Source organism: Streptomyces sp. NPDC059695 (genome assembly GCF_042733785.1).
GTDB lineage: Bacteria > Actinomycetota > Actinomycetes > Streptomycetales > Streptomycetaceae > Streptomyces.
On record NZ_JBHWFF010000009.1, the window covers coordinates 202275 to 248225 of the forward strand.

The 45951-nt window shown below is 73.4% G+C and carries 39 protein-coding genes and 1 riboswitch; of the genes, 14 read left to right on the plus strand and 25 right to left on the minus strand.

The window, feature by feature from the left end; all coding sequences use genetic code 11:
- Positions 1 to 172: 172 nt before the first annotated feature.
- The 5 genes from ACFV2S_RS14255 to ACFV2S_RS14275 form a co-directional block, all read right to left on the minus strand.
- A complete protein-coding gene (locus ACFV2S_RS14255; protein WP_385557671.1) occupies positions 173 to 1936 on the minus strand; it encodes an ABC transporter substrate-binding protein in 1764 nt (587 codons plus the stop codon).
- Between the two features lie 111 nt (positions 1937 to 2047).
- Positions 2048 to 3076, minus strand: coding sequence for an ABC transporter permease (locus ACFV2S_RS14260; protein ID WP_385557674.1), 1029 nt, complete (start codon positions 3074 to 3076; stop codon positions 2048 to 2050).
- A gap of 362 nt (positions 3077 to 3438) precedes the next feature.
- Positions 3439 to 4230, minus strand: a complete 792-nt coding sequence (locus ACFV2S_RS14265) for an enhanced serine sensitivity protein SseB C-terminal domain-containing protein (protein ID WP_385557677.1) — start codon at positions 4228 to 4230, stop codon at positions 3439 to 3441.
- Between the two features lie 79 nt (positions 4231 to 4309).
- Positions 4310 to 5050 carry an enhanced serine sensitivity protein SseB gene (locus ACFV2S_RS14270; RefSeq protein ID WP_383801194.1) on the minus strand — a complete coding sequence of 247 codons (741 nt, stop codon included), beginning with the start codon at positions 5048 to 5050 and terminating at the stop codon, positions 4310 to 4312.
- A 154-nt stretch (positions 5051 to 5204) separates the two neighbouring features.
- Positions 5205 to 5864, minus strand: a complete 660-nt coding sequence (locus tag ACFV2S_RS14275; protein WP_383798338.1) for an AAA family ATPase — start codon at positions 5862 to 5864, stop codon at positions 5205 to 5207.
- Positions 5865 to 6026: 162 nt separating this feature from the next.
- Positions 6027 to 6126, plus strand: a riboswitch (glycine riboswitch).
- 161 nt (positions 6127 to 6287) lie between these two features.
- Between ACFV2S_RS14275 and gcvT the strand changes: the two genes are divergently transcribed.
- The 4 genes from gcvT (at position 6288) to ACFV2S_RS14295 (ending at position 10701) form a co-directional block, all read left to right on the plus strand.
- The gene (gcvT, locus tag ACFV2S_RS14280) at positions 6288 to 7412 is read left to right on the plus strand and encodes a glycine cleavage system aminomethyltransferase GcvT (RefSeq protein WP_385557681.1); all 1125 of its coding nucleotides are present in this window, start codon (positions 6288 to 6290) and stop codon (positions 7410 to 7412) included.
- 77 nt (positions 7413 to 7489) lie between these two features.
- Positions 7490 to 7867: a glycine cleavage system protein GcvH gene (gene gcvH, locus ACFV2S_RS14285; RefSeq protein WP_329850412.1), complete on the plus strand. Its 378-nt coding sequence runs from the start codon at positions 7490 to 7492 to the stop codon at positions 7865 to 7867.
- Positions 7868 to 7899: 32 nt separating this feature from the next.
- Positions 7900 to 9168: a serine hydroxymethyltransferase gene (glyA, locus tag ACFV2S_RS14290; RefSeq protein ID WP_093873992.1), complete on the plus strand. Its 1269-nt coding sequence runs from the start codon at positions 7900 to 7902 to the stop codon at positions 9166 to 9168.
- Positions 9169 to 9330: 162 nt separating this feature from the next.
- Positions 9331 to 10701, plus strand: a complete 1371-nt coding sequence (locus ACFV2S_RS14295; protein ID WP_385557685.1) for an L-serine ammonia-lyase — start codon at positions 9331 to 9333, stop codon at positions 10699 to 10701.
- 73 nt (positions 10702 to 10774) lie between these two features.
- On the opposite strand, the gene ACFV2S_RS14300 is transcribed toward ACFV2S_RS14295, so the two are convergent.
- Positions 10775 to 11995 carry an FAD-dependent monooxygenase gene (locus ACFV2S_RS14300; protein ID WP_385557688.1) on the minus strand — a complete coding sequence of 407 codons (1221 nt, stop codon included), beginning with the start codon at positions 11993 to 11995 and terminating at the stop codon, positions 10775 to 10777.
- A gap of 312 nt (positions 11996 to 12307) precedes the next feature.
- Here ACFV2S_RS14300 and ACFV2S_RS14305 point away from each other — a divergent pair, with 312 nt between their 5' ends.
- Together ACFV2S_RS14305 and ACFV2S_RS14310 are read left to right on the plus strand one after the other, a co-directional pair.
- Positions 12308 to 13297 carry an ABC transporter ATP-binding protein gene (locus tag ACFV2S_RS14305; protein ID WP_383798355.1) on the plus strand — a complete coding sequence of 330 codons (990 nt, stop codon included), beginning with the start codon at positions 12308 to 12310 and terminating at the stop codon, positions 13295 to 13297.
- On the plus strand, positions 13294 to 14124 hold the full coding sequence (locus ACFV2S_RS14310) for an ABC transporter permease (RefSeq protein ID WP_383798358.1): 831 nt from the start codon (positions 13294 to 13296) through the stop codon (positions 14122 to 14124). The genes ACFV2S_RS14305 and ACFV2S_RS14310 overlap by 4 nt, the downstream gene beginning before the upstream one ends.
- Positions 14125 to 14188: 64 nt before the next feature.
- Here ACFV2S_RS14310 and ACFV2S_RS14315 read toward each other — a convergent pair whose 3' ends face one another.
- From ACFV2S_RS14315 to ACFV2S_RS14340, 6 genes are read right to left on the minus strand one after another with little or no spacing between them, the layout of a single operon-like run.
- Positions 14189 to 15097, minus strand: a complete 909-nt coding sequence (locus ACFV2S_RS14315; RefSeq protein ID WP_385557692.1) for a thiopeptide-type bacteriocin biosynthesis protein — start codon at positions 15095 to 15097, stop codon at positions 14189 to 14191.
- A gap of 11 nt (positions 15098 to 15108) precedes the next feature.
- The gene (locus ACFV2S_RS14320; protein WP_385557695.1) at positions 15109 to 16671 is read right to left on the minus strand and encodes a hypothetical protein; all 1563 of its coding nucleotides are present in this window, start codon (positions 16669 to 16671) and stop codon (positions 15109 to 15111) included.
- Complete coding sequence (locus ACFV2S_RS14325; protein WP_385557698.1) at positions 16668 to 18599, minus strand: TOMM precursor leader peptide-binding protein; 1932 nt, start codon at positions 18597 to 18599, stop codon at positions 16668 to 16670. Before ACFV2S_RS14325 ends, ACFV2S_RS14320 begins: the two co-directional genes overlap by 4 nt.
- Positions 18589 to 20343, minus strand: coding sequence for a hypothetical protein (locus ACFV2S_RS14330; RefSeq protein ID WP_385557701.1), 1755 nt, complete (start codon positions 20341 to 20343; stop codon positions 18589 to 18591). The genes ACFV2S_RS14325 and ACFV2S_RS14330 overlap by 11 nt, the downstream gene beginning before the upstream one ends.
- 2 nt (positions 20344 to 20345) lie before the next feature.
- The gene (locus ACFV2S_RS14335; protein WP_385557704.1) at positions 20346 to 22925 is read right to left on the minus strand and encodes a lantibiotic dehydratase; all 2580 of its coding nucleotides are present in this window, start codon (positions 22923 to 22925) and stop codon (positions 20346 to 20348) included.
- Entirely contained in the window at positions 22922 to 24115 is a 1194-nt protein-coding gene (locus ACFV2S_RS14340) for a hypothetical protein (RefSeq protein WP_385557707.1), read from the minus strand. Before ACFV2S_RS14340 ends, ACFV2S_RS14335 begins: the two co-directional genes overlap by 4 nt.
- Positions 24116 to 24328: 213 nt before the next feature.
- Here ACFV2S_RS14340 and ACFV2S_RS14345 point away from each other — a divergent pair, with 213 nt between their 5' ends.
- Positions 24329 to 24892: a DUF7010 family protein gene (locus tag ACFV2S_RS14345; protein ID WP_383791450.1), complete on the plus strand. Its 564-nt coding sequence runs from the start codon at positions 24329 to 24331 to the stop codon at positions 24890 to 24892.
- Positions 24893 to 25023: 131 nt separating this feature from the next.
- Here the strand turns inward: ACFV2S_RS14345 and ACFV2S_RS14350 are convergent, their stop codons facing one another.
- The 3 genes from ACFV2S_RS14350 to ACFV2S_RS14360 form a co-directional block, all read right to left on the minus strand.
- The gene (locus ACFV2S_RS14350) at positions 25024 to 25194 is read right to left on the minus strand and encodes a thiazolylpeptide-type bacteriocin (RefSeq protein ID WP_189799760.1); all 171 of its coding nucleotides are present in this window, start codon (positions 25192 to 25194) and stop codon (positions 25024 to 25026) included.
- A 36-nt stretch (positions 25195 to 25230) separates the two neighbouring features.
- Complete coding sequence (locus tag ACFV2S_RS14355; RefSeq protein WP_189799760.1) at positions 25231 to 25401, minus strand: thiazolylpeptide-type bacteriocin; 171 nt, start codon at positions 25399 to 25401, stop codon at positions 25231 to 25233.
- A 140-nt stretch (positions 25402 to 25541) separates the two neighbouring features.
- The gene (locus ACFV2S_RS14360; protein WP_385557712.1) at positions 25542 to 27164 is read right to left on the minus strand and encodes a SagB family peptide dehydrogenase; all 1623 of its coding nucleotides are present in this window, start codon (positions 27162 to 27164) and stop codon (positions 25542 to 25544) included.
- Between the two features lie 358 nt (positions 27165 to 27522).
- Here ACFV2S_RS14360 and ACFV2S_RS14365 point away from each other — a divergent pair, with 358 nt between their 5' ends.
- From ACFV2S_RS14365 to ACFV2S_RS14380, 4 genes are read left to right on the plus strand one after another with little or no spacing between them, the layout of a single operon-like run.
- Positions 27523 to 28983, plus strand: coding sequence for a multicopper oxidase family protein (locus ACFV2S_RS14365; RefSeq protein WP_385557715.1), 1461 nt, complete (start codon positions 27523 to 27525; stop codon positions 28981 to 28983).
- 42 nt (positions 28984 to 29025) lie between these two features.
- On the plus strand, positions 29026 to 30684 hold the full coding sequence (locus ACFV2S_RS14370; protein WP_385557718.1) for a class I adenylate-forming enzyme family protein: 1659 nt from the start codon (positions 29026 to 29028) through the stop codon (positions 30682 to 30684).
- Positions 30681 to 31610 (plus strand): 2-amino-3,7-dideoxy-D-threo-hept-6-ulosonate synthase, encoded by a 930-nt coding sequence (locus ACFV2S_RS14375; RefSeq protein WP_383791460.1) that lies wholly within the window; start codon positions 30681 to 30683, stop codon positions 31608 to 31610. The genes ACFV2S_RS14370 and ACFV2S_RS14375 overlap by 4 nt, the downstream gene beginning before the upstream one ends.
- On the plus strand, positions 31582 to 32697 hold the full coding sequence (locus ACFV2S_RS14380; protein WP_383791463.1) for a 3-dehydroquinate synthase II family protein: 1116 nt from the start codon (positions 31582 to 31584) through the stop codon (positions 32695 to 32697). The genes ACFV2S_RS14375 and ACFV2S_RS14380 overlap by 29 nt, the downstream gene beginning before the upstream one ends.
- 86 nt (positions 32698 to 32783) lie before the next feature.
- Here ACFV2S_RS14380 and ACFV2S_RS14385 read toward each other — a convergent pair whose 3' ends face one another.
- Both ACFV2S_RS14385 and ACFV2S_RS14390 read right to left on the minus strand, forming a co-directional pair.
- A complete protein-coding gene (locus ACFV2S_RS14385) occupies positions 32784 to 33389 on the minus strand; it encodes a LuxR C-terminal-related transcriptional regulator (protein WP_382870026.1) in 606 nt (201 codons plus the stop codon).
- Positions 33390 to 33432: 43 nt separating this feature from the next.
- Positions 33433 to 33960 carry a hypothetical protein gene (locus ACFV2S_RS14390; RefSeq protein WP_383791468.1) on the minus strand — a complete coding sequence of 176 codons (528 nt, stop codon included), beginning with the start codon at positions 33958 to 33960 and terminating at the stop codon, positions 33433 to 33435.
- A gap of 98 nt (positions 33961 to 34058) precedes the next feature.
- Between ACFV2S_RS14390 and ACFV2S_RS14395 the strand changes: the two genes are divergently transcribed.
- Complete coding sequence (locus ACFV2S_RS14395; RefSeq protein ID WP_383791471.1) at positions 34059 to 35042, plus strand: LuxR C-terminal-related transcriptional regulator; 984 nt, start codon at positions 34059 to 34061, stop codon at positions 35040 to 35042.
- A gap of 43 nt (positions 35043 to 35085) precedes the next feature.
- Here ACFV2S_RS14395 and ACFV2S_RS14400 read toward each other — a convergent pair whose 3' ends face one another.
- Positions 35086 to 35346, minus strand: a complete 261-nt coding sequence (locus ACFV2S_RS14400; RefSeq protein ID WP_383694598.1) for a hypothetical protein — start codon at positions 35344 to 35346, stop codon at positions 35086 to 35088.
- A gap of 592 nt (positions 35347 to 35938) precedes the next feature.
- Positions 35939 to 36154: an EF-hand domain-containing protein gene (locus ACFV2S_RS14405; RefSeq protein ID WP_361402221.1), complete on the minus strand. Its 216-nt coding sequence runs from the start codon at positions 36152 to 36154 to the stop codon at positions 35939 to 35941.
- A gap of 74 nt (positions 36155 to 36228) precedes the next feature.
- Here ACFV2S_RS14405 and ACFV2S_RS14410 point away from each other — a divergent pair, with 74 nt between their 5' ends.
- The gene (locus ACFV2S_RS14410) at positions 36229 to 36867 is read left to right on the plus strand and encodes a GNAT family N-acetyltransferase (protein ID WP_385557725.1); all 639 of its coding nucleotides are present in this window, start codon (positions 36229 to 36231) and stop codon (positions 36865 to 36867) included.
- Positions 36868 to 36918: 51 nt separating this feature from the next.
- On the opposite strand, the gene ACFV2S_RS14415 is transcribed toward ACFV2S_RS14410, so the two are convergent.
- The 6 genes from ACFV2S_RS14415 to ACFV2S_RS14440 form a co-directional block, all read right to left on the minus strand.
- Positions 36919 to 38088 (minus strand): YncE family protein, encoded by a 1170-nt coding sequence (locus tag ACFV2S_RS14415; protein ID WP_385557728.1) that lies wholly within the window; start codon positions 38086 to 38088, stop codon positions 36919 to 36921.
- The gene (locus ACFV2S_RS14420; protein ID WP_385557731.1) at positions 38088 to 38858 is read right to left on the minus strand and encodes a polysaccharide deacetylase family protein; all 771 of its coding nucleotides are present in this window, start codon (positions 38856 to 38858) and stop codon (positions 38088 to 38090) included. Before ACFV2S_RS14420 ends, ACFV2S_RS14415 begins: the two co-directional genes overlap by 1 nt.
- A gap of 386 nt (positions 38859 to 39244) precedes the next feature.
- Positions 39245 to 39763 (minus strand): ATP-binding protein, encoded by a 519-nt coding sequence (locus tag ACFV2S_RS14425; protein ID WP_383791486.1) that lies wholly within the window; start codon positions 39761 to 39763, stop codon positions 39245 to 39247.
- Between the two features lie 170 nt (positions 39764 to 39933).
- Positions 39934 to 40701, minus strand: coding sequence for an enoyl-CoA hydratase/isomerase family protein (locus ACFV2S_RS14430; protein ID WP_385557736.1), 768 nt, complete (start codon positions 40699 to 40701; stop codon positions 39934 to 39936).
- A gap of 81 nt (positions 40702 to 40782) precedes the next feature.
- Entirely contained in the window at positions 40783 to 42036 is a 1254-nt protein-coding gene (locus tag ACFV2S_RS14435; protein WP_385557739.1) for an Ig-like domain-containing protein, read from the minus strand.
- A 173-nt stretch (positions 42037 to 42209) separates the two neighbouring features.
- Positions 42210 to 43403: an Ig-like domain-containing protein gene (locus ACFV2S_RS14440; RefSeq protein ID WP_385557741.1), complete on the minus strand. Its 1194-nt coding sequence runs from the start codon at positions 43401 to 43403 to the stop codon at positions 42210 to 42212.
- A 200-nt stretch (positions 43404 to 43603) separates the two neighbouring features.
- Here ACFV2S_RS14440 and glgX point away from each other — a divergent pair, with 200 nt between their 5' ends.
- Complete coding sequence (glgX, locus tag ACFV2S_RS14445; RefSeq protein WP_385557743.1) at positions 43604 to 45808, plus strand: glycogen debranching protein GlgX; 2205 nt, start codon at positions 43604 to 43606, stop codon at positions 45806 to 45808.
- Positions 45809 to 45951 lie beyond the last annotated feature (143 nt).

Sequence of the window (45951 nt, forward strand, 5' to 3'; positions counted from 1 at the left end):
CGTGCCGACGAGCAGCAACGCGCCGACTGCCACGAGCCGTCGGAATAGTTAGCCACGAAGGCGGTCGGCCGGTCGGCGGCCGGGACCCCGATCGGGTTCCCCGGCCGCCGGGGCGGCCATCACCTGCCCTTCGGACCTGGCGGCGGGTGGTGCGCCGGTGAAGCGGGTCGGATTACTTGACGACGCCGAGCGACGCGTAGTCGTAGCGGCCGTTGTAGGCGTCCGCCGTGTAGACGTTGGTCAGCCGGGAGCTGCGCCAGATGATGTTCTTCTCGTGGGTGAAGGGCAGGTAGACCGCGGCCTCCGACACCTTCGTGTTGATCTGCTTGTAGAGCTCGCCGGCCTTGGTCGGGTCGGTCTCCTTCAGCGCCTGGTCGAACAGGCCGTTGACGGCCTTGTCGTTCAGCTCCGAGAAGTTGTTGTTACCGCTCTGGAGGATGAAGCGGCCGTCGACCAGCGGCTGGAGGAAGCCCTGACCGGTCGGGAAGTCGGCGCCCCAGCCCATGATGATGATGCCGTAGCCCTTGTCCTTGACGACCTTCGGCGAACCGATGATGCCGGACGTCTGGGCGCCGTCGAACTGGTCGATCTGGGCGTCGATGCCGACGGCCTTCAGCGACTGCTGGAGGGACTCGGCGGTCGCGATCTCGATCTTCTTGTTGTTGCGGACCGCGATCGTGGTCTTGAAGCCGTTCGGCTTGCCGCACTTCTTCAGCGCGTCCTTGGCCTTGGCCAGGTCCGGGGCGCCACCGAGCTTGCCGTACGGGTCGGCCTTCGGGTCGGCACCCTTGATGGCCGGCGGAAGCATGTTGGAGGCGATGTCGCCACCGGCCTGCGGGCCGCCACGGGCGGTCTGGAGGGACTTCGAGTCGGCGGCGTAGATGATCGCCTTGCGGCACTCGATGTTGGGGATCACCGTCTGCGGGAAGACCGCGTAGCGGATGAAGCCCGTCTGCGGGTTGTCGACGTTGCCCTTGTGCTGCTGGAGCACCTTCTGGCGCGCGGCGGCGCCGACACCCGTGGCGTTGATGTCGAGGTCGTACTCGCCCTCGACCAGACGGTTGTCCATGTCGTCGGCGTTCGTGGTGAACGTGACGCTGATCTTGTCCGGCAGGGCCTTGCGGACGGTGTCCGTCTTGGCGTCCCACTTGTCGTTGCGGACGAGCTTGATGGACTTGTTCGGGGTGTAGGAGTCCCACTTGTACGGGCCGGAGGAGAAGGGCTTCAGGCCGTACTTGGCCTTGGTGTCCTTGTCCTGGCGGACCGGGGAGGCGGCCGGCATGGCCAGCATCTGCAGGAAGTCGCCGTTGGCGACCGGCAGCTTGAAGACGATGGTCTTGTCGTCCGGGGTCTCGATCGCCTTCAGGCCGAGCTTGTCCGCGGAGGTGTCCTTGTACGGGCCCTTGTACTCGCCCTTGGGGTCGAGGACCTGCTGGAGGTAGATCGGGCCGCCGGAGATGACGTCCTGGGCCCAGATGCGCTCGATGCCGTACTTGATGTCCTTGGAGGTGATCGGCTTGCCGTCCTCCCAGGTCACCCCGTCCTTCAGCGTGAAGGTGTAGGTGAGGCCGTCGGCCGAGACCTTGCCGGCGTCGGTGGCGAGGTCCGGGACCAGCTCGGTGGAAGCGGCGCCCGGCTCGGCCTTGAAGGTGACGAGCTGGCGGGTGTAGTAGCGGGCGAAGTCCCACACGAAGCCGTAGTAGCCGCGCTGCGGGTCCCAGTTGTCGGCCTCCTGCGAGCCGATGAACTTCAGCTCGCCGCCCTTCTTGTCGGACGCGTTGGCGACCTTGTTCACGGCGGCGTTGAAGCCGGCCGCGCCCGCCTTGCCCTTGTCGCCACCGTCGCCGTTGCCGCCGCCACAGGCGGTGGTGACGACCATCGTGGCCGCGGCAAGCAGCGCGCCCGCGGCGATTCTGCGCTGAGAGCTCTTCAGCATGGGTCCAGCAACCTCCGGGATAGTGGCGGGGCCGTCACGGCGGTCCGCCGATTGGGGTGGGCCTCCTGTCGCCTGCGGCAGGGGCGGGTCTTGCGTGTCGTCGGCGAACGATCAGCGGGAGCCCTTCGGGTCGAGCGCGTCACGCACGCCGTCGCCGAAGAGGTTGAACGCCAGAACGGTGATGAAGATCGCGAGGCCGGGGATCACCATGAACAGGGGATCCGACTCGTAGGTGGTGATGGCCGTCGACAGCATCTGGCCCCAGGAAGCGGTGGGGGGCTTCACACCCGCGCCGAGGAAGCTGAGCGCCGCTTCGGTGAGGATGTTGGTGGGGATCATGAGGGTCGCGTAGACCATGATCGGGGCGAGCAGGTTGGGCAGCAGCTCGCGGCGCAGGATGTAGAGGCGTCCCGCGCCCAGGCTCTGGGCGGCCTCGACGTACTCGCGGTTGCGCAGCGAGAGGGTCTGGCCGCGGACGATGCGGCCGACGTACGGCCAGCCGAAGAAGCCGATCACGACGACCAGCGCCGCGATGCGCACGCCCGATCCGTCCAGGCCGAGGAGCTCGTTGGGCAGCACCGAGACCAGGGCGATCGTGAACAGCAGCTGCGGGAAGGCGAGCATGACGTCCATGATCCGGCTGAGGGCCGCGTCGACCCAGCCGCCGAAGTAGCCGGCGATGACGCCGAGGACGGTGCCGAGGAAGACCGCGAAGACCGCCGCGAGGAAGGCGACGAGCAGCGAGATCCGGGCGCCGTAGACGATCCGGCTGAAGACGTCACGGCCGTTGACGGGCTCGACGCCGAAGAGGAAGTCGGAACTGACGCCGCCCCAGGATCCGATCGGCGTACCGAACAGCGGGTCGATCTGGTCCTCGTGGAACTCGTCCGGCGGGTGGCCCAGGAGGCCGACGATGACCGGCGCGAAGATCGCGACGAGGATCAGGAAGATCACGACGAAGGCGCCCGCGAGGGCCAGTTTGTCGCGCTTGAGGCGGGTCCAGGCGATCTGCCAGGGCGAACGCCCTTCGATCGCCTTGCCGGAGGCGCCGGAGCGGTCCGGAGTGCCGGGAGCGTCGGGCGCGCCGTCGACGGTGGCGGTCGCCTCGCCCGCACTCGTCTCGTGCAGTGGTGCCGTCATCGTGGTGAGGACCCCTCTCGGCCGCCGGTAGCCGGCCCTTGCCCGCCGCGGGTAGCGGCTCGGTGGAACAACCTGCTGGGCACCTGCTCGAAAGGAGCCGAACGCCCGGTGTTCCGGGGAGTCTTCAATGCGCTTGTGATCACCCGCCAGCCCTGACGGGGAATGTTTGCTCAAACGTGATGCGGTGCTGCGACTTCCGTTATCCGGACGTCGTGATCACCTGAGCGGACCAACCGGGGCCCTCTTCCCCGCAATCGGACATGTCGCTCAACTCATGCCGCGTCCTGTCGTATTGGGGTGAACGAAGGCCTCCGGAGCGGACTCCGGAGGCCTTTGCCGACAAGTGGGACACGAGGGACGTCTCAGTATCCGGACGGGGCCGGTGGCGGATATCCGTACCCCGGCACGGCGGCGGAACCCTGTCCGGCGTGCGCCTCCCGGTCGTAGAAGGGGCGCGCGTTCGCCCGCAGCCAGAGCGCCACCGGGTCGTACGCGTCGGAGAGGGCGACCGTCGAGACGGGCAGCCCGTCGGGGACGGAGCCGATCGACTGGCGCATCATCGAGCGGACCGTGTCGACGGCGGCGGCGGAGGTGTCGTACAGGTCGAGACCGATGGCGAGGTACGGGGAGCCGAGCGCCGGCTGTACCCAGCCGCGGCGCAGCGCCCGGACGGCCGGGGTGCGGTGCGCGTTCTGCGTGAGCAGGGCGTAGAACTGGGGGATCTCCAGGGCGGGCTCGGTGACGCGCAGCGGTCCGGCGGGCATCCGGTCGAGACCGGTGGCGATGCGGCGCAGGTCGGCCCAGGGGACGCCGACGCCGCCGCCGGGGGCGTGCGGATTGAGCCAGACACCCCAGCGGTCGGGGTAGAGCGCGCGGGCGATGTCACGGCCGGTGACGAGCTCGTGGGCGCGGTTCCAGCCGGAGGCGGCGAGCTCCTGGGCGGAGGTGACGCAGGGCGCGTAGCCGAAGCCGTCGACCTCCATGTTCCCGTACTGGGCGTCGGGCGCGCCGGGGGCGCCCTGCCAGAGCAGCATCCAGAGCTCGCCGTCGGCGAGGGCGTGCAGCAACTGCTCGTACGCGTCGTAGCGTCCGGGTGCCACCTGGCGCAGCATGTGCTCGACCGTCCCGGTCGAAGCGGTGCCTGACGCGCTCACCCTGTTTCCCGCCCCTCTTCCGTCCACCACGTACGTCTGTCCAGCGATCCAGTTCAGTTCAGCTTAAACAGGGGGCCGCTCACACGGCGGCGCGCTGGTAGAAGGGGCGCACCCGCTCCAGCATCCAGTCGCCGACCGGGTCCTGCGCCATGTCGAGCAGGATGAGGTTCACCGGCCAGGCGACCTCGATCCGGCCGAGGGCGCGGCCGAGGGCGTCCAGGGGGGCGTTCCGGTCGACGCCGTCCCAGCCGGTGAGCTGGACGCCGACGAAGAGGGCCGGTTCGGTGCCCTCGACGCTGGCGAGGACGCGGCGGGCGGTGGCGACGACGCCGGTGGCCTCGAACTCGGCGGAGGCGGCGGCGAGGAAGTCGACCGGGTCGTCCTGCCAGTCGGGCTCGAAGAGCCGGACGCGGCCGCCGCTGGCGGGGCCGTCGAGCGGGGTGCGGCCGGCGCGGCAGAGCTCGGCGACGGCGGGCGGGGGCAGCGGGACGCCGACGGTGCCGCCGGGGTTCACGGCGATGCCGAGCTGCGGGGGCAGACCGCGGGCGAAGTCACGGGCGGGGGCGACGGTGAAGGACATGTGGTCGCCGACACAGGCCAGGAGCTGCTGCTCGGAGCTGAAGACGGGGACGTAGGCCGCGCCGTCGATCTCCAGGGTGGCGAGGTCGAGTCCGGGGCTGTCGGGGCCGCCGCCGTTGGGCAGGGGCACCCAGACCGGGCTGCGGCCCAGTACCTCGACCAGCCGGCCGCCGGCCCCGGGGTTGCCGAGTGAGGCGGCAAGAACCTCTTCGAGCTCGTTGCCCGGCCACGTCACGTCCACGGTCGCGTTTCCCCTTCTCGCACGGCCTGCCGCACAGGCCGCCGGGCAGCACCCTAACGCCGCCCCGGCGCCGCCGTGGCCAAAAGGGAAGGGTACGGGCGTCCCGGGAAGGGGGCGGGACGCCGCGGACCCCCGTCCCGGGCCGGTCCCCGTGTCAGGCGGCCTCCCGGAAGCCGATCCGGTGGAGGGAGTCGGCGGCGTCCCGGTCGAGGAGGGTCACCGAGGCGCAGCCGTGCGGCAGGCTGCCGGACTCGGCGGCCCGCAGCAGCCGGCCGACGGCCCGCCGGTGGCGGGCGAAGGCGTACGCGGAGACGCCCCGGCCCCGGGCGTCCTGGCCGGCCCGCGCGGTGTCCGGGGTGACGTCGAGGAGGACCAGGTGCAGGGCCCTGCCGCGCCGTCTGGCCTCGCGGGCGAGCCAGCCGCGCACCCAGGACTGGGTGCCGCAGTCGTGGACGATCACGCTCGCGCCGGAGCGCAGGACGCGGCGCAGCCCGGCGTAGTGCGCGATCCGGACGAGGGGCCGGTAGACGGCGTACGGGAGGAGGCGCGGCATGCGGGCCTCCCAGCGCTCGCGGGCGTCCTGGGAGTCGATGCCGCCGTCCGCCGCGGCGCGCTTCATCAGGGTGGACTTGCCGCTGCCGGGCAGCCCGGAGACGACGACGAGGTCGCCGGCGCCGAAGGTGAGGGCGCGGGGGCCGCGGCCGCCGCGCTCGCGCAGGTCGCGCAGGAGCCGGCCGCGGCGGCTCCTGGCGCGGGCCCGCTGGGACGGTATGCCGGTACTGGTCGCGTATGCGCCGGTGTGCTGGATCCTCATCGCGCTCTCCCCCTGTCGGGTCTCAGGAGACCTGAGGAGACCCTTGCCCACGAAGTGTAAAGAATCGGTAATGCGACACAAGCGATTTGCCCCGCCGACACCGCATGCAATGATGTGCGCGCCAGGCGCGCACAGTCGCCGCACAATCGCATACCGGCCGCTCGAATCCGCGCGGGAGAGTTCCGGACCGCCGACGGCGTCCGGACGCCGAAGGAGCAAGACCCTCCCTTGAATCTCTCAGGCCCCGTACCGCGTGGATGAGGCAGATCTGAAAAGCGGGACACCCTGCCGTGTCCCCACCCAAGGTGCAAGCCGAGGATGCCCTCGGTGAACCTCTCAGGTTCCATGACAGATGGGGAGGACGTCCTCGCCCGTCATGTGTTTTCGTCACCGATCACGCCCTTGGGACCCGGGAGCCACCCCATGAGCACTGCTTCTCGTCTGACCGCCCTCGATGCCCTGCATCGTTCGCTGGGCGCGACCATGACCGACTTCGCCGGCTGGGACATGCCTCTCCGGTACGGCAGCGAGCGCGACGAGCACAACGCCGTCCGCACGAAGGCCGGCCTCTTCGACCTCTCGCACATGGGTGAGATCACGGTCACCGGCCCGCAGGCCGTGGAGCTCCTCGACCACGCGCTGGTCGGCAACATCTCGACCGTGGGCAACGGCCGCGCCCGCTACACGATGATCTGCCAGGAGGACGGCGGCATCCTCGACGACCTGATCGTCTACCGCCTCGGCGAGACGGAGTACATGGTCGTCGCCAACGCCTCCAACGCCCAGGTCGTCCTCGACGCCCTGACGCAGCGCGCGGCCGGTTTCGACGCCGAGGTCCGCGACGACCGTGACGCGTACGCCCTGATCGCGGTCCAGGGCCCGGAGTCCCCCGGCATCCTGAAGTCGGTCACCGACGCCGACCTGGACGGCCTGAAGTACTACGCGGGCCTGCCCGGCACCGTCGCGGGCGTTCCGGCGCTGATCGCCCGCACGGGCTACACCGGCGAGGACGGCTTCGAGCTGTTCCTGAAGCCCGAGCACGCCGAGGCCGTGTGGCGGGCGCTGACCGAGGCGGGCGAGGGCGTCGGCCTGATCCCGTGCGGCCTGTCCTGCCGCGACACGCTCCGCCTGGAGGCGGGCATGCCGCTGTACGGCCACGAGCTGACCACCGCCCTCACCCCCTTCGACGCCGGTCTGGGCCGGGTCGTGAAGTTCGAGAAGACGACCAACGAGGGCCGCTTCGTCGGCCGCGAGGCGCTGGAGAAGGCCGCCGAGCGCGCCGAGAGCGCCCCGCCGCGCAAGCTCGTCGGCCTGATCGCCGAGGGCCGCCGGGTCCCGCGCGCCGGCTTCCAGGTCGTCAAGGACGGCGAGTTGATCGGCGAGGTCACCTCCGGCGCCCCGTCGCCGACCCTCGGAAAGCCGATCGCGATGGCGTACGTGGACGCGGCGCACGCCGCGCCCGGCACCCCGGGTGTAGGGGTGGACATCCGCGGCACCCACGAGCCCTACGAGGTCGTGGCGCTGCCGTTCTACAAGCGCCAGAAGTGACGCAGTCGTCTCATCCCCGGTCTCATCCCGCGAGACCGACGTTCATCAGTACTCCCCCGATCCAGGAGAATCAGGTCATGAGCAACCCCCAGCAGCTGCGCTACACCAAGGAGCACGAGTGGCTGTCGGACGCCGAGGACGGCGTCTCGACCGTCGGCATCACGGAGTTCGCGGCCAACGCGCTCGGTGACGTCGTCTACGCCCAGCTCCCCGAGGTCGGCGACACCGTCACCGCGGGCGAGACCTGCGGCGAGCTGGAGTCGACGAAGTCCGTGAGCGACCTGTACTCCCCCGTCACGGGCGAGGTCGTCGCCGCCAACCAGGACGTGGTGGACGACCCGTCGCTGGTGAACACGGCTCCGTTCGAGGGTGGCTGGCTGTTCAAGGTGCGCGTCGCGGGTGAGCCGGAGGAGCTGCTCACCGCCGACGAGTACACCGCGTTCTCCGCCGGCTGAGACCGGGCCCGAGACCCCCAAGGGATCGATTCATGTCGCTTCTGAACACTCCCCTCCACGAGCTGGACCCCGACGTCGCCGCCGCCGTCGACGCCGAGCTCCGCCGTCAGCAGTCCACCCTCGAGATGATCGCCTCGGAGAACTTCGCTCCGGTCGCGGTCATGGAGGCCCAGGGCTCCGTCCTCACCAACAAGTACGCCGAGGGCTACCCGGGCCGCCGCTACTACGGCGGCTGCGAGCACGTCGACGTGGCCGAGCAGATCGCCATCGACCGGATCAAGGACCTGTTCGGCGCCGAGTACGCCAACGTCCAGCCGCACTCCGGCGCCTCCGCCAACCAGGCCGCCCTCTTCGCGATCGCCCAGCCCGGCGACACGATCCTGGGTCTGGACCTGGCGCACGGCGGCCACCTCACCCACGGCATGCGCCTGAACTTCTCCGGCAAGCAGTTCAACGTGGTCGCGTACCACGTGGACGAGGCCGGTCTGGTCGACATGGCCGAGGTCGAGCGCCTCGCCAAGGAGCACCGCCCCAAGGTGATCATCGCGGGCTGGTCCGCCTACCCGCGCCAGCTGGACTTCGCCGAGTTCCGCCGGATCGCGGACGAGGTCGAGGCCTACCTGTGGGTCGACATGGCCCACTTCGCGGGCCTGGTCGCGGCCGGTCTGCACCCGAACCCGGTCGAGTACGCGGACGTGGTGACCTCCACCACGCACAAGACGCTCGGCGGCCCGCGCGGCGGCATCATCCTGGCGAAGAAGGAGTTCGCGAAGAAGCTGAACTCCTCCGTCTTCCCCGGTTTCCAGGGCGGCCCGCTGGAGCACGTGATCGCGGCCAAGGCCGTCTCCTTCAAGGTCGCGGCCTCGGAGGAGTTCAAGGAGCGCCAGCAGCGCACCCTGGACGGCGCCCGCGCGCTCGCCGAGCGCCTGGTCCAGGACGACGTCACCGCCCACGGCGTCTCCGTCCTGTCCGGCGGCACGGACGTGCACCTGGTCCTGGTGGACCTGCGTGACTCCGAGCTCGACGGCCAGCAGGCCGAGGACCGTCTCCACGAGGTCGGCATCACGGTCAACCGGAACGCCGTTCCGAACGACCCGCGCCCGCCGATGGTCACCTCGGGTCTGCGCATCGGCACGCCGGCGCTCGCGACCCGCGGCTTCCAGGCAGAGGACTTCGCCGAGGTCGCCGACGTCATCGCCGAGACCCTGAAGCCGGGCTTCGACGCGGACAAGGCCGCCGCCCTCAAGGCCCGGGTGACCGCGCTCGCGGACAAGCACCCGCTGTACCCCGGCCTGAAGTAAATTTCGTACCCTTTTGTTCTGCGGCCCGTCTGCGGTCGTTCGTACGAAAGCTCCGGGGCACCGCGCACACTGGACAGTGAGCGCGGTGCCCCGCCCCTTGCTCAGCCCCCTCTGCACCACCCCGGCAGACAACGGCGTCCAGCCCCCACAAGGAGTCCTCCCGTGGCCATCTCGGTCTTCGACCTGTTCTCGATCGGCATCGGTCCTTCGAGCTCCCACACGGTGGGCCCCATGCGGGCTGCCCGGATGTTCGCCCGCCGGCTGAAGAACGAGGGCCTGCTCGCCCACACGGCGGCGATACGGGCGGAGCTGTACGGCTCGCTCGGCGCCACCGGCCACGGCCACGGCACCCCGAAGGCGGTCCTGCTGGGCCTGGAGGGCAACTCCCCGCGCACGGTGAACGTGGAGACCGCCGACGACGAGTTCGAGCGGATCAAGGCGAGCGGCCGGATCAACCTGCTCGGCGCGCACGAGATCCCCTTCGACTTCGACGCCGACCTGGTCCTGCACCGGCGCAAGGCGCTCCCGTACCACGCCAACGGCATGACCGTCTTCGCGTACGACGCGGAGGGCGGCCTGGTCCTGGAGAAGACGTACTACTCGGTCGGCGGCGGCTTCGTCGTCGACGAGGACGCGGTGGCCGGCGAGAACCCGATCGTCCCCGACGACACCGTCCTGAAGTACCCCTTCCGCACCGGTGACGAGCTGCTCCGCCTCGCGAAGGAGACCGGCCTGTCGATCTCCGCGATGATGCTGGAGAACGAGAAGGCCTGGCGCACCGAGGACGAGATCCGCGAGGGCCTGCTGGAGATCTGGCGGGTCATGCAGTCCTGCGTCTCGCGCGGCATGTCCCGCGAGGGCATCCTGCCCGGCGGCCTGAAGGTCCGCCGCCGCGCCGCGAACCTGGCCAGGAAGCTGCGCTCCGAGGGCGACCCGAAGATGCACGCGATGGAGTGGATCACCCTCTACGCGATGGCCGTGAACGAGGAGAACGCGGCCGGCGGGCGGGTGGTCACCGCCCCGACGAACGGCGCCGCGGGCATCATCCCCGCCGTCCTGCACTACTACACGAACTTCGTGCCCGGCGCCGACGACGACGGCATCGTCCGCTTCATGCTGGCGGCGGGCGCGGTCGGCATGCTCTTCAAGGAGAACGCCTCGATCTCCGGCGCCGAGGTCGGCTGCCAGGGCGAGGTCGGCTCGGCCTGCTCGATGGCGGCGGGCGCGCTCGCCGAGGTCCTCGGCGGCACCCCGGAGCAGGTGGAGAACGCGGCCGAGATCGGCATGGAGCACAACCTGGGCCTGACCTGCGACCCGGTCGGCGGCCTGGTGCAGATCCCGTGCATCGAGCGGAACGGCATGGCGGCGGTCAAGGCCGTCACGGCGGCGAAGATGTCGATGCGCGGCGACGGCAGCCACCTGGTCTCCCTCGACAAGGTCATCAAGACCATGAAGGAGACGGGCGCCGACATGAGCGTCAAGTACAAGGAGACGGCGCGCGGCGGTCTCGCGGTGAACATCATCGAGTGCTGAACCGTTCACCCGCGGCAACGGCCGGTCCCGGGGCTCCCGGGGCCGGCCGTTCCCGTCGCCGTCGCCCCGCGCCTCACGCCGGGGCCGGCACCACGCTCCGGCCCGTCTCGTGGGCGTACAGCATCGCCCGGTCGCGCAGGGCCGCGTGGACCGCCATGCGGGCGTCCCTGCGGCGCTGCGCCGGGCCGTCCGGCAGGTGCAGGATGCCGGCGTTGCCGCGCGAGCCGCGCTGGATCTCGGCCGTCCGCGGGATCCGCAGCGCCTGGTAGCGGTCGAGCCGGGCCGCGGTCGTCGCCGCCGCCGGGTCCGCCAGACAGGCCGCCAGGTCCATCGCGTCCTCGACCGCCTGGTTGGCGCCCTGCGCCATGAACGGCAGCATCGGGTGCGCGGCGTCGCCGAGCAGGGTGAGCCGGCGCGAGGACCACACGTCCAGCGGCGGCCGGTCGTGCAGCGCCCACTGGTGCGTCGACTCCACGGCCGCCACGACGTCCGCGACCAGACCGGTCCAGCCGCCGAAGACCGCGCGCAGCGCCTCCGGGTCGCCCGGGGCCGACCAGGACTCGCCGGGCGAGTCCGTCATCGGCACGGTGGCCGCGAAGCTCAGGTACTCCCCCGCCGCGACCGGGTAGCAGACGAAGTGTCCGCCGGGGCCGAGCCAGAGGCGCACCAGGGGCTCGCGGGCGGTGTCCGGGAGGGCGTCGACCGGCACCAGGCCCCGGTAGATGCCGAGCCCGGCGAACTCCGGCTCGTCGCGCCGGAAGGCCTCGCGGACCGTGGAGTGGATGCCGTCGGCGCCGACCACCAGCTCCGCCCCGCGGACCGTCCCGTCCTCGAAGGTCAGCCGGACGCCCTCGGGCGCGGTCTCGCGGGCCTCGCTCAGCCGCTCCCCGAGCTTGAGGGCGGCGGGGTCGACCAGCGACAGCAGCGCGTCGTGGAGGTGGGCCCGGTGCACCGCGTAGTACGGGGCGCCGAACATGCGCTCGCACTCCGCGCCCAGCGGCGTCCGCGCGATCGGCCGCCCGCTCCACCCCCGTACCTCCATGGCCTCGATGGCGACCGCCCGCTCGCGCAGGGCCGGGCCGAGGCCGAGCCGCAGCAGCGGCCGGACCGCGTTCGGCGAGAGCTGGACGCCCGCCCCGACCTCGGCGAGCCACCGCGTCTGCTCGTACACCGTGTACGGAATGCCCATGGAGGAGAGCGCACCGGCCAGCGCCAGGCCGCCGATGCCGGCGCCGACCACCGAGACGTGCGGCCGCTCCTCCGCCCCCCACTCGTCCAGATCCCCGAACCGCACCTTGAGACCGCCTTCCGCGTCGCTGCTGTGTCGGCACCGCCGGCGTCGCCGGCCGCGGTCTCCCCCGGGTCCGGCCGTCCGCCGCATCCCGAGCATGGGCGGGCCGCCCGCCCCGGGCAACGCGGGTCACGGTCCGCGCTGACAACTGTCGCGGCTTCCATGACGTCCGTCACCGGCGCCCCGGCGGGCCCGCCCCGGGACCCCGCCCCGCACCTAACGTCGAGGCCGCGCCCCGGAGTCCGTCTGCGGGCGACGACCCCACGACGTCCCACGACACCGGGAGGCACACATGACACGAGCCGAGGGACCGCGGTGACCGCCGCGGTGGCCGTCGAAGGCCTGCAGAAGAGGTACGGCGACCACGAGGCCGTACGCGGAGTCGACTTCACCGTCTCCGAGGGCGAGATCTTCGCCCTGCTCGGGCCGAACGGCGCGGGCAAGACCACCACGCTGGAGATCCTGGAGGGCTTCCGCGACCGCGACGGCGGCCGCGTCGAGGTCCTCGGCCGCGACCCCGGCGTCAAGGCCGACGGGCACTGGCTGCGCGGCCAGGTCGGCCTGGTGCTCCAGGACATCGCCGTCGAGCCGTACCTGTCGGTGCGGGAGACCGTCGCGCGGAACGCGGGCTACTACCCGGACCCGCGGAACGTCGACGAACTCCTCGACCTCGTCGGCCTGAACGAGAAGAAGGGCGCCAAGGTCAAGGACCTGTCCGGCGGCCAGAAGCGCCGCCTGGACCTCGCCCTCGGCGTCGTCGGCCGGCCCCGGCTGCTCTTCCTCGACGAGCCCACCACCGGTTTCGACCCGAACGCCCGCCGCGGCGCCTGGGACGTCGTGCGCAACCTCCGCGACGACGGCACCACCATCGTCCTCACCACCCACTACATGGACGAGGCGCAGGCGCTCGCCGACTCGGTCGTGGTGATCGCAGAGGGACGGATCGTCGCCTCCGGCACGCCGGACACGCTCGGCGGGCGCGACAGCGCCCAGACCCGGATCCGCTTCGCCCTGCCGGCCGGCGCCTCGCTCGCCGACGTGCCGCTGCCGGTGAACGACGTGGAGGACGGCCTCGTGACGGCCGAGACGACGGAGCCGACGGCCGCGCTGCACCGGCTGACCGGCTGGGCCCTGGACCGGGGCACGCCGCTGGACCGGCTGACCGTCGAGCAGCCGACCCTCGAGGACGTCTACCTGAGCCTGACCAGCGAGTACGTACAGCAGGAAGCCTCCTCGCCGTCGTCCGCGCGGGGGCCCAAGGCGCCCGCGGGACGAGGGCGCCGACCCGGACGGAGCCGCTCATGACCACCCTGATCCCCCCGACCACCGAGACCGCCGGGGCGGCCCCGTCCGTTCGCGCGGACGCGCCCCGCGAGCGGAACCCGCTCGCGCTCCTCGGCCACCAGATCCGCTACGAACAGCTGTCGTTCTGGCGCAACCCGCAGTCGATGGTCTTCACGTTCGTGCTGCCGATCGTCATCATCGGCATCTTCGGCGCCGTCTTCAGCGGCAGCGAGGGCCAGGACTTCTTCTTCGGCCTCACCGGCATGCAGTACTACACGCCGGTCATCGCCGCCGTGTCCGTGCTCGGCGCCTGCTACGGGCAGTTGGCGATCGTGCTCGCGATGCGCCGGCAGACCGGCGTCCTCAAGCGGCTGCACGCCACCCCGCTGCCCGCCTGGGTGTACTTCGCGGGCCTGCTCGTGCACTGCGTGGTCGTCAGCATCGTGGACGTCGCGCTGGTCTTCGGCATCGGCGCCCTCTACGGCGTCGACCTGCCCACGCACTGGGGCGCGGTGCTCCTCACCCTGGTGCTCGGCGCGGCGAGCTTCTGCGCGCTCGGCGTCGGCGTGGCCTCGCTGATCAAGAACTCGGAGGCGGCCCCGGCCGTCGTGCAGTTCATCCAGTTCCCGCTGGTCTTCATCTCGGGCAGCTACTTCCCGATCCACGCCGAGCTCCTGAACACCATCGCGGGCCTGCTGCCCGTGAAGCCGTTCAACGACGCGATGCTGGCGCTGTTCACGCAGGACGCCGGCTTCCAGTGGCGCGACCTCGCCGTCCTCGCCGCCTGGGGTGTCGTCGGCGCCCTGATCGCCGTCCGCAGCTTCCGCTGGGACCCGCGCCCCGAGTAGTGGGGGACCTCACCAGGAAGGCCCGGCCGGGTTTCCCGGCCGGGCCTCCTGCTGTGCGCGGGGCTCACGCGGCGGTGTGCTCCGGGAGCGGGAAGGCGTGGGCGAGCACGGCGTACGTGCGGAGCTCCTCCAGGAGGCTCAGGCCCAGCCGGTTGTGGAGCATGTGCGCGTGCGAGAAGAGGACCATGCCGGGGTGGGACGGGGAGTGCTCCCGGATCTCCTCGGCGTGCGCGGCGAGACGGGCGTGCCAGCCGGCGAAGGGGCCGTGCGCCCCGGGGTCGAGGGTCACCGTCCCCTCGACCCGGGTGATCGTGTCGAGGAGCGCGGCCGGGTGGCCGGCCTCGGCGGCCCAGGCGCGCCAGGCGCCGAGCCCGTGGGCGTAGTAGTACGCGCGCTCCGCCGGGTCCCCGAGGGCGGCGGCGACGGCCAGGGTGCCGCGCAGGGCGAGCGTCGCGCGCCGCCGTTCGTCGGTCACCTTCGGCAGGGCGGCCAGGACGAGGCCGCTGGAGAGGGTGAAGAGGGACTCGGCCGCGGGCATCAGGGCCCGGCCGCCGTACCGGTCGTACTCCGGCTCGTAGACGGCCGGGTGGACGCCCGGGGGCAGCAGGGCCTTCACGGTGGTGTTCTCGCCGGTCTCGCCCGCGGCGGCGAGCCGCTCGGCCCCGCTGCGGTAGGCGTCGGGGTCGAGCGGCTTCTCGCCCGGGGCGGGCGTGCCGGCGACGGCGAGGCGGGCGGTGAGCGCGGCCTCGACGCGGGCCCGCGCGGGGGCGTCCAGGTCGCCGACGCGCAGCCGCAGATGGGGGCCGGACTGCCAGTAGCGGATGAAGAACCACGGTGTGCCGGGGGCGAGTTCGCGGACGGTCGGGCCGATGACGTCGGTGACGGCCCGGTCGTGGGCCGACCGGGCCGTGGTGCCGAGGTGGAGGTGCCAGGCCGTCCACTCGGTGGGCCGGGGGGCAGGTGGCGGGGTCACGGGACGCTCCTTCAGAGTCTGAGGTCGAGCAGCGCGCCGCCGGTGGGCTGCGGGACTCCCACGACCACGGACAGGACGACCATCTCGTCCGGGTCCAGGCCGAGGACGCGCTGGGTGGGGATCTCCTTGAACGCCCGCACGGGGCGGGCGAAGAGGCCGGAGGCGGCGGCGGACAGGCAGAGCCCGTGCGCGGCCCAGCCGGCGGCGTGCTGGACGGCGCCCCAGCCGGCGGTTCCGAGGCGCTCGAAGAGCTCCCGGGTCCGCACGGTGAGGAAGACGGTGAGGGGGGCGTTCCGGATGCCGCAGCCGTTGACGGGCGAGACGCCGTAGCCGTACCGCTCCTCCAGGCGTTCGGGGGCGGTCGGGTCGGCGTGCAGCAGGTGCGCGGCGCCGTCCCGGAGCCGGTGGACGCCGTCGGTGCGGCCGTCGACGCCCTGGACGACCGCGGTGACCTTCATCGTGGCGAAGGCGGCGGCCAGTTCGGGTCCCGGCGGGGGGACGGCGAGCCAGCGGGCGGCGCTGTCGAGTGCCTCGGCGGGCACGCGCGCGCGGCGGCCGCTCATGCCGTGCAGGGCGCGCGGCATCCGTCCGGAGTGGCGCCGCCACAGCAGCTCGGCCCAGTCGGGCACGGCCGCCGAGGGCCCCAGGCCCTCGGGGACGGCGGTGGTGAGCGGGGCGGGGGCGCTGCCGTAGGTCTGGGCGCGGTTGACGCGGATCAGGGCGGCGAGGGCGGGATCGGTGCGGTCCAGGTGCGCGGGGGGTTCCGGCACGGGCTCCGCTCCCGGGGGCGCCTGTGCTCCGTCCAGCTCCACGGTGAACGGCAGGGACCAGGCCCAGGCGTCGTCGAGGCCCAGGGCGGGCAGCAGGCGGTGGGAGTCCGGGCCGGGCGGGCGCAACCGGGCGGGGACGCCGAAGAGTTCGAGCCCGAGGCTCAGCGACCGCAGGACGAAGCCGAGTTCGATGGCGATCAGGGAGCCGCGGAACCACTGGTAGGCCGCCGGCACGGAGGTGTAGCGGCCGGTGAGGAGGATGTTCCGGGCGGGTGCGGCCGGGGTGCCGGTGAGGGCGTGGCGGTCCGGTTCGAGGAGGCGCCAGGGCATGCCCGCGCCCCCGTCCGCGAAGGCGTGGACGGGGAAGAGGCAGCGGGGCGAGGCGTAGGGCCGGTGGTCGTTGTAGGGGTTCTCGGGCTCTCTGCGCTGGGGGCCGAAGGCGGTCACGAGGGCGCGGCCGAGCCGGTCCCCGGCCGGTTCGGCCGCGTAGGGGCTCACCGGTGGCACGGCCGGGAACGGCAGGGCCGCGAGCCGCGCGTGGGTGCCGGGCGGCAGGGCCCCGCGCGGGCCGCCCCCGCGCGGGGGCGGGGGCGGGACGTGCGTGTCGGGCGGCGGCTGCGGCACCCAGGTCCAGGGGGGCGCCTCGGGTGCGTCGTCCCCGGCCCCGTAGGCGTACCAGAGGGGTTCGCGGGCGATGCTGTTGTCGCCGTCGGGTCCGGGCAGGTCCACGGGGCCGCGCCGGGGCGGCGCCCCCGGGTCGCTCCAGGAGGGTGCGGCCGGGCGGCCGACCGGTGGCGCCGTCACGGGAACGGGTGGGGGTCGAGGGGCGGCGTCCGGTGCTCCTGGCCGGTGCCGCGCAGCGCGGCGGTGAGCCGGGGCAGTCCGGCCAGGCGCTGCTGGGCGTGGCCGAAGCACATCGGGAGGATGCCGGGGACGACCGCGCGGGCCACGTGGATGCCCGCGTCGGCGTGTTCGCGGCTCGTCTGGTCGACGAGCACGATCCGGTCCAGTCCGGCCTCGGCGAACAGTCCGCGGACGAAGTCCAGGGCGCCGCGCACGTCCCCGCCGGAGCCGCGGTCGAGCCGGCCGGGCCAGTCGGGGAAGGCCTCCTCCAGGGTGACGCGCGGGCCGCCGAGGGCCGCGGTGGCGCGGGCGGCGGTCTCGGGGAGGGACGAGAAGCGGACGTGGTCCTCCAGCTCCTGGACCAGCCACGGGTCCTCGACCATCGGCTCGACGTCCTCGCGGGTCCAGTCGACGGGGTTGGTGACGAGCTGGGCGACCTCGCGCAGGGCCCCGCGGATCGCGGCCTGCGGGTCGGCGCCGGAGCCGGCCGAGGAGAACGTCGCGGGGAACGGGTTGAGCCGGTTCACCGCGAGGACCCAGACGACCGGGAGGCCGATGTCGCGGGTGGCGACGAGGAGATGGACGTCGAAGCCCCGGGACTCCATGAGCTCGATCATGGCGCGGCTGGTGGGGTCGGTCAGCGTGTGGTTCGGGATGGTGGGCAGCGGGGCGGCCCGGTGCCAGGAGAGCAGGAACGCGTCCCGCTCGGCGAGCTCGAACAGCGAGTGCAGGGCGGCCTCTTCGAGGTTCGCGCCGACGGCGCAGCCGCTGGACGACTCGTAGAAGTAGTGCTTGCGGCCCGGTGTCCCGGCCTCGCGGGCGGCCCTGCGGTCCCTGCGGTGGTTGTACTCGTACTGGTAGAAGGCGTGGTCGGCGGGGACGAGCAGCGGCCGCCCGTCGTCGAGGTCGTGGCCCCACACCCAGTCCATCGGGGTGTCGGCGTCGAACGGCGTGGCACGGCTGGTGGGGTGGGCGAGCTGCTCGGCGGTGTACTGCCCGAGCCCGGCCGGGTCGACGGCCTGGCCGGCGACCTCCCGGTAGGAGCGGTGGGTGAGGACGGGCAGGTCGTACGGGAAGCCGGCGAGCCGCTCGTACGCCTCCAGGATCGCGACCGGTCCGGTCTCGGCGAAGGTGCGGGCGCGGCCGTGGCCCATCGCCGGGGCGTCGGGCACCACGGCCATGCTCATCGCGAACGGCGCGCGGGACTCGCGGAGCAGCGCCCGGACGGGGCCGAAGCGCTCGTCGACCAGGCGGTCCTGGAGGACGCCGCGCTCGACGAGCCGGCTCGCGGCGGTGCGGGTGGAGTCGTCGGGGAAGGCGGGCCGGTCGGTCCGTGCGAGGGGCGGCGGGGTGGCGGTGCCGTCGAGCGTCTCGTACGCCGGGCCGCAGAGCGGGCAGTGGAAGCTGCGGGCGATGCGGTGGCGGCGCAGGCCGCGCGGGGAGACCGCGAAGAGTTCGCCGGGCCCGAGCGGCCGCTCCGCCAGGTGCTCCAGGGCCGCCCGGAGCAGTTCGGGGAGGAGCGGCGCGCCCGGCCCGGGGGCGGCGGTCGCGTGCCGGAGGTCGCCGGCCAGGGGGTGGTCGGGGACGGTGCGGTCGCGGACCTCGGCGCAGCCCGCGCAGCCCGCGCCGCCCGCGTCGCCGGCGGGGTTCCAGAGCGGCCCGACGAGGGCCTCGTCGGCGCGCAGGCGGACGGAGAGGTGGGGGCGGCCGGCGGCGCGGGCCTCGGCGAGGCGGTCGCGCTCCCAGCCGAGGTGCCAGCCCCGGTCGACGGCGGCGGTCCCCTCGGGGAGGAGGCCGCCGAGGGCGTCGAACGCGTCCCGCCAGGCCTCGTCGGCGGGGAGGGCGTCGAGTCCGGGGCCGAGGGCGAGCGTGAGGGTGTCAGTGGGCATCGTGGGCCTCCACGGGGCCGTACCAGAGGGGGAGCTCGCCGAGCACCGGGTCGTGGCGGACAGCTCGGCCGCGGTGGGCGGTGCCGGTGGCGGCGAGCTGGGCGCGCAGCGCGTCCAGGGTGGCGCGGCCGGCGGACAGCAGGGCGTCGGTGGAGAGCGGCTCGACGGTGCCGGGCACGTCGTCGGTCTGGGTGCGGGCGAGCGCGGCGCACAGCGCGTTCCGGACGGCCTCGGCCGGGTCGGCGCCCCAGGCGCGTCCGAGGACGGTGCCGTCGGCGGTCACCTCGGCGAGCCGCCAGTCGAGTCCGGGCACGAGGCCGAGGCGTACGGCCGGCTCCTCGGGGAGCAGGGCCCGCAGCCGGGCGAGGATCCGCAGGCCCTCGGGGTCGGTTCCCCCGGGGGCTCCGCCGCCCGCGGCCACGGCGGGGGCGCCCGCCGGGAGGGCCGCGGGCGGCTCGTGCGGGGTGGCGGTCTCCGCCGGCGGGAACTCGGCCTCCTCGGCGAGCAGGCGCAGGGCGCCGTCGAGGAGCCAGTGTTCCCGCGTGAGCCCTGCCGCCGGGGTGGGAGCCCCGGGGATGCGGGCGTGCGGGCCGGCCGCCGGGGTGGGAGCCCCGGGGATGAGGGCCCGCAGGGCCTGGAGGGTCGCCGCGACGGCGGCGGTCTCCTGATGGGCGGCCCAGGCGAGGACCGTGGTCGTGGGGCGGCCGGCCGTGCGGAGCTCGGCGGCGCGCAGGGCGAGCGGCATCTGGGGCAGGTCGGCGCCCGCGGCGAGGGCGAGCGGCCCGGTCCAGCGGGCGGCGAGCGGGGCGGCGGCCTCTCGGGCGTCGTCCGGCTCGGGGCGGTCGTCGGCGGGCGCGTCGGCGAGGGTGTACGTCCGGTCCTCGGGCGCGGTGGGGGAGCCGGGCCGGCCGGGCGCGGCCGCCATGGTGGCTCCCCCGACGGTGACCCGGTCGGAGACCAGGTCCGTCCCGTGCACGACGTGGGCCTCGCCCGCGTCCGCCGTTCCGGTCAGGGTGTCGACGAGCAGTTGGGCCGCGAGGGCGCCTGCGAGCGCGTCCGCCACGGGGCGGGGCGCGGGGGCGGTGGCCCCGGCCGTGGCCCAGGCGCGGGCCCGTTCGTGGAAGGCGTCGTGGACGGCCGGGTGTCCGGGCCCGGTGAGCGCCGGTCCGACGAGGGTGACGCCGGCGGTGCCGATCCGGACCGGCACGGTCAGGGGCGCGCCGGACGGGGGCCGGGGGTCGTCGTCCTCGCGGATGTCGAGGACCGCGTCGGGCTCCTGGGGCCCCGCCTCCGTGAGGACCGTCCCCACGCCGGCGCGGCGCAGGCCCCGGACGGCGGGTCCGGTGGCGGCCGGCGGCCCGGTGACGAGCACGGTCGCGGCCCGGAGCCGGGCGAACGCGCCGTACGGGTCGTCGAGGAGGCCTTCGAGCCGGGCGAGCGACTCGGCGTGCCGTTCCCGCACGTCGGCGGGGGGTTCGGGGGCGGTGTACGCGGCCGGGTCGAGGAGCAGTCCGTTCGCGCGGAGCCGGTCGACGAGGTGGCGGACGGCGGGGCGGGCGCGTTCGGTGCCGATCCCGGCGACCAGCGCGTCCTCGTCGGTGCCGTCCTCCAGGAGGGGGACGCAGCCCTGCGCGACGGCGTGCAGGACCTCGGAGCCGCGCAGCACGAACTGGGCGCGGACGCCGCTGAAGTAGACCCCGCCGGGGACGGGCGCGTAGTGCAGGTCGGGGCGTGCCTTGAGCATCGTCACCGCTCCTCTGCCTGGGTCGTCGGGTGGTAGGTGAAGCGGCCTCCGGCGGTCCGGGCGACCTCGACGACCCACTCGGTGGCGTGGGTGCCGTCGACGACGCCGGGCAGCGCCTCCTCCAGGTAGCTGCCGCCGGTGTCGGCGCCGCGCCGTTCCAGCATCCGGGGCAGGACTCGGGCGCCGAGCGCGCTGCTCAGGTCCGCGTACTGGGGCTTCTGCTGGAGCCGCTTGGACTGGATGTCGGGGGCGCCGACGGAGAGCGGGCCCTCGTCCTCGGGGACCGTCTTGACCACGACCTCCTCGGGGACGCCGTACTTGGCGCGCCAGGCGTTGAGGGCGAGGAGCCGGTCGTGCTCCTCGGGTCCGGCGGCGAGCGCGGCGCCGAGTTCCTCGCCGCCGTACCAGCGGCGGCGGCCGATGAGGACGTCGCCGACCGCCATGCGCGGGGCGGTGCGGGTGGTGGCCCTGTCCCACGGGGTGGCGGCGTGCCAGCTGTTGGGGAGGGCGTTGAAGAGCCGGCCGCTGATGGCGAGCCCGGAGGCGACGGAGAGCGGCGGCGGGAAGAGGCCGGGGTGTCCGGTGCCGAGGGGCAGGACGCGCAGCGGGGCGCCGTCGGCGTCCTCGACGCGCAGCGAGTCGGTGGCGGGGTCGTGGGCGAGCCGCAGTCCGAACCAGTCGTCGGGGGTGAGGCCGCCGGGCAGGACGGGCGTGTGGGCGTTGACGTTGAGGCGGTGCAGGCCGAGGTCCTCGGTGACGCGGGCGCCGTCGTGTCCGTAGACGCGGCGGACGTGGTCGGCGAGGCGGGGCAGCGCGCGTCCGCCGAGGCGCCGGTCGGCCTCCAGGAAGCGGGCGTACAGCATGCCGTGGCCGGGCAGGCCGTCGTTGAGGACGAGGTGGCCGTCGCCGCGCTGGAGCAGGACGCCGTAGATCAGCGGGTCGCGGCGGAACCGTTCCGGGAGTTCACCGGTGAGCCCGGCGACCTGCTCGGGGGTGATGCGGAGGGTGTCCTCGCCGTGCTCCACGGCCTGCCCGATGAGGGCGTGGACGGTCTCGGTGACCTCGCGGCGCAGCTCGTAGATGCGTTCCAGGGAGCCGTCGGCGGGGCCGATGCCCTTCAGGGCGGCCGGGTCGCCGGGGCCGTCGGGGCCGTACACGGCGGCCATGGCGGCGGCGCGGCGGGAGACCTCGCCGACGACGAACGGGGCGTGTTCGGCGAGGGGGACGTTCGCCCCGGGGCCGAACCGCTCGACGAAGGCGGCGGTCATGAGGACCCGGACGTCGTGCAGCCAGTCGAAGACGGTGAGGAGTTCGACGGCGGGGCCGAGGTCCTTGAGGGACTCCTTCCAGGGCGCCGTGTCCACCGCGAGCGGCGGCATCACGTAGTCCTCCTCGACCGTGACGTGCGCGGGTCGGCCGGCGGCGTGGCTGAGCTCGCCGAGGGCGCCGCGCAACTCGGCGAGCGCGGCGCCGCGTTCGGCGGCGGGCGCGGCCGTGAAGGCGGGCAGACCGGTCTTGACGCGGTCGGTGAGCTCCTTCGTCAGCGGGCGGTCGTCGTCCGGGGAGAGCAGGGCGTCGTAGTCGGCGGAGCCGTCCTCGGCCTCGTGGAAGGTGCACAGCAGGCCTTGCGCCACGGCGCCCCTGACCTGCCGGTCGGCCTCCTCGGGGGCGCGTCCGGAGCGGGCGGCGACGTGGGCGACGACCGACGGGAAGGGGCGGGGGCCCATGGAGACCGCGTCGAGGAGGTCGCCGGCCGGGCCGTCGAGGGAGACGGCGGCGCGGCGCATCCCCTCGGGTCCGGGGCGCAGGAAGAACAGCTTCCCGGCCGCCGGGTCGGGCGCGGAGGTGGGCGGGAGTCCGATCCAGAGCTCTTCGAGGTCCCGGTCGGCGGGGTCGGGCAGGCCGCCGACCACGTAGTTGAGCATCACCCGGTCGAGGCCGGGGAAGGCGGTCGCGCCGGGGAAGCCGGCCTCGTCGGGGCCGGGACCCGCGGGGTCGGGCTCCGCGATGCCGACGGCGGTGAAGCGGGCCAGCGGACTCGTGCGGACCATGGCGCGGGTGACGTACTGGATGAGTCCGCGCTCGGACTTGCGGGACTTCGCCGGGACCCGGCCGGGCGCGGCGACGGCCGTGCGGTACCGCTCGGCCTCCTGGTGGACCTCGGGCGCGACGAGCGCGAGCGAGCGGAGCAGGTCGGGGTCGCCGAGGAGTCCGGCGAGGACGCCCCGCTCGCGTTCGGCCGCGTCGGGGTAGCCGGCGACGAGTTCGCCGCGGATCCGGTCGCGCTCCGCGCGGGCCGCGAGCCAGGCCTCGGCGGCCGGGGTGTCCGGCGCCTTCCTCGGGGCCTTGTCGTTGTGCACGGACCTGCGCAGGGCGATGAGTTCGCGCCGCTCGGCGTCGTCGGCGGCGGCGCCGATCCGCTCGTACAGCTCGTCGGAGGCGGCGGCCGCGGCGCCGGCGAGGGCCTGCTCGGCGGCGCTGAGGAGGGCGAGCAGCCGCCGCAGGTCGGGATCGGCGAGGCGGGCCCGGCGCAGCGGGTTGACCCGCAGGAACCAGAGCGGCTCGGGCGTCACGGCGGTCATCGCCGGTCTCCTTCGGGGGTGGTGGCGGTGGTGGCCGGGTCTCCGGCGGGGCCGTTCGCGGCGATCCGCTCGCGCCAGGAGACCCCGAGGACCTCGTCGACGGTCTCGGCGATCGCGAAGCAGGTGTAGTAGCGCTGCATCGGGGAGACGGTGAGCAGCGGCAGCTGCTCGTAGAACAGGTTCGTCAGGAGGCGGAAGGCGGCGAACCACGGGGACGGGGAGGCCGTCACCCCGGCCGCGCCGACGGTCCGGTGGAAGTCGCTGTCGGGCTGCTCGCCCTGCGGGACGACCCGGGTGGCCCCGGGCGGGCCCATCTCGGAGCGGTCCAGGCCTTCGGTGGCGGCGTCGAGCAGGTCGAGGCCGAGGGTGCCGGCGGCGACCGCGCTCTCCAGCGCCCCGGCGCCGTAGGCGAAGCCGGTGCGCCAGGCGGCGGCGGTCGCGGAGACCTCGCCGCTCAGCCGCTGCTCGACGACCCGGCGGAGCGCGGGGGCGTCCTGGGCGAGGCGCTGGGCGAAGACGGGCCGGACGTCCTTGGTGGGCGCGGCCCAGGCGAGGAAGGCCTCGACGTGGGAGCGCGGCGAGAAGACGCCGTAGCCGAGGCCGAGGGCGTGGGTGTCGGCGAGCGCGGCGAAGGCCTCGGCGAGGCGGACGGTGCCGGAGCCGGGCTCGCCGGCGAGGTCGTCGACGGTCCGCAGCAGGGCGGGGGTGAGCGCCGCGTGCACCACGGTACGGAAGCCGGCGAGGCGCGGGGCGCGGGAGGCGCTCGCGGTGGGCGTGCCGCCGGGGGCGATCCGCTCGACGGCGCCGTGCTCGCGCAGCGGCAGGTAGGGCGGCTGGACGGCCTCCAGGCGGCCGAACTCGCGCGCCTGGTCGAGGTAGGTCTCCTCGGTGAGGGCCCGGGGCGGGTCGAGGGGGCCGGCGTCGAGGCCGCGGAGGACCGCGTCCCAGTCGGGGCCGCCGCCGGGGATTCCGGCGGCGTCCCGGGCGAGGATGTCGACGTGCGGTCCGTGGAGCCACCCGCGGCGCAGCTGGACGGCGGGGGCGCCCGCCTCGTTCAGCGCGCGGGCGACCGGGACGACGTACCGGGCGAGCCAGGCCGGTGTGACCGGCATCCGTGTGTGCAGCCGCACTCCCGTCAGGCCGTCGGAATCCGGCTTCACGGCAGTGCGCTCCAGCGCATCAACCCCCATGCTTTCGCACCTTCCGAGAAATCGAGAATGAACGTCCTGTGTTCCGCTCGAAATCATGCCGCGTGGGAATTGCGGCGGAACAGGGAAAAGGAATCGGCGCTGACATGTGTCACGCTTTCCGTGACGCTCGGGCCACGGCCTCCGCCGGCCTCGCGGGATCGGACTGGCTGAAAATAGACAACCCGGTCGGATGATCGCTGTAGTGTCCGCGCCATGACTACGGAAACCACCGACGCGGAGTGCCTGGCGCTCACGCGCAATCTGCGCCGCCGCGGCGCGATCGTCCTCGCCGTCTTCGCCCTGGTATGGGCCTTCGCAGGTGGTTCGGGGATAGCGGCGGTGCCGGTTTCGGTCACCGTCGGCGTCGTCGCGGCGGTCGTCACGGCCGGCGCGGTGGTCCTGGCCTTCCGGGGCACCGCGGGTCCCGTGACCCGCCTGGTGCGGCTGCCGGAGAAGTGGAACCGGGGGGTCGGCCTGGTCAACGCGGCGGAGCTGGTGGCGATCTTCGCGGTGATCGCCGCGTCGAACGCCTCGGGCCACCCGGAGTTCATCCCGGTCGGGATCTGCCTGGTCGTGGGGCTGCACTTCTTCCCGCTGGCCCGCCTCTTCGACCAGGGACAGTACAAGTGGACCGCGATCCTCCTGACGGCGGTCGCGCTGGTGGGGCTCGCCGTCCTGGCGGCCGGCACCACGGCGGAGACGATCCGCACGGTGGTGGGCCTCGGCGCGGCGCTCGTGCTGTGGGCCTCGTCCTTCCACGTCGCCCTGCGCGGCTGACACCACCCGCGCACGCGGAAGACACCCGCGCGGAAGACACACGCGCGGAAACGCACGCGAGGATGCGCCACCCGGCCTGGGCCGGGCGGTCGCATCCTTCGTGCGTCGTGCGTTCAGCCTCGGTTACTCGGTCAGCAGGCCGAGCAGGTGGAGGACGAGGACGACGAGGTGCCGATCGAGCCGCTGGAGGCACCCATCTCCGGGAGGGCGACACCCTGGGCGACCTCGAGGGTCTCCAGCTCGTCGACGTTGAAGTCGTCGAACGCCTTGTCGTCGCCGTTCTTGATGTCGTCGATGCTCATGCTGTGTTTCCTTTCAGTGTTTCGGTCGGGGGATGTTCAGCAGGCGGAGCAGGTGGAGGACGAGGAGGACGAGGTGCCGATCGAGCCGCTGGAGGCACCCATCTCCGGGAGGGCCACGCCCTGGGCGACCTCGAGGGTCTCCAGCTCGTCGACGTTGAAGTCGTCGAACGCCTTGTCGTCGCCGTTCTTGATGTCGTCGATGCTCATGTGAATTCCTTTCGGATTTCTTCTCGGCAACCGTTCGGCTGCATCACCAATAATGCTGACCGGCCCCCGGGTGCACCAGCCTTTCCCGGCTCAGCCTGACGTTTATCACGCCCGGAATAACGGGCGTCACGCCGAAAGGCTCAGGGATTCTCGGGAAGGGACCACTCGGGGCTGTTGAGCATCCGCCACCCCTCCCCCGGCTCACCTGCGACGGAGTCGTCGGGACGCCGGCTGCCGAGCAGGAAGTCCCCCACCGAGGACTCCTGGAGGTAGTCCAGGCCCAGGACCCTGGCCGACATGTCGGCGTCCCCGTTGCCCAGGGCGCACGGGGCCAGACCGAGGGCCGTCGCGACCAGGTACATCGTCTGGTAGAGCACGCCGGTGTGCCGGAGCGTCGTCGCGTAGGCGATGGCCCGGTACTTCCACGACATGCGCTGGAAGCGGGCCGTGACGGTCACCAGCACGTCCGGGCGGGCCTCCATGCCGGTGGCCCGGGACGCCACGTGGAAGAGGGACTCGCGGTCGGCCTCCTCGTCGTTGCGCAGGACCAGCCGGTGGCCGACGGGGTCGTAGTAGTAGATGCCGGGCTCCAGGCCCGCGCAGCGCCGCACGGTGACGTACAGCTCCAGCTCGTAGCCCTGGCCGCCGCTCGGGTACGGCCGCGAGACCACCTCGTCGCGGGCACCGCCCGGCTCGGGGGTGTAGTGGGCGCGGACCCGGGCGACCCGGTAGAGGAGCTCGCCGAGCTGGCGCGCGGTCATCTCCTTCTCGCCGTACCCGCGGATGGAGCGCCGGGTCTCGATGGCGGTGGTGAGGGACGGGTCGCGCTCCGCGATCTCCTCGCGGGTCGGCCGGTACAGGGGCACGAACGGCCCCTCCGGCACCGGGCGCACGGCCGGCCGCGGCTCGATCGCGCCCCGGTGCGGGTAGACGGCGCCGAAGACGTCGTCGTACCGCCCCGAGCGGATCCGGGAGTGGAAGAGCAGGTCGTGGAAGTCCCACTGCCGCAGGACCGGTTCGGCGTCCGAGGCGAAGGCGCCGTCCTCGTCGGCGAGTTCGGCGAAGCCGGCGCCGACGAGGTGGCCGAGGACGTCGGCGGTGGAGGCCGCGTCGAGGCCGGCGTCCGCGCCGAGCCGGCCGGGGGTGCCGGGCTCGCCGAGGGCGGCGGCCAGGGTCCGGGCGGCGGTGTCGGCGAGCACGGCGCGGAACTTCACGAGCGGCGACTCCAGCACGAGGGCGCCGTCGCGGCTGCGGCAGAACGCGAAGCGGGAGAGGCGTACGGTCGCGTCGGGCCGGACGGCGACGGGGCGGTACTCCGCGTCGCGGGCCACCGGCTCCAGCCGCACCAGCACCCGTCGCACGTCACCGCTCCGGGCGAGGACGGCGTGGGCGACGAGGTGCCGGGCGCGGCCGAGGATCCGCTCGACGTGGACGCGCTCCGCGGGCAGCAGCCCCTCGTACAGTTCCTCGGCGGGCAGGGGCCCCTCGGCGAGGCGCAGCAGCGCGGTCCGGACCCCGCCGCGGACGGGCCGGACGGCGAGCGAGGTCGCGGGCCCGGCGAGGGTGGCGACGTCCCCCTCCTCGGCGAGGAGGACCCGCACCCCACCGGTGAACGCCGGTACGGCGGGGGCGGGTTCGCCCGCGGCGGGCGGGAGGGGGACGGACGCCTCGGCCGCCGGCGCGGTGGGCGCGGTGCGCCCGGGGTCGCCGGAGTCCCGGACCTCGGGTTCGACGGCGGATGCGTGGGTCTGCGTGGTCTGCACGGGGCCTCCGTGGGCGCGTGGACGGTGGTCCGGCGCCGGGGCCGAGCGGCCCGGGCGCCGGCGGACGGGACGGCGCCGCCCGCAGGGCAGACGCCGGTCGCCACTCTCGCGCCGGGAATGCGGCCCCGCTCCGCCGCCGCCGGAATCGGTGACGTTTCCCGGGAAGGAAATGACGCCCGTCATCCCGGAGTCCCGCATTCCCGTACCGACCGGCGGAAATGACCGAGGTCATCGATCGCGTGACACATGCAAGCGCCGGGTCGAACTCCCTCGGAATGCGGCCCGTTCGCGCCCATGCTCGGAGAGCGAATCAACGAGAACCTCGCTCCCGGAAAACCCGTCACGTAAGGAATCCGCTGTGTTCACTCGCCGCCATGCGATACGACTCGGACTCACCGCCGGTGCCGTCGGCGCTGTCGGCGCGGCCGGCGGGGTCTTCCAGGGCCTCACCTCCGGCACCCCGGCCGTGGCCGCCGAGCCTCCGGCCGGGCCGCCCGCGGTCACGCCCTTCACCGTGCCGCTGCCCCGGCCGAAGGTCCTCGCCCCGTACCGGCGGACGCGCTCGGCCGACTACTACGCGGTCACCATGCGCCGGGCGAGGGTGGAGATCCTGCCCGGCCTGAAGACCGAGGTCCTCACGTACAACGGGACGTTCCCGGGCCCGACCATCCGGGCCCGCAGCGGCCGCACGGCCGTCGTCCGGCAGGTCAACGGCCTCTCCATGCCGACCTCGGTGCACCTGCACGGCGGGGCCAACCCGCAGGAGCAGGACGGCGGGATGATGGACCTGATCCAGCCGGGCGCCTCGAAGACCTACGTGTACGCCAACCGGCAGGTGGGCGCCACCCTGTGGACGCACGACCACGCCCACCACATGGAGTCCGAGCACGTCTACCGGGGCCTCTCCGGGCTCTACCTCCTCGGCGACGAGGCCGAGGACGCGCTGGGGCTGCCCTCGGGGCAGTTCGAGGTGCCGCTCGTGCTGCGGGACGCGCACTTCGACGCGGCCGGGCAGATGGTCTACACGATGGACGACGCCCTCAACCGCACGACCCTCCTGGTCAACGGCGCACCGTGGCCGCACCTGAAGGTGAAGGCGCGCAAGTACCGCTTCCGGATGGTCAACTCCTGCAATCTGCGGATCTTCGTGATGGCGCTCTCCGACGGAAGCCCCCTCGTGCACATCGGCTCGGACGGCGGGCTGCTCGCGGCGCCGGCGCCCTCGCCGGTGATCGTCCTCTCCCCCGGCGAGCGCGCCGACTTCGTCATCGACTTCTCGCGGTACGCCCCGGGCACCCAGGTCACCCTGTCGAACATGCTGGGCCCGGGGCCGACCGAACTCGTCGGGCAGATCATGCGCTTCGACGTCGAGGAGAAGGTGGACGACCCGAGCCGGGTGCCGGACGTCCTCGGGACCCTGCCGCCGCTGCCCGTGCCGACCGTCGAGCGCTCCTTCGAGCTGCGGATGGACGAGCCGGGCACGGGCCACCAGGCGTACATCAACGAGAAGACCTTCGACCACGACCGGATCGACACCGAGATCGCCTGGGGCACGACGGAGGTGTGGACGGTCAAGAACACCAGCACGACGATCCCGCACAACTTCCACACGCACCTGGTGCAGTTCCGCATCCTCGAACGGGACGGAATGCCGGTCTATCCGGCGGAGGCGGGACTGAAGGACACGGTGCTCCTCTTCCCGGGACAGACCGCGAAACTCCAGCTGACGTTCGACACGCACCGCGGGGTCTTCCCCTATCACTGCCACATGATCGACCACAGCGCCATGGGAATGATGGCGCAGATGCGCATCTCCTGATCCCTTCCCCTGAATTCCCGTCTCTTTCGGAAAGGAGGAACGATGTACGTACGCCGCATTCTCGACGCCCTCGGGAAGGACCCGGGGCGCGTGGTGATCGACCACGCCGACGAGGCCGTCACGGCGGACCGGCTCGCCGGCTCCGTGCGGGCCACGACCGCCCTGCTGCACTCCCGCGGCGTCCGCCCCGGCGACACCGTCGCCGTGCTGACCGGCCCGAACCGGCCGTCGATGCTCGCCGCCCGGTACGCCGTCCATCTCCTGGGCGCCACCTCCGTGTACGTGCGGTCGATGAACCCGCGGACCGACACGGAGACCTTCTCGGTCGCCACCCAGGCCCGGCTCCTGGAGGACCTCCGGGTCGCGGTGCTCCTCGTCGACGACGAGAGCGCCGAGCGCGGCGAGTGGCTCACCCGCCGCGTACCGGAGACGACCGTGCTGCGCCTCCCCCGGGGGACGGCGGCGGAGCCCCCTGGACCGCTGCCGGACCGACTGCCCGAGCCGCGCCCGGAGGACCTCGCGACCGTCGAGTTCACCAGCGGGAGCACGGGCCGGCCGAAGATGGTCGCCCAGCGGTACGACACGCGTGAGGAGCTCGTCCGCCGCCTCGCCCATGGCCTCGATCCCCGGGGACCCGCGACGCTGCTGTCCGTCACGCCGATCAGCCACACGACCGCGCCGATGGCCGACGCGGTCCTCGCGAGCGGCGGACGGGTCGTCCTGCACGACGAGTTCGACGCGGGCGACGTCCTGGACGCCTTCGAGCGCCACGGGGTGACGGACGTGTACCTGGCCGTGCCGCACCTCTACCGGCTGCTGGACCATCCGGCCGCCCCGCGCACCGATCTGTCCTCGCTGCGCCGCATCACCTACAGCGGCACACCGGCGGCGCCGGCACGGGTGGCCAGGGCCGTCGAGCTCTTCGGCGACGTCCTCATCCAGGTGTACGGAACGACGGAGGCGGGCGGCATCAGCAGCCTCAATCCGCTGGACCACCGCGAGCCGGAACTGCTCGGCTCGGCGGGCCGCCCGTTCCCGTGGGTCCGGGTGGAGATCCGCGGCCCCGACGGCGGACCGCAGGTGGAGCGGGGGGTGACGGGCGAGATCTGGATCAGCTCACCCACCGTCACGGCCGGCTACCTCGGCGACGAGGAACGCACCGGGACCGTGTTCCGGGACGGCTGGCTGTGCACCGGCGACCTGGGGCACACGGACCGGTACGGCTATCTGCGGCTGGACGGCCGGATCGGCGACGTGATCAAGCACGGCGGTCTCAAGCTGGATCCGGCGGCCATCGAGGAGGCGCTGATGCGCCATCCGCAGGTGCGCCAGGCGACGGTGTTCGGGGTCCGCGACCGCGACTGGGTGGAGCAGGTGCACGCGGCCGTCGAGCTGTACTCGGGGGCCGGGCACACCTCCTGCGACCTGCGGGGCTACGTGGCCGCGGCGCTGACCCCGGAGCACACGCCGGTACGGGTCTCGGTCTGGCCCCGGCTGCCGCTCACCCCGTCGGGCAAACCGGACCGCGCCTATCTGCGCTCCGTCTCGCCGCCGGATCCCGCCGCCGATCCCGCCGGCACCGGCGGCCCGGCCCCCAGCTCCCCGCGCGGAGCCACCGCGCGGGCCGACCCCGTCCGCGCGCGCGGACCGGGTCACCAGCCCGATCACGCCTCCTCGCGAACCAGAAAGGGCGTCCCATGACCGGTTACGGCCACTTCGCCCGGTCGCTGCGGCTACGGCGGCTCTACCGCCACAGCACGGCCGGCCTGATGATCACTCCTCTCGACCACTCGATCCACGACGGTCCGGTGGTGCCCAAGGGCACGACGCTCGACCAGCTCGCCGCCAGGATCGCCGCCGGCGGGTCGGACGCCGTCGTCGTGCACAAGGGCAGCGTGCGCCACATCAGCCCGGAGCGGTTCGCCGCGATGTCGCTGATCATCCACCTCAACGCGAGCACCAGCCAGGCGCTCGACCCGAACGCCAAGTACGTCGTCGCCGGCGTCGAGGAGGCCCTGCGCCTCGGCGCGGACGCCGTCAGCGTCCACGTCAACCTCGGCTCCGACGACGAGCGGCAGCAGATCGGCGACCTCGGGAGGATCGCCGACGCCTGCGACCGCTGGAACCTGCCGCTGCTCGCCATGGTGTACCCGCGCGGGCCGCGGATCAGCGACCCGCGGGACCCGGCGGTCGTCGCGCACGCCGTGACGATCGCCGCGGACCTGGGCGCGGACCTGGTCAAGACCGTCTTCCTCGGATCCACCGCGGAGATGCTCGACCTGACCGCGGCCTGCCCGGTGCCGGTCCTCGTCGCGGGCGGGCCCGCCCTCGACGAGGAGGAGGACGTCCTGGCGTACGTCCGGGACGCCATCGCCGGCGGGGCGGGCGGGGTGGCCATGGGCCGCAACATCTTCCAGGCCAAGGACCCGCGCGCGCTGGCGGCCAAGGTCGCCCGGATCGTGCACCACTTCCCCGAACAGCACTTCGCGGGCGGCCCGTTCACCGACCCCGGCCAGGGTCCCGTGCACAGCGAGCGCCTCACCCCCGATCACCTCGACGACTCATCTCTCGACAACCACCTGACAGGAGGTCCGCATCATGACGGACGCCAAACTGTGCTGGCTTGACATCCGCGAGGCCGGCGCCGCCACCGCCGCCGTCCTGGAGGAGGCGGTGCACCAGAGGATCGACGGCATCGTCGCCGCCGACCCGGCCGTCTTCGCCGGGCTGCCGCCGACCGTCCGCAAGGTCCTGCTCTTCGAGGACGGCGCGGCGACCGTCCCCGCCGACCTGGGCGGGGCCGACGTGGTGATCGTGCCCGGCCCGCGGGACGGCCGCGCCGAGCTCGAAGCGGCCCACCCGGACACGCAGTTCGGGCGGTACGTGGAGATCGTCGACGCCGACACCCTGGAGGACGCCTGCCTGGCGGCCCGCCTGGAGGCGTGGAGCGTCCTCGACTTCCGCGACCCGACGAAGATCCCCCTGGAGATCGTCATCGCGGCCGCCTCGGGCGCGCCCGGCTCGATCGTGACGACCGCCGCCGACACCGACGAGGCCGAGATCCTGTACGGCGTCCTGGAGCACGGCTCGGACGGGGTCCTGATGCGGGGCCGTACGGTCGGTGACGCGACGGCGCTGCGGACCGCGGCGACCGCCCACGGCGGCGAGATCTCCCTGGTCGAGCTGGAGGTCACGGCGACCACGCACATCGGGATGGGCGAGCGGGCCTGCGTCGACACCACCACGCACTTCCGCAAGGACGAGGGCATCCTCGTCGGCTCGCACTCCAAGGGCATGGTCCTGTGCGTCAGCGAGACCCACCCGCTGCCGTACATGCCGACGCGCCCGTTCCGGGTCAACGCCGGTGCCCTGCACTCGTACACGGTGGGGCAGAACGGCCGCACCCACTACCTGAGCGAGCTGCACGCCGGCAGCTCCGTCCTGGCGGTCGACGTCGACGGGCGCACCCGTCCCGTCAGCGTCGGCCGGGTGAAGATCGAGACCCGTCCGCTGATCTCCATCGACGCGGTCGCGCCCAGCGGGCAGACGGTCAACCTGATCCTCCAGGACGACTGGCACGTGCGGGTCCTCGGCCCCGGCGCCGCGGTGCTGAACAGCACCGAGCTCAAGCCGGGCGACCGCATCCTGGGTCACCTTCCGACGGCCGACCGTCATGTGGGCTACCCGATCAACGAGTTCTGCCTGGAGAAGTAGGAGCACCGCGCACCACCTTCTCGTGACGCCCCGCCCCGGCACGCCCCGTGCCGGGGCCGGCTCGCGTCCGGGGGCCCGGACGGCCCTCACAGCAACCCGCACTCGGTGGCGATGCGGGCCGCGTCGAACCGGTTGCGGCCGCCGAGCTTCTTGATCGCCGCCGAGGTCAGGTTCCGTACCGTCCCCGCCGCCAGGTAGAGCTCCCCCGCGATCTCCTTGACCGTCGCCCCGCCCGCCGTCAGCCGCAGCACGTCCGTCTCGCGGACGCTGAGCACCGCCTCCCCGGCCGCCGGGGTCCGCAGCAGCCCCGGGTCGACCGTGAGGCAGCCGCCCGCGACGCCCACGAGGGTGGTGATCAGCTGCGGCAGCCGGGCCGTCTTGGGGACGACGCCGAGCGCTCCGGCGGCGACCGCCCGGTCCACCACGGAGGGCGTGGCCGCGCCGACCATGAGCGCCACCCCGCAGCTCGGATGGTGCGAGCGGACCTCGGTGGCCGCGCGCAGCGCCTTGCCGCCCATGGTGCTCTCGCCGAGCAGCAGGACGGTGGGCCGGTGCCGCTGCACGGCCGGCAGGACGGCCTCGAAGGTCGTGGCCAGACCCACGACGTCCAGGCCGTTGGTGCCGTTCAGGGTCTCGGCGAAGGCCTCCAGGACCAGCTGGTGGTCACCGGCCACGACGACGCGAATGGACATGTCTCTCCCCCGTGGTGACTTCTCGCAGTGGGTGTGCGGACGGTCAGCGGCTGGGTGCGCGGGCCGCGTCGGCGGCCAGGCCGTCGACGACGGAGCGGACCCAGATCCGGTCCTCGGCGGTCGCCGGCTCCGGGCCGTGCCCGGCGGCCGGGGCGCGCTCGATGTGCCGGGCGTCCGCGGGCAGCGCGCCCGCGAGGGCCGCCGAGACGATCCGGAAGGCGTGCCGCAGGCCCTCCGCGGCGCCCGGGGCCGGCAGCACGACGACCGCGGCCGCGACGGGCCCCGCGTCGGCGGCGATCTGGCCGGGCAGCCGGGCCGCCTCGGCGGGGTCGCCGATGTCGATCCGGTACGGGAGGGCCACGAGCCCCAGGTCGTTGAGCTCCTTGCAGAGGAAGGCGGCGTTGGTCGCGGCGTCGTCACCGCGGCCCGGGTGGCCGGCGCCGACGACGGCGACGATCGCCCCGGCCGCGCAGAGCCGGGTGGTGAGCTCCCGGCCGATGCCCGTCGTCGCGTCGACGACGAGGACGACGAGACCGTCGAGCCGAGGCGGAGGGGAACCTGTACGGGCCACGAGAACGCCCTTTCGAGGAGATCGTCGAGCGGGTAGCGTGCTGATCGTGTGAATGGGGTGATTCGGGGGGCCCGGGCCGCCCGGCAAGGGGGCACCACATGGACGAGGTCTCATCGCTCGATCAGCACACGCTGGGCGTCTATCGCGCGATCCTGTTCCACAAGGAGCACGATCCGGAGCGGCTGGCGAAGCTGCTGGACTGTACGACCGAGAAGGTGGCGGAGGCACTCGTCCTGCTGACGCGGCTGTCGCTGCTCGCACCGTCACGGGACACCCCGGGCGGGGTGCGGGCGGTGAACCCGTCGCTGGGCCTGAAGGTGCTGCTCCAGCGGGAGGAGCGCGAACTCGCCTCGCGGCAGCAGCGGATCGAGCAGAACCGGGCGGCGCTCGCCGCCCTCGCCGCCGAGTACACGGCCTCGGGCCGGTCGGGCGGTCTGGACGGGGCGGAGCACCTCGACAACGTCGACGACATCCGCACCCGGCTGGAGGCCCTGGCCGAGTCCTGTACGCACGAGTCGCTCGCCTTCCACCCCGGCCGGGCCCTCACCGAGGAGTCCGTGGAGGCCGGCCGGCCCCTGAACGAGCGGGCGATGGACCGGGGGGTGCGCTTCCGGACCGTCTATCTGGACAGCGTCGCGGGGGACCGGGTCACCCGGGCGCACGCCCAGTGGATGGCGGAGCGCGGCAGCGAGATCCGTACCTCGCCGACGCTCCCCATGCGGCTGCTCATCGTGGACACCACGGCGGCGGTCGTCGCCGGGCTGCCGGGCCAGGCCCAGCCGTCCGCGCTGCTCTTCAGCAGCCAGCCGGTGGTCCTGGCCATGCGCGCCCTGTTCGAGGCGTACTGGGAGCACGCCTCCCCGCTCGACGGGCCCGGGGACGCCCTGCCCGGTGGGCTCACGCCGCAGGAGCGCAAGCTGCTCCAGCTGCTCGCGAGCGGTCTGACCGACGAGGCCGTGGCGCGTGCGCTGGGCATCGGGGTGCGGACGGAGCGGCGGATCGTCGCCGACCTGATGGAGCGGCTGGGGGCGTCGAGCCGGTTCGAGGCCGGGGTGCAGGCGACGCGCCGCGAGTGGATCTGAAGGGGGCGCGCGGCGGTCGCGGCGAGGGTGACGCTCATGGTGGTCAGTCCCGGGGGGCGGTCGGCCAGACGAAGTCGTCCGGGATCTGGGGGATGCAGGGCAGGCCGGGGAGCGTGGGCACGCAGGGGAAGCGCGGCGGCTCCGGGTTCGGCGGCGTCGGCCAGACGAAGTCGTCACCGCCCTGGGTGACCGCCGGGGGCGCCGCCGGGGCGGCCTGGGCCGGGGACGCGAGCAGGACTCCGCCGAGGACGGCGGCGGCGACGGTGGCGAGGATGCTGCTGGTGGCGCGGAGGCGACAGGACATGCGGGTCTCCATTCCAGGGCGGCTGCGGTACGGGTGCGGCCGTACGCGCTTCTCGGGAGGTTCTCGGCGGCCGGGGGTTTTCAGCCTTCCCGGCCGCACACCCAGAGGTAATCACCGCGGGGGCCCGCCTGTCCGCTTCCGGACAGGCCAGGAAGCTGCCTGGCAATGAGCTGCCGCACGACCTGCGGGGAAAACGGAGGGGCTCTCCGAGCGGACCCTCGCCTTCCGGCCAAAAGCCCAGGCCGGAACCGCATCCGGGCCCGGATCAAGATCCGGCCACGCCACCGTGCGCCGCGGGGGGCCCCGCCCCCGGGGCCCCCCCGGGGCGGCCCCCCGCCCCCCCCCGGCGGGGGCGCGGGGGCGGGGCGCCCCCCCCGCCCCCCCGGGGGGGGGCGGGGGGCCCGCGGCCCCCCACCCCCCCGCCCCCCCCCCCCCGCGCCCCCTAACCCCCCGCCCCCCACGCCCCCGCGCCCCGCGCCCCCCCGCCCGCCGCCCCCCCGCCGGAGACGACACCGGGCCCCGGGCGGGCGGCGACACGGGGTCGCTGCGCCCACCGGGACCCGGTGGATGGGGCCTGGCGTCAGGCGCCGGCTCAGGCCTTGCTGTAGTGCGCCCAGAACTCGTCCCAGGACAGCACACCGTCGCCGTTGTCGTCGCGCTGCTTGATGAGCACCTCGGCGACCGTCTCGGTGACGTTGAAGTCGCCGTGCTTCGCCATGAGGCTCTTGTACTCCGCGGCGGTGATGAATCCGTCCCCGTCGGTGTCGAAACTGTTGAATGCCTTGCGTGCGTCGTCGATGTCCGCCACTGTGTCCGCCCCTTCTCGGTGCTTTTCTGACGGGGGTCAGATTAGCTGGCTCCCCGGTGCCGGATGATGGGGGCATGAACGACGAGGTGGCACGGATCCTGGCAGCGGCCGCGCACGGGGAGTTCCCTCCTCCGGACGGTGCGACGACGGTGGTGCCCCAGCCCGGGTCGCGGGACGCGGGGGTGCTCGCCTTCACGGCCCACTCGGTGGTCTTCACGGACGCCGACCCCGACTGGGTGCGGGCCGAGCTGGCGGCCACGTCCGCCGACCCGCTGGCGGCGAGCATGAACCCGGCCTTCCTGCTGGCGCTGATGGCCCGTACCGGCCGCCGCATGAACACGATCGACCTGCTCACGGTCGCCGACGCGCTGCCGGGCCCGCCCCCGCTGGAGCTCCGGGAGATCGACGATCCCTCGCACCCCCGGGTGGCGCGGGCCCTGAAGTACCGCGACGAGGTCCGGGTGTGGGCGGCCGAGGGCGGGGTCCTGATCCTGGGCCGGGGGGTCGCGGGCCGCTGGGAGGCGGCGGTCGAGGTGGACGAGGAGGTGCGCCACCGGGGCCTGGGCCGGGCCCTGGCGACGGCGGCCCGCCACCTCACGCCGGGCGACGTGGTGTGGGCCCAGCAGGCTCCGGGCAACGCCCGCAGCGTCCGCGTCTTCCAGGCGGCGGGCTACCGCCCGGTGGCCTCGGAGGCGCTGCTGACCGCCGTCTGAGCGCGGTGTCGCCCGGCCCGGCCCGCCACCGCCCCGGCCCGCCCCGTACCGCTAACGGAAGATGCCGGTGTGGCCGAGGGAGTAGCGGCCGGGCTGGGGGTAGACGGCGAGGCCGTGGGGGCCGCTGCCGACGGGGATGCGGGCGAGCTGCTTCCCCGTCGTGGTGTCGATCGCGTAGACCTCGGAGTCGTAGCGTCCGGCGAGCCACAGGACCTTGCCGTCGGCGGAGACGCCGCCCATGTCGGGGGAGCCGCCGTTCGGGAGCTTCCACTTCTTGGTGAGCTTGTTCTGCCCGAAGTCGAAGACGGAGACCGAGCCCTCCCCGCGGTTGGAGATGTACATCTCGCGCGAGTCCCGGCTGATGTAGAGGCCGTGGCAGCCCTTGCCGGTGGGGAGCAGGGTGGGGGTGGTGAACTTCTCGCCGTCCAGGACCCACATGCCGTGCGCCATCATGTCGGCGATGTAGAAGGTCCTGCCGTCGGGCGAGATCTTCACGTCCTGCGGCATCGCGCCGTCGAAGGGCAGCTTCTGCTGGCCGATCACCTCCATCTTCTCGGTGTCGACCTTGAGGAGTTCGCCGGAGAACTCGCAGGAGACGACGAAGTAGCGTCCGTCGGCGGAGAAGTCGGCGTGGTTGACGCCGTAGCAGCTGACCGGGACGGACTTCTTCCGTTCCATGGTGTGCGGGTCGCGGAAGACGAGCTCGCGGTCGAGCGAGGCCATCACGATGGCGTACTTGCCGTTCGGCGTGAAGTAGAGGTTGTACGGGTCGTGGACCTCGACGGGCTTGCCGGCGACTCCGGTGGCGGGGTCGATGGGGGTGAGCGTGTGGCCCCGGTTGTTGTTCACCCAGAGGGTCTTCATGTCCCAGGAGGGGACGACGTGCTGGGGCTGGACGCCGACCGGGATGGTCTCCACGACCTGGTAGGTCGTGGGGTCGATGACGGAGACGGTGTTCGAGTTGGTGTTGGGGACGTAGACCCGGGAGGGGAAGTTCCGCACCACGGGAGAGAGCTGGTTCGGCCGGTCGGCGGCGTAGACGTCGTGCGGGTCGAGCGGGGGCGGCATCCCCGGCAGTCCGGCGGGGGCCGCCTTGGGCACGGCGGCGGCCTTCTTCACGGGGGCGGCGCCCTCGGGGTGGCTCCCGGTGCCGCAGCCGGCGAGGCCGGCGAGGAGGGCGGCGGCGAGGAGGGCGCGTGTTCTCTTCGTGACGTGTGCCATCAGCTCAGCAGCTCCGTGGTGGTGACCGCGCTCAGGCCGCGGCGGTCGAGGTCGGCGAGGAGGAGGGGCAGCGCGGCGGCGGTGTCCGGGTAGCCGAAGTGCAGGCTGACGACGGATCCGGCGCGGACCTGCCCAGTGACGTTGCGGACGACGGCCGCGGCGCCGGGTGAGGTGAAGTCGAGCGAGTCGACGTCGTACGAGAGGACGTGCGGGTATCCGGCGCGGCGGGCGGCGCGCAGGACGGCGGGGCCGGCGTGCTGGGTGCGGGAGGGGCGGAACCAGGTGCCGACGGAGCCGGTGAGCCGGCGCAGCCGGGTGGCGCAGGCCTCGATCTCGGCGAGGGCCTCGGTCTCGGTCATGGCGTTGATGTCGATGTGGCGCTGGGTGTGGTTGCCGAGGTCGTGGCCGCCGTCGAGGACGCGGCGGGCCAGGGCGGGGTGCTCGTCGAGCCAGCCTCCGACGGCGAGGACGGTGACACGGGCGCCGGCCTTCTCGGCCTCGGTGAGCAGCCGCGTGGCGAGGGCGGGGTCGCCCTGGCCGTGGAAGGTGAGGGCGACCCGGGGCCGGTCGCGCGGGCCGTGCGCGATCTCGTCGGGCTGTCCGGGGAAGTGCCGGGGGGCCGGGGCGGCGGCGGGCGCGGGAGCAGGGCTGCGCCCGGCGGCGGGGGCGGGGGCGGGGCGGGGGTCCGTGCCGCAGGCGGTGGCGAGGGCTCCCGCGAGGGCGGCGGCCGCGCCCGCCCGGAGGGCTCCACGGCGGTCGGTCGGCTTCACGCGACCATTCAAAGGGGATGTCGCCCGATTGGTCACGATTAGGCCAATTCAGGACGTTTGCAGGCATACGCACGGCGTCCAGCATGCGGACGACCCCGAGAAACAACCGATGAACCGCATAGCCATTCACTGTTTACAAGGCGGGTGCTGCACGTCACCAACGATTCACTATTGAACTGTCCGCTTTTGACCCAGCTTGCCCCAGTAGGGACTTTTGGCGACAAGGCCACCTGTCTGCCATAGTCGGAGACACGACCCCCATTGACCCGGGCCAGGTCGACATAGCGGCCGTGGATACACCCCCCCGTCCACGGCGCACCACACGGAAGCCCCCACGCGCCTCACCATGGCGCACGGGGGCTTCCGTGCGTCCGGGACCACGGGGGTCAGGGCCGGTCCGCGACCCGCATCTCGAACCAGGTCGTCTTGCCGCGCGGCGCCAGGTCGACGCCCCAGCGGTCCGCGAGCTTGTCGACCAGGAAGAGTCCCCGGCCGCTGACGTCGAGCTCGTGCACCGGCATCAGGCAGGGCAGCCCGCGCGAGGGGTCGCGCACCTCGATCCGGATCCAGCCGCGGCGCCGCTGCAGGCGCAGGGCGAAGACCCGGGCGCCGGTGTGCCGGACGGCGTTCCCGACGAGCTCCGAGACGAGGAGCACCGCGTGCTCGGCGATCTGCGGACCGAGGCCCCACTGCCGGAGCACCACGTGCTGGGTGAGCCTGCGGGCCACCCAGGCGGACTCGGGACGGGACGGCAGCCGGACGTCGTCCTCGGCCGGGTTGCCGTACAACTCCACCTGGAGGGCGGCCTGTTCGTCGTCGGCGGCCGGTGACCACCGCGGCGCGGCGGCGCTCGCGCGCTGCCGCGGTTGTTCCCTACCCTCCAGGCCCGACATGCCCCCCATCATGGCCGCACGGAGCGGCGCGCGGGGGCCGTTCCCGTGGAATCGGCCCCCGCCCGTGAAGGAACGTCACCCGTTCCGTGAAGGATCGTCACCTGTCGCGTGAGGGGACGTCACCCTCCCGTGAGGGGTCGTCACCCTTCCGTGGCGGCGTCGGGCGGACTCCCGTGGAGGCGTCAGGCGAACTTCGCCTTCCCCGGACCCTCCTCGACGAAGCTGCGCATCCCGCGCTCGCGGTCCTCGGTGGCGAACAGACCGGCGAACCAGGTGCGCTCGATGGCCAGGCCGGTGTCGATGTCGGCCTCCAGCCCCTGGTCGATCGCCTCCTTGGCGGCCCGCAGGGCGACCGCGGGGCCCTGCGCCAGCTTCGCGGCCCAGGCGTGCGCCTGCCCGTACACCTCGGCGGCCGGGACGACCCGGTCGACCAGGCCGAGCGTGAGGGCCTCGTCGGCCTTCACCATGCGGCCCGTGAAGATCAGGTCCTTGGCCTTGGAGGGGCCGACGAGACGGGACAGGCGCTGGGTGCCGCCCGCGCCCGGGATCAGGCCGAGGAGGATCTCCGGCTGGCCCAGCTTGGCGTTGTCGCCGGCGATCCGGTAGTCGGCGCAGAGCGCCAGCTCGCAGCCGCCGCCGAGCGCGTACCCGGTGATCGCGGCGACGACCGGCTTCGGGATGCGGGCGACGGCGGTGAAGGAGTCCTGGAGGGCGCGCGAGCGCTTGACCATGGCCACGTGGTCCATGACCTGCATCTCCTTGATGTCCGCGCCGGCCGCGAACACCTTCTCGCCGCCGTACAGGACCACGGCCCGCACGTCGTCGCGGTCGGTCGCCTCCTGGGCGAGCTCGCGCAGCCGGTCCTGGGTGGCGACGTCCAGGGCGTTCATCGGGGGGCGGTCGAGGCGGATCGTGCCGACGCCTTCGGCGACTTCGAGGTTCACAGTCATGGGGAAAGGTTAGTGTCCGTTAACGCCGGCGGGCCCGGTGCTGTTGCTCACAGCACCGGGCCCGCACTCCGTCGCGTACGACTAGGCGATCCACTCCGACCAGTCCATGTTCCAGCCGTTGAGGCCGTTCTCCGGCGTGATCTGCTTGTCCTTGGAGTTCTTCACGACCACGACGTCGCCGATGATCGAGCTGTCGTAGAACCAGGCCGCCGGCATCGAGCTGTCGCCCGCGCCCCGCGCGTCCTGCAGGCCGACGCAGCCGTGGCTGACGTTCGACGAGCCGAAGGTGGAGGCGGGGGCCCAGTAGTTGCCGTGCACGAAGGTGCCCGAGTTCGACAGGCGCATCGCGTGCGGCACGTCCTTGATGTCGTACTCGCCGCCGAAGCCGACCGTGGCCCCGTTCATGCGGGTCACCTTGTACTTCTCGCTGATGACCATCTGACCGTTGTACGTGGTCGTGGACGGCGCGCCCGCGGTGATGGGCAGCGTCTTGATGACCGCGCCGTCGCGCTCGACCTTCATGGTCTTGGCGCTCGCGTCGACGGTGGAGACCTGACGGCGGCCGATGGTGAAGGAGATCGTCTTCTTCTGCTTGCCGTAGACGCCCGGGCGGCCCTCGACGCCGTCCAGGTTCAGCGCGACCGTGACCTTGGTGCCGGCGGCCCAGTAGTCCTTGGGACGGAAGTCGAGGCGGTCGTTGCCGAACCAGTGGCCCTCGATGTCGACGGCCGGGACGGCCGTCACCTTGATGGCCTTCTCGACGGCCTCGGGGTCGGTGATGCCCCGGGTGAAGTTGATGGAGACCGGCATGCCGACGCCGACGGTCGAACCGTCCTCGGGCGTGTACTGGCCGATGAAGGTGTTCTTCGGGACGAGGGTGGTGAAGGTGGTGTCCTTCGCCGACTCGCGGCCGTCGGTGTCCTTCGCGATCGCGTGGACCTTGTACTGGGTGGCCGCCGACAGGTGCGCGGTCGGCGACCAGCTGGCGCCGTCCGCGGCGATCCTGCCCTCGATCTCGGTGCCCTTGGAGTCGGCGACCGTGACCGTGGTCAGCTTGCCCTGCTCGGCGGTGACCTTGAGGGCCCCGCTGGTGGCGACCGAGTCGGCGCCGTCCTTCGGAAGGATCGTCACGACCGCCTGCGAGGCCGCGTTCTCCTGCTTGCCGCCGCCCTGGGCCGCCGGGGCCTGGCCCGCGCCCCCGCCGGTGGCGGTCTCACCGCCGCCGCAGGCGGTGAGCACCAGGAGCATCGCCCCCGCCGCCAGGGCCTGCAGCGCGACGCCCCCGCGCCGCCGCCCGCTCTTGACCGATGCCCCCGATATCGGCTGCCCGTTCACTGTGGTCGTCTCCCCTCGCACGGCCTGGCTGCGCCACGGCCCCACCCCCGTGCGCATCCACTCGCGCACACAGCGCTAGATAATCACACCGCAGGACACGAAAGTTCTTCGTGAATGTCACCGTTCCGTCCCGATCGGCGTGCTAGGAGCGGGCGAGGACGGGCGCCCCCGCGTCAGTGCAGCGCGGAGCCCGCCTTCCACTGGTTCCAGCCCAGGTTCCAGCCGCCGAGACCGTTGTCGGGGGCGACCTCCTTGTCGTGGGAGTTGACCACCTCCACCACGTCGCCGATGAGCGTCCGGTCGAAGAACCAGCCCGCGGGCGAGTCCGCGCTGCCGCCCTTGTCGTCCCGCAGGCCCACGCAGCCGTGGCTGACGTTCGCGGAGCCGAAGGTGGACGGGTCGGCCCAGTAGTTGCCGTGCAGGAAGGTGCCCGAGTCGGTCAGCCGGATCGCGTGCGGCACGTCCTTGATGTCGTACTCGCCGCCGAAGCCGACCGTCCTGCCGTCCATCCGCGTCACGTCGTACAGCTCGGTGACGACCATCTTCCCGTTGTACGTGGTGGTCTTCGGCGCGCCCGCGGTGATCGGCACGGTGGCGAGGAGCTCGCCGTTCCTGCGGACCTCCATGGTGTGCGCCTCGGCGTCGACGAGGGACGTCTGGGAGCGGCCGACGGTGAACCCGACGGTCTTGCGCTGGATGCCGTACACCCCGGGCGCCCCCTCGACGTCGCGCAGCCCGAGCTCGACGGTGACCTTCGTGCCGGGCCGCCAGTACGCGGCGGGGCGGAAGTCGAGCCGCTCCTTGCCGAACCAGTGGCCGACGACCTCCACCGGCGGATCCGAGGTGACGCGGACGGCACGCTCGACCTCGGCCCGGTTCTCGATCGGCATGTTGAAACCGAAGGAGACGATCATGCCGGTGCCGACCGTGGAACGGTTCTCCGGCTTGAAGTAGCCGATGAAGCGGGACTCGGGGACCACGGTGGTGAAGGTGGTGTGCCGGGCCGAGCGGCGGCCCTGCCCGTCGAGCGCGACCGCGTCCACGCTGTACTTGGCGGCCAGCGCGAGGCGGGTGCCCGGCCGGGGCCGCCAGCGCAGCCCGTCCGCCGACGTCTCCCCCGCGACCTCGGTCCGCCGGCCGTCCTCGACCTGGGCGACCGTGACCCGTTCGAGCCGCCCGCTGTCCAGTGCCACCTCGACCGGCCCGCCCGCCGGCACCGCCCGGCTGCCGTCCTCCGGACTCACCCGGATGACGTCGCCCGGGGCCCGCGCCACGCCCGGCAGACCGATGCCGACGCCCCCTCCGCCGTCCGCTCCGGTGCAGCCCGCGAGCCCCGCGGCCAGCCCCGCCGTCAGTCCCGCCGCCATCAGGGCGCGCCTCGCCCGCTTCCATACAAGTCTCACGCTCGGCCCAACGACGGCCACCCTCCAGGGGAAACGTGCGTGCGGGTCATGTTGGGAGCAGGGCCGTGCGGGCAGAACAGGGGGAGGACCACCCGCGGGAGCGGCGGCCGGGACGCCGCCGCTCCCCCGGGTGCGGGCCCGACGAGCCGCGGGAGGCCGGGACGGTGGCGAGCGCAGCCGAGCAGGAGGCGGTACCGGAGCATGCCCTGGAGCGGGCCGGGCCACCGGTGTGGCCGGGGGCACCGACCCCGCTGGGGGCCCGGTGCCGGGTCGGACCCGGCGGGGTGACGGGGACCAACTTCGCCCTGTGGGCGGGCGGGGCGGAGGCCGTGGAGCTGTGCCTCTTCGACGCCTCCGGGACGGAGACCCGGCTGCCGCTGACCGAACTGACGCACGAGATCTGGCACGGCTTCGTGCCGGGCGTCGGGCCGGGACAGCGGTACGGCTACCGGGTGCACGGCCGCTGGGACCCGTGGACGGGCGCCCGGTGGAACCAGGCGAAGCTGCTCCTCGACCCGTACGCGCGGGCCGTCGACGGCGACTTCGCGGCGCTGCCCCCGGAGGCGTACGGGCACGTCCGGGACTGGCCGCAGCAGCACGTGGCCGACACCGTCCGCGACGAGCGGGACTCCGCCCCGTACGTCCCGAAGGGCGTCGTCGTCCATGACGACGACGACTGGTCCGACGACCGCAGGCCCAAGACGCCCTGGCAGGACTCCGTCATCTACGAGGTGCACGTCAAGGGCTTCACCAAGCTGCACCCGGGCATCCCGGAACACCTGCGGGGCACGTACGCCGGGCTCGCGCACCCGGCCGCGATCGACCATCTGGTCCGGCTCGGCGTGACGGCGGTCGAACTGCTCCCCGTGCACCAGTTCGCCCACGAGGACCATCTGCTGCGGCGCGGGCTGCGGAACTACTGGGGCTACAACTCCGTCGGCTACTTCGCCCCGCACGCCGGCTACTCCTCCTCAGGGACGGCCGGGCAGCAGGTCGGCGAGTTCAAACGGATGGTGCGGGCCCTGCACGCGGCCGGGATCGAGGTCATCCTCGACGTCGTCTACAACCACACGGCGGAGGCGGGCGAGCTGGGGCCCACCCTCTCCCTGAAGGGCATCGACAACCGCGGCTACTACCGCCTCCAGTCCGACGCCCGCCGCTACGCCGACTACACCGGCTGCGGCAACACCCTGCACGTGGTGCAGCCGCAGGTCCTCCGCCTCATCACCGACTCCCTGCGGTACTGGGTGACCGAGATGGGCGTGGACGGCTTCCGCTTCGACCTGGCGGCGGCGCTGGCCCGCTCGATGCACGACGTCGACATGCTCTCCCCCTTCCTCGCGGTCATCGCCCAGGACCCGGTCCTGCGCCGGGTGAAACTCATCGCGGAACCCTGGGACGTGGGCAACGGCGGCTACCAGGTCGGCGCCTTCCCGCCGCTCTGGACCGAGTGGAACGACCGCTACCGGGACGCCGTACGGGACTTCTGGCGCGGGGCGCTGCCCGACGTGCGGGACCTCGGCTACCGGCTGTCCGGCTCCAGCGACCTGTACGCCTGGGGCGGGCGCCGCCCGTACGCCTCCGTCAACTTCGTCACCGCCCACGACGGCTTCACGCTCCGCGACCTGGTGACCTACGAACGCAAGCACAACGAGGCCAACGGCGAGGGCAACCGGGACGGCACCCACGACAACCGCTCCTGGAACTGCGGGACGGAGGGCGAGACCGACGACCCCGCGGTCAACGCCCTGCGCCTGCGCCAGCAGCGCAACCTCCTCACCACCCTGCTGCTGTCCACCGGGGTCCCGATGCTCGTCGCCGGCGACGAGACGGGCCGCACGCAGGGCGGCAACAACAACGCGTACTGCCAGGACAACGAGCTGGGCTGGCTCGACTGGTCGCTGCCGGACGACCCGGGCCGGGGCGGCCTCCTCGCCCTGACCCGCCGGCTCCTGTCGCTGCGCCACCGCCACCCGGTCCTGCGCCGCCGGGCCTTCTTCTCCGGCCGGCCGCAGGGCGCCGACGGGCTGCGGGACCTGGCCTGGTTCACCGCCGGGGGCACCGAGATGACGGAGCGCGACTGGTACGCGCCGACGGCCACGCTCGGCCTCTACCTGTCGGGCCGGGACATCCCGGGCCGGGACGAGCGGGGCGAGCAGATCACCGACGACAGCTTCCTCGCGGTCCTGCACGCGGGCTCGCGGCCCCTGGAGTTCCGTCTCCCGGGCCCGCCGTGGGCGGCGACGTACGAACTCATCGTGGACACGTCGAGGGAGGACCAGTCGGAGGCCCCGGGCACGTCGCACCCGGGGGGCGGGACGATCACGGTGGGAGCGCGGTCGGTGGTCCTGCTCCGGGTGTCCACGTAGCTGGGCGGCACCTCTGCGGACGACGCCCCCGCCGGTCCGTTGTGGGCTGCGCCCCGCCCGTTGTGGGCAATCGTTCCGCTGGGGCGATGGGGGTCCCCCCTGCTCGAGCGAAGCCGAGAGCTTGGGGGAGGGTGGGCACAACG

Bases quoted from the DNA above. Each gene is read 5' to 3' on its own strand.
- ACFV2S_RS14375 (WP_383791460.1), top strand. From the start codon at position 30,681: ATGACCGGTTACGGCCACTTCGCCCGGTCGCTGCGGCTACGGCGGCTC.
- ACFV2S_RS14370 (WP_385557718.1), top strand. From the start codon at position 29,026: ATGTACGTACGCCGCATTCTCGACGCCCTCGGGAAGGACCCGGGGCGC.
- ACFV2S_RS14275 (WP_383798338.1), bottom strand. From the start codon at position 5,864: ATGAGGATCCAGCACACCGGCGCATACGCGACCAGTACCGGCATACCG.
- ACFV2S_RS14310 (WP_383798358.1), top strand. From the start codon at position 13,294: ATGACCACCCTGATCCCCCCGACCACCGAGACCGCCGGGGCGGCCCCG.
- ACFV2S_RS14345 (WP_383791450.1), top strand. From the start codon at position 24,329: ATGACTACGGAAACCACCGACGCGGAGTGCCTGGCGCTCACGCGCAAT.
- ACFV2S_RS14415 (WP_385557728.1), bottom strand. From the start codon at position 38,088: ATGGCACACGTCACGAAGAGAACACGCGCCCTCCTCGCCGCCGCCCTC.
- ACFV2S_RS14340 (WP_385557707.1), bottom strand. From the start codon at position 24,115: ATGGGGGTTGATGCGCTGGAGCGCACTGCCGTGAAGCCGGATTCCGAC.
- ACFV2S_RS14410 (WP_385557725.1), top strand. From the start codon at position 36,229: ATGAACGACGAGGTGGCACGGATCCTGGCAGCGGCCGCGCACGGGGAG.
- ACFV2S_RS14255 (WP_385557671.1), bottom strand. From the start codon at position 1,936: ATGCTGAAGAGCTCTCAGCGCAGAATCGCCGCGGGCGCGCTGCTTGCC.
- gcvH (WP_329850412.1), top strand. From the start codon at position 7,490: ATGAGCAACCCCCAGCAGCTGCGCTACACCAAGGAGCACGAGTGGCTG.
- ACFV2S_RS14395 (WP_383791471.1), top strand. From the start codon at position 34,059: ATGGACGAGGTCTCATCGCTCGATCAGCACACGCTGGGCGTCTATCGC.
- ACFV2S_RS14385 (WP_382870026.1), bottom strand. From the start codon at position 33,389: ATGTCCATTCGCGTCGTCGTGGCCGGTGACCACCAGCTGGTCCTGGAG.
- glyA (WP_093873992.1), top strand. From the start codon at position 7,900: ATGTCGCTTCTGAACACTCCCCTCCACGAGCTGGACCCCGACGTCGCC.
- ACFV2S_RS14260 (WP_385557674.1), bottom strand. From the start codon at position 3,076: ATGACGGCACCACTGCACGAGACGAGTGCGGGCGAGGCGACCGCCACC.
- ACFV2S_RS14350 (WP_189799760.1), bottom strand. From the start codon at position 25,194: ATGAGCATCGACGACATCAAGAACGGCGACGACAAGGCGTTCGACGAC.
- ACFV2S_RS14330 (WP_385557701.1), bottom strand. From the start codon at position 20,343: ATGCTCAAGGCACGCCCCGACCTGCACTACGCGCCCGTCCCCGGCGGG.
- gcvT (WP_385557681.1), top strand. From the start codon at position 6,288: ATGAGCACTGCTTCTCGTCTGACCGCCCTCGATGCCCTGCATCGTTCG.
- ACFV2S_RS14335 (WP_385557704.1), bottom strand. From the start codon at position 22,925: ATGACCGCCGTGACGCCCGAGCCGCTCTGGTTCCTGCGGGTCAACCCG.
- ACFV2S_RS14430 (WP_385557736.1), bottom strand. From the start codon at position 40,701: ATGACTGTGAACCTCGAAGTCGCCGAAGGCGTCGGCACGATCCGCCTC.
- ACFV2S_RS14400 (WP_383694598.1), bottom strand. From the start codon at position 35,346: ATGTCCTGTCGCCTCCGCGCCACCAGCAGCATCCTCGCCACCGTCGCC.
- ACFV2S_RS14425 (WP_383791486.1), bottom strand. From the start codon at position 39,763: ATGATGGGGGGCATGTCGGGCCTGGAGGGTAGGGAACAACCGCGGCAG.
- ACFV2S_RS14355 (WP_189799760.1), bottom strand. From the start codon at position 25,401: ATGAGCATCGACGACATCAAGAACGGCGACGACAAGGCGTTCGACGAC.
- ACFV2S_RS14380 (WP_383791463.1), top strand. From the start codon at position 31,582: ATGACGGACGCCAAACTGTGCTGGCTTGACATCCGCGAGGCCGGCGCC.
- ACFV2S_RS14325 (WP_385557698.1), bottom strand. From the start codon at position 18,599: ATGCCCACTGACACCCTCACGCTCGCCCTCGGCCCCGGACTCGACGCC.
- ACFV2S_RS14440 (WP_385557741.1), bottom strand. From the start codon at position 43,403: ATGGCGGCGGGACTGACGGCGGGGCTGGCCGCGGGGCTCGCGGGCTGC.